Source organism: Bradyrhizobium sp. YR681 (assembly GCF_000282615.1).
GTDB lineage: Bacteria > Pseudomonadota > Alphaproteobacteria > Rhizobiales > Xanthobacteraceae > Bradyrhizobium.
Window position 1 is genome coordinate 1 of the sequence record NZ_AKIY01000292.1, and the last position, 52858, is coordinate 52858.

Sequence of the window (52858 nt, forward strand, 5' to 3'; positions counted from 1 at the left end):
GGCCGACCGGCAGCCGCGTCCTCGTCTACGACGTCGACGACCGCGGCTTCCCCAAGCCCGCTTCCGCACCGGTGCGCTACCACGTCAGTTGCGCGGCCGACCCGACCCACAGCTTTCAGACCGACGCCGGCGAGGTCGCCGCCGCGCCGTTCGAGGAGTTGATCGCCGGCTGGCACCGCGTCAACGGCGCGCGGCCGCAAGGTGCGCCGGTCGGCATGACGGTCGCGGAAGACGGCGCGATCTGGCTGGTCGAGGACAAGAACCAGACGGTGATCCGGATCGATCGCGCCACGGGCGATGCGCCACAGCCGCTGCCCTGCGACACGCGCAGCCAGGCGATGATCGACCAGCTTGCGGTATTCGTTGCGCGAGACGCGCAGAACGCCATTCGTCTCACCACGCTGCGCAAGGGTCTCGTCGAGAAGCATTGCGTGGGCTGCCATTCCGATTTCGGCCTGAAGGCGGGACAATCGGACGCCGAGAAGGACAAGACGGTGCTCCGCTTCATGCTGGCGCAGGACGGCTGGATCTATCCCGGCGATCCTGATTCCGGCAGGCTGCGCACCCGCCTGCGCGGTCTCGGCGCCGAGAAGCTGATGCCGCCGGGCGGCGAAAGCCTGCCCAGGACCGAGCCCGGCTACACGCGCCTGCTCGACACGGCGGACCTACTCGTTGCCAGGATGGTTCCGGGCATTCGGATGCGGATCAAGTCCGGTCCGCCGCAACGCAAGTTCTTTGGCAGAACCAACAGGGAATGCGGCGAAATACCGGCCGCCAAGGTCGTTGTCGTGACACAAAGGAGCGCTGTAGACAGGCCCGGCTTCAGCCGATTCTTCCGGCCGGCCGATCCCTATCTGAATGGCGAGTGCAGCGACGACGATGGCTATTACATCCGGCAGGAATTTCTGGTGCCTGTGCAGTAGCATCTTGCTCATCGCGACGCCGCTTGTCGCTGCCGACACAAAGTTGTTCGACAGCGTGCAGGTGACACCCGGCAGTGAATATACCTTCGGCATCGAAGGGCCCGCCGCCGATCTCGATGGCAATCTGTTCGTCGTCAATCTCGGCAAGCCCGGCACCATCGGCAGACTGCCTGCGGGCGGTGTGGCGTCGGAGCTGTTCACGGCACTCCCCGAAGGCAGCGTCGGCAACGCCATCCGTTTCGATCGCAGCGGCACGATGTTCATCGCCGACTACAAGAAGCACAACATCTTCGCGATCCCGAAGGGCGCGGCCGAGCCCGCCGTCTGGTTTCACTCCGACGAGATGAACCAGCCCAACGACATCACAGTCGCCCGCGACGGCACCATCTATGCGAGCGATCCGAACTGGAAGGGGCGGGAAGGCCATATCTGGCGCATCGCGAAAGCGGCGGATGGATCGGTGCAAGGGCAGGTGATGCCGGCGCCGCGCGCGATGGGCACCACCAACGGCATCGATCTCAGTCCCGACGGCAAGACGCTCTATGTCGGGGAATCCAGCAGCGGCCAGATCTGGTCCTATGCGATCAATGGCAACGAGCTCACCGGCGCAAAACTGGTCAAGGCGTTTCAGCCGGACACCGTCGACGGCTTGCGCACTGACGTCAGCGGTCGCCTCTATGTCGCGCGCATCCTCAAGGGCACGATCGCGCTGATGAAGCCGAACGGCGCGGTCGAGCGCGAGATCCCGCTGAAGGGCAAGGAGCCGACCAATCTCGCCTTCGGCGGCAGCGACGGCAAGACCGTCTTCGTCACCCAGCGTCAGGGCGGCTTCATCGAGTCCTTCCGCACCGACCAGCAGGGCCGCGAGCATTGTCTTCAGCGCGGTCGCTGCTGAGCATCGAGGCGATCTGCTTACGGCGCAGAGCGGCGCGACAGGGACGGCATTCTTCTTGCTTGCGTCCGGTCGTCGCAGGGATTTAGACATCTGTGGCACCAGAGCGTTTTCGAGCGACGTGGACACCGGTTCGCGTCAAGAAAACCCGTCAAAATAAGAGCCCCAAGCGACCACGGAGTGTTTGAGTGAAAGCCGTCCATACCGAACTGCACCGCAGCCACGATCCGCAATTCTTCCTGGTTCGCGGTGTCGTCAAGCGCACCACCGAGCAGCCCGAGCGCGCCGACCGCCTGCTCAAGGGCCTCAAGGACGGCAAGCATCAGCTGGTCGAGCCGACCACATTCGGGCAGGGGCCGCGCGCACGTATCCACAGCCCTGAATATCTGTCATTCCTCAGCGAAGCCTGGGACGCCTGGACCGCACTCGGCGATTCCGGTCCGGAGATGATCGGCAACATCCATCCGGTGCGTCATGCGGCGACCTATCCGACCCACATCGTCGGCAAGCTCGGCTGGCACACCGCCGACACCGCAGCACCGATCGGTCCCGGCACCTGGGCCGCGGCCTGCGCGGCAACCGATGTCGCGACCACGGCGGCGCAGATGGTGATGGACGGCGAGGACGCGGTCTACGCGCTCTGCCGTCCGCCCGGCCACCACGCCTATCGCGACATGGCCGGCGGCTTCTGCTTCCTGAACAACAGCGCGATCGCCGCCGCACATCTGCGGCTCAAGCACGAGCGTGTCGTGATCCTCGACGTCGACGTCCATCACGGCAACGGCACGCAGGGCATCTTCTACGCGCGGCCCGACGTCTACACGGTGTCGATCCACGCCGATCCCGTCGCGTATTATCCCTACGTGTGGGGCTATGCCCATGAGCGTGGCGAAGGTCCGGGTCTGGGCGCCAATCTCAATATTCCCCTCGCCATCGGCACCGGCGATGACGGTTACATCCAGGCCATGGACGTCGCGCGCAAGGCGATCGAGTCCTTTGCGCCCGGTGCCCTCGTCATCGCGCTCGGCCTCGATGCCTCCGAGCACGATCCGCTCAAGGGTCTGGCCGTCACCACGCCCGGCTTCCGCCGTATCGGCCAGGCCATCGCGAAGCTGGGCCTGCCGACCGTGTTCGTGCAGGAGGGCGGCTATCTCTCGGATATCCTCGGCGCGAACCTGACCTCTGTGCTGGCCGGATTTGAAGAGGCACGGTGATTTCTTCGCCTCTCCCCGTGCCTGCCCCGCCGAAGCCTCGGCGAAGGCGGATGCGGGGAGAGGCGGGACTCAAAACATCCCACTCGCCGCGAGTGCCTTGCAGACATGCTGCATCTCTTCCTCGTCCGCGACCATGTCGAGCATAACAGTGGTCAGGCCCTTTGCCGCGAACGCCTTCAGCTTTGCCCCGATCTCGGCGTAGCTGCCGACGAGGTAGGGGCAATCGGCCTGGAAGGTCAGGAACGGCAATAGCCAGTAGCCGTTGTCCTGGAGCTCGCCGCTTTGTCCCTCATAGAGCCGCCGCTTCCACACGGAATCGCTGTTCTCCACGGTGAGCGCGAGAAGCTCGCGATCATCGGCATTGTCGCGGAAGCGCGCCTTGGCCGCCTGCCGCGCCTCCTCTCGGCTCTCGCGCGCGAAGATGCCGAAATTCATACCTGATACATCGAGGCCGCAATCGAGATCGGGCGGCAGCATCTGCATCTTGATGCAGCCGGTTTCCTTCGCCACGCGCTGCGCGGCTTCCGATTGGCCGGCGATGAGAAATTCCGGCATCAGCTCGGCCGGCAGGCGCGGACGCAGTTGCAGATTGCTCGCGCTATAGAACCGGCCCTCGAAACTCACCGGCCGCGGGCTCGAGAGCAATTGCCGCATCAGCGCCACGAACTCGCCGAGCCGGACATAGCGGTCGCCATGCGACTGCTCGTCGCCCAGCCCCTGCAAATCGCTGACCGCGGTCCCCGTAATCATGTTGAGATAGACCTTGCGGCCGTAAAGCTGCGCCAGGGACGAGACGAATTTCGCCGCCGTGAACGGGTGCATGTAGACCGGATTGACGGCGATCAGCGGCGAGGATCGCGTCGTCTCCGCCACGACGTGCTGGGCCATGGCCCAGGGCTCGACAAACACGTCATTGCCTTCGAACAGCAAGATGCCTTCGAAGCCGTTGCGGTCGGCGAACTGCGCCACCCGCATCAGTTCGCCGACATATTTTTTGGGATCGCGGTTGCGCGAGATCGCGGGAAAGACGCGAAGCCGCGAGGTCGTCATTCAGCCGCTTCCTGGAGCGGCCAGGCATTGCGGGTGATGGGAAGGCCGCCGGTCGCGCGGGAGCCGTCGGCGATCGCGAGGCGATGCGAGGGGGAGGGCGAGCAGAGCGAGAAGCGCCATCCCGACGGATCGTCGGCGATATCGGGCTTGAAGCTGATCTCGATGGCCTCCCGCGACACCTGCATCGCGAAGGCGTCGAGCGGCAGATTGAGCCCAAAACCCCTGGCCTTCAGATAGGCCTCCTTGAGCGTCCAATAGTCGAAAAAGCGCTCGATCGCCGCCGGCTCCGGCAGTTGGCGCAGCGTTTCGACCTCCTCCGGCGCAAAGAAGCGAAGCGCGGTGGAGAGCGGCGCAACCCGCCGCGACACGGTCTCGACATCGACGCCGACGGCCTCATGCCCCGATACGACGCAGGCGACGCAGCCGTCGGCATGCGACAGGCTGAAATGCAGTGCGGTCGAGCCCCTGGGCGACGCAACAAACGGCCGCCCATAGCGTCCGGCCGCGAAGGACCAGTCGGTGGGATCAACGTCAGGCGCGACCTGCGACAGCGCCAGGCGCAGCATGGCGTGCGCGAAAATATATTGCCGCCGGTGCCGCTCGAACATGAAGCGGTCGGCCCGGACCCGTTCGTCGACCGAAAGCAGGCGTCGGCACGCATCGGCCGCACCTGGCGCGTCTATGGTCGCGATCAGTCCGACAAACAGTTCAATTCTGTCGTCTGCCATCAATCAGGCCCATGGCGTCAGGCGGAGGCAAAGTCCCCGCCCTGACGGAAGAATCAATTGAGCAAGAATCAACTGTGCGGACCGTTCCTAACGGTCCACCTCGGCGAATTCTTGTCGATTTGCAGGCCGGTTTACGGGCACAAGCTTGTGCGAGACCCCAACTCGCAGGCGAGCGGCCCGTTATCCGTAAGATTTGTGCGGCGTCCCGGCCGACTAATCTTACTTTTTCTTCTTGGCTTTCTTCGATCCGCCCAGCACCGAAATGCTGGCGTCGACGTCCTTCAGCGCGGACTGAAGCTTCTTCTTCTCGGCGGCGAGCAGCTTTTGCAGGGCCTTACGGTCCTTGTCGCTCAACGAGGTGCCCTTGGTAAATTTGATGAAACCCATAACACTCCCCCGGTTGAAAATAATCGTCCAAATCAAAACGCGGGAATAATCTTGCGCGCTGGCGCCAAATAATCAAGATGCAACTTGCTCATTCACAGCTTTGACGAGTGAATACATGTTCGCCCGTGCCGGATAGCCGGTCATGCCGCCTTGCGAACGAGCAAGCGGCCGAGCGGCGTGTGGGGTTGGGTGACGGCCGCCCCCAGCAGTGCGACGAGATCCGCCATCCACGCGCCGACCGTATCGCCGTCGAGCAGATCGCCCTTGTAATTGCATGAGCCGGTGATTCCGGTCGGGCGCTCCTTGAGCATCAGAGACAGCCAGGTCTGGTCGATCGGCAGCACCGGCTGCCCCTCGCGCGCGACATTGCCGATCGATTCCATCGTGATGTCAGGCAGATCGAGCGGTTGGCGCAGCGGGTTTTGCAGGGTGAAATAGACCTGGAGCAGCGCGGCCGGATCGATCCCCTCCTGCTCCAGATGGTCGGCCAGGATGTTGAACGGCAGTTCCTGCCGCGCATGCGCATCGAGCACGCTCTGGCGCACCCGGGCCAAAGCCTGCGCGAACGACAGATCGGGTGTGATTCGGGTGCGGACGATCACCGTGTTCTCGAACGGGCCGACGATCCGGTCGGTGTCTGGCTGGGCGCGATTGGCCATGGCGGTGGCGATCGACATGTCGCTCCGGCCGGTCCGCGCCAGCAGCAAGGCCTTCAGGCCGGTGAGCAGGCACATGAACAGCGTGCTGTTGTGCTGGCCGGCGAATGCCGTCAGCCTGCCGATCAGCTCGCGCTCGAGGCTGACGGGGTGATGCCCGGTGGATGCGCCCGGGCTTGCTTTGCCGTCGAAGATCGGGGCCGCGCCGCGCAGATTCCCGGTCCAGTCGGCGACCTGGCGGCGGGCGGTGTCGGTGCCGCACCACCAGCGTTGCCAGCGCGCGACGTCCGAAAAGGCCGGCGGCAATTTCGGCAGCGGTACGGACGGGCGTCCGGCCAGCGCCGCATAGCGGCTCGACAATTCCTCGAACAGCACGCCGATCGACCAGCCGTCGGCCACGGCGTGATGCAGCGTCAGCAGCAGCACGTGGTCGTCGGCATGGAGCCGCAGCAGCCGCGCCCGCAACAGCGGCGGCCGCGCCATGTCGAACGGGGTGTAGGTTTCCTGCTGGATCAGCAGATCGATCTTCCTGGATTCGAGGGCCCTGCGCCGCTTGTTGTTGTGCGGATGCCCGTCGCCGATGACCTCGACCGTGAGGACGGGTCCGAGCTCGCTGGGCGTGGCGACGCGGCTGACGGGCTCCTCGCCGTTCCAGCCGAACCCGGTCCGCAGCGATTCGTGGCGGCGCACGATGTCGCCGAATGCCTGCGCGAGGATGGCCGGATCGAGCGGGCCGTGGAGGTGGAAGGCAAAGGGCAGGTTGAACAGCGGCAGGCCCGGCAGGTTCTGCTCGATCCGCATCATCTGGTCCTGCGCGACCGAGAGCGTGGGTAGCCCGCTGTCGGCCAGGCGCGGTACGCTTGCGGCCGGCGTGCGCGGCTTCGCCGCGACGGCCTCGTCGACCCGCCGGGCGAGTTCCTCGATCGTCGGGGCCTCGAAGATGGTCTTGATCGGCAGCGAGACGCCGAGCGCACGGGCGACGCGTGCCATCGCCTGGCCGGCCAGCAGCGAATGCCCGCCGAGATCGAAGAAATTGTCGGTGACGCCAAGGCTGTCGACCTTGAGCAGATCGATCCAGATGTCCGAGAGCACCTTTTCGGTGAAGTGCCGCGCCGGCACGGCCGCATCGGGCCCCGAGGCTTCCTGCTGTGCGGGCGCGAGCAGCGCGGACCGGTCGATCTTGCCATGGGCGTTGAGCGGCATCTGATCCAGGAACAGGAATGCGGACGGGATGGCATGGCCCGGCACCCGGCTCTTCAGAAACTCGCGCAGCTCGCTGGCGCTGCTCCGGCTGCCAGTCCTTGCGACGATATGGGCGATCAGCCTGACATCGCCGCCGGCCTCGCGGCGCGGCTCGACGATGCCGGCGCGCACCGCCGGATGGTCGGCCAGGGCGTTCTCGATTTCCTTGAGCTCGACGCGGTAGCCGCGGACCTTGACCTGGTGGTCGGCGCGGCCGAGGCATTCGATGGTGCCGTCGGCGCGGCGGCGGGCAAGGTCGCCGGTCCGGTACAGTCGTGCGCCTTCCTGGCGCGCGAACGGATCGGGGATGAAGCGCTGCCGGCTCTGCGCGGGATCGTTGATATAGCCGCGTCCGACACCGGCGCCCGTGATGCAGAGCTCGCCGGTCACGCCGACCGGCAGCGGCTGGAGGTTTTGATCGAGCACATGGAGCTGGGTGTTGGGCAGCGCCGCTCCCACCGGGACGTTGGTCGTTGTCACCGCCGGCGCCCTGGTCAGCCGATGCAGGGAGACGTCGTCGGAGCATTCCGACGCGCCATAGGCGTTGATCAGCGGTACCTTGGGGCAGCAGGCGAACCAGCCGCGGCAGAGATCGACCGGCAGCGGCTCGCCGGTCGAGATCAGGAGCCGCAATTTGGCAAAGGCGCGCCGGACCTGCGCCTCGTCCATGCGATCCAGGATCACGCGCAGCAGCGACGGCACGATCTCCAGCACCGTGATGTCCTCGCGCTCGATCTCCTGCGCGAGCAGGATCGGGTCCTGCACGATCGCATTGCTGCAGATGTGAACGCGCGCGCCGACCATGGGTCCTGCGAGGAACTGCCAGACCGAGATGACGAAGCTCTGCGGCGCGGTCTGCGCGATGACGTCCCTGGCCGACAGTCCAAGCTCGGAAATCAGCGACGCCAGATGGTTCGATAGCCCGCGCTGCTCGATCATCACGCCCTTCGGCGCGCCGGAGGAGCCGGACGTGTAGACGAGATAGGCAAGGCTCGAGGCGGTGCGCCGCGCGATACGGGCCGGCTTGGTGGTCCCCAGCGCAATCATGTCGTCGAGCTCGGCGACATGGATACGCTCGACCAGGGGCTCGAGCAGCGCCGCGACCATGGGTGATTGCGCCCGCCCGGTCAGCAGCATGCGGGCGCAGCTGGATCCGAGGATCGTCGCAAGCCGCGCCGGCGGCTGGTCGGGGTCGAGGTTCAGGAAGGCCGCGCCGACGCGCTGCACGGCGATCATCGCGGCGAGCAGGTCAGGCCCGCGCTCGGCGAACAAGGCAACCACGGTCTCGGCGCCGACGCCCTCGCGGGTCAGCCAGCGCGCGATCGCCTGGCTGCGGCGGGCGAGCTCGCGATAGCTCAGCGAGCTACGCCCGTCCGACACCGCGATCGCGTGCGGCGTTGTCTTCGCCTTGTGGTAGAAGCGCTCGCTCAAATTGCCGCGCGCGGCGAAATTGGCCGGCACGCCGCGGCCTCTTGCCAGCAATTGCCGGCGTTCGGCCTCGGTCAGCAGCGGCAGGCGCGAGATGCGCTGCTCGGGATCGGCGATGACGGCTTTGAGCAGGGTCTTGAACTGGCTGGCCATGCCTTCGATGGTCGCCGCGTCGAACAGATCGATGGCGTATTCGAAGAAGCCGGTGAAACGGCCGTCGGCCTCGACCAGTTCGAGCGTGATATCGAAGCGGGCAACTCCTGGGTCGACCTCCAGGCGCCGGGTCGACAGGCCGGGAAAACGCGCCGCTTCGATCGAGGCGTTCTGGAGGATGAACATGATCCGGAACAGCGGATTGCCGTCGCTCCGCCGCGCAATCTGGAGCGCGCGCAGCACCTCCTCAATGGGGAGGTCCTGATTGCGATAGGCATCCAGCGTAACCTGCCGCACCCGCCGCAACATCTCGCCAAAACCGGGATCGCCGCCAAAATCGTTGCGCAGGATCAGGGTGTTGGCGAACAGCCCGATCAGGCGCTCGCTCTCGATCTGGTTGCGGTTGGCGATCAGCGATCCGGTCGCGACGTCCTCGTGTGCGGTGTGACGGAACAGCAGGCACTGGAACACCGCGAGCAGCGTCATGAACGGCGTGACGCCCTGATCCTGACTCAACGCGCGGACATCACCCGAGAGGGCCTTGGAGAACTCGAAATAGTGACGGGCGCCGTGACCGCTCCAGACCTCCGGCCTTGGCCGGTCGGTCCGCAGCGGCAGCGTGGTGACGCCGTCGAGCTGCGTCCGCCAGTAGTCGAGCTGTTCCTTCGCCGCCGGCGTCTGCGCCCAGCTCTGCTGCCAGAGCGCGAAGTCGCGATATTGGAAAGCGGACGAGGGGATTGCCGCCACGCTCTTCTTTCGCGCAGCAGAATAATGCGCGGCAAGCTCTTCCCAGAACAGCCGCTGCGACCAGCCGTCAGTGACGAGGTGATGGACGTTCACCACCAGCGCGTGGCTGGATTTGTCGAACGACAGCAGCGTGACCTTGAGCGGCGCCTCGTGCGCCAGGTCGAACTCGTACTGCGCGAGCTTGAGCGCCTCGCGCCGGATCACCGCGGTCTGCTTGTCCGCAGCGCACGGCTTGAGCTTGATCCGTTCGAACTTTGGCGGTGCCTGCAGCGCGCGTTGGACCGGCTCCCCCTGCCGTTCGACGAAGACCGAGCGCAGCGCCTCGTGGCGCGCGCAGATCGCGGTGAGGCTTGCGGACAGCGCAGCGATGTCGACCGGGCCCTTGAGGAGCGCGACTTCGACGACGTTGTAATTGTAGCGGGTCGGGTCGAGCCGCGACAGCAGGTACATGCGCTGCTGCTGGAACGACAGCGGCGCATCCGCTGCCGCCGTCTGGCGCCACGACGGCAGCATCGTCTGGCGATGGGTCGTCGCGGTCTCGATCCGGGCCGCAAGCGCCGAGACCGTGGCGCAATCAAAGATGTCCTCGAACGAGAAGTCGACGTTGAAGCGTTCGCGCAGGCGCGAGCGCATCTGCGTCGCCGCGAGCGAATCGGCGCCGAGCGCAAAGACGTCCTGATCGACGCCGACCTGCGGCAGTTCCAGCAGACCAGCCCAGATCGCAGCAAGCTGGGTCTCCAGCGCGTTGCGCGGCAGCTGCGCCTCGTCGCGGTCGTCCACCGTCGCGATCAGCTCGGCCAGCGCGTTGCGCTTGACCTTGCCGCTGGCGCCCTTCGGCAGCGCCGCCACGCTGCGGATCAGGCTCGGCACCTTGTAGGCCGCAAGGCGTTTTCGCGCGAACTGGCGCAACTGGTCCGAGGTCGCCTCGGAATTCGGTCGCAGCACCACCACGGCGGCGACGTTCTCGCCGAGCTTCGGGTGCGGGACGGCGAACACGCCGGCCTCCAGCACCGCCGGATGGCCGAGCAGGACCTCTTCCACCTCGAGCGGCGAGATTTTCTGGCCGCCGCGGTTGATGACGTCCTTGATGCGGCCGACGATGAAGAGATAGCCGTCGGCATCGAGATAGCCGAGATCGCCGGTACGGAACCAGCCGCCGCGGAATGCGGCCTGCGTCGCCGCCTCGTCATTGTAATAGCCGCGGCTCATGTTCGGCCCGCGCAGCATGATCTCGCCATGCGCGCCGCTCGCAAGCGTGCGGCCGGTCTCGTCCATGATCGCGATCTCGGGGCCAGCGGCGCGCCCCACCGATCCGATCTTGCGCAGCTCGAACGGATTGGCCGCGATCTGCGAGGCTGCTTCGGTCATGCCGTAGGTTTCGAGCACGGGAACGCCGAACATCGCCTCCAGCCCGTTCAGGATCGCGGGTGCCAGCGAGGACGAGGCCGAGCGAATCACGCGCAGCGACGAGGACCGGGCACGGTCCGGGTTCGCTTCGGCCGCCGTCAGCAGTGCGCGATGAATGGTCGGCACCGCCGTGTACCAGGTCGGTTGCAGCTCCCGCATCCAGCCGAAGAAGGACGATGCGTCGAAGCCGTCGGTGCAGATCACGCTGGAGCCCGCGGCCAGCGCCGTCAGCAGGCCGGAGATCAGCCCATGGGCGTGAAACAGCGGCAGGGCGTTGAGCAGGCGATCGTGGGGCCCGAGCGACAGCACGCGGCCGGCATTGGTGGCGGACAGGCACACATTGCGATGCGTCAGCGGCACCATTTTCGGCCGCGCCGCCGTGCCTGACGTCAGCAGGATGAACGCATCGTCGTCGCCGCGCGAGGCACCGCTGGCGCAGGCAGGTCCGATCACCGGACCGATGAACGCGCAGCCGCCGAGATCGTCTTGCGGCCCCGGCACGAAATCGATCACCGCGATATCCAGTGCCCTGGCGACATCGCGGCTCGGCGCGTTCATGTCGGCCCGGGTGACGAGCGCCTTCAGCTTCAATTCGCTGAAATAGCGCTGCAGCTCGTCCGCGGTCAGATCGGGATTGACGGGGACGCAGGCGCCGCTCGATGCGACTGCGATCAGTGCCAGCGCACTTTCGGCGCCGCGCGGCAGTGCAACAGCGATCCGGTCGGCAGGTGCGATGCCGAGCCCGCGCAGCGTGCGGACCAGGTCCTGTGTCCGCTCACCAAGCGCGCCATAGGTGAGAGCTGGCCGGCCCGGTGCCATGAGGGCGGGCGCCGCCGGTGTCTTGCGGGCGTAGAAGTCGAGAAGGGCGCCGATACTTGCGAATATCTTCGTTTCGGCGCGCCCGCCGCCTGATCCTTCTTCCGCTCCGGATGCAATGTCCGACAACGCCATTCCCTTTTGATCTGATTGGGCTATTCTTCCCAAGAGTTAGGGAACGCGTCCAGTCTGAGGTGAAGTTCGGGCCCCAAAATCTGTGGTTGAGGGGCCTAAAGCCCTTCGACGGAGTGATGGTCGGGCAGAATCACCATGCTGGAGAATGAGCCTGTTACGGGAACGGAAGGCGGGCTGAAGCGCTGGCTCGAGGGTATTGGCCTCGGCCACTATGCCGATCTCTTCGCCCAGCACCGCCTCGATCTTGATGTGGTGGGTGACCTGACCGAAGCCGATCTGCTGGAACTCGGATTGCCGCTGGGCGACCGCAAGCGGCTCCGGCGCGCGATGGCGGCCCTGTTCCAGGCCGAAACTGCGGAGCCGCCGGCGGCAACGGCGCGCCCGCAGGTCCGGACCGAGGTCGGGGCCGAACGGCGCCAGCTCACCACCATGTTCTGCGACATGGTCGATTCGACCGCGCTCTCGGCGCAATTCGATCCGGAAGACGTGCGCGACATGATCGCGAGTTTTCGCGAGACCTGCGTCCGGGTGGTGAAGCACTACGAAGGTTTCGCCGCCCGTTTCGTCGGCGACGGCATTTTGGTCTATTTCGGCTATCCGACGGCTCATGAGGACGACGCCGAGCGCGCGGTGCGTGCCGGGCTCGAGATCGTGCGGGTGCTGTCCACCGCGCGCGCGGTCGAGCCGCGGGGCGCGCTCAGCCACTCGCCCGCCGTCCGCATTGGCATTGCCACCGGTCTCGTCGTGGTCGGCGATCTCGTGGGGCAGGGCACCGAGGAGCGCGACTCCGCCGTGGGAGAAACCGTCAATCTCGCCGCGCGTCTGCAGGGCCTGGCGCCGCCGAACGGCGTCGTGATCTCGGCCTCGACGCAGTCACTGCTGAAGGGAAAGTTCGACTATCGCAATCTCGGCGTCCACGCGTTGAAGGGCATCTCGGAGAAGGCGCAAGCCTGGCATGTGGTGCGTGCCTCGCGGGTCGAGACCCGCTTTGCCGCCGCGATGGGGACGCGGCTGACGCCGCTCGTCAACCGCGAGGAGGAGATCGCGCTGCTGATGGGGCGCTGGCAGCAGGTCAAGGAGGGCGACGGCCAGGTCGTCGTCAAGTTCGGCGAGCCCGGCATCGGCAAGTCGCGCATCATCCAGGAGATTTTCGAGCGGATCGCGGGCGACCGGCATGGCCAGGTCTCGTTCCAGTGCTCGCCCTATTACACGTCCACGGCATTCTATCCATTCTCCGAGCAGCTCAAATTCTCGCTCGGCCTGGACCGCGAAGATGCCTCCGCGCAGTCGCTGGCAAGCCTGGAGACTGCGATCGCCGCCGCTCATGGCGATATCGAGCAGATCACGCCGCTGTTTGCGGCGCTGTTGTCGATTCCGACCGGAGATCGCTATCCGCCGCTCGAGCTGTCGCCGCAGCAGCAGAAGGATGCGACCGTCGCGGCGCTGGTCAATCATTTCCTCGGCCTTGCGCGCGAGATGCCGTTGGTGATCGCGCTCGAGGATCTGCACTGGATCGACCCGACCTCACGCGAGGTCGTCGACCTCCTGGTCGACCGCGTGCAGAACCGGCCGGTCTTTGTCATCATCACTGCGCGTTCCGAATTCCAGCCGAGCTGGAACGCGCATTCGCACATCACGACGCTGGTGCTGAACCGCCTGAGCCGGCAGCTGCGTACGACGATGGTCGAGCGCGTCGCCGGGAGGGAGCTGCCCAAGGAGGTCGTCGAGGAGATCATCGTCAAGACCGACGGCGTGCCGCTGTTCCTGGAAGAGCTGACCAAGACCGTTCTCGAATCCAACCTGCTGACCGAGCGGCACGGGCGTTACGTGCTGTCGGGCCCGTGGCGGCAGCTCGCCATCCCGGCAACGCTGACGGACTCGCTGATGGCGCGGCTCGACCGCATGGGTCCGTTCAAGCGCATCGCGCAGATCGGTGCCACCATCGGCCGCGAGTTCTCCTACGAGACGCTCCAGGCCGTCGCCAACACGCCGGCGGAGCAGATCGAGGCCGCGCTCAATCATCTGGAGGAGGCCGGGCTGATCATGCGCCGGGGCCATCCGCCCGATGCGCTCTACTCCTTCAAGCACGTGATGATCCAGAACGCCGCGCATGAGAGCCTGCTGCACAGCGAGCGGCGCAAGCTGCATGCGCGGATCGCGCAGGTGCTTGCCGAGATGTATCCGGAGAAGACCGACCGCGAACCGGAGCTGCTCGCCCATCATCTGACCGAGTCGGGCCAGAGCGAGGGGGCGGCGAGCTTCTGGCTCAAGGCTGGCAAGCAGGCGGCCAAGAGCGGCGCCAATCTGGAGGCGATCGGCCATCTGCGCCGCGGCCTCAGCGTCGTGCAGGCCAATGCACGCATGCAGGGGGCCGACGAGATGGAGCTCGAGCTGCGCATCGCGCTCGGCAACGCGTTGATTGCGGCCAAGGGCTATGCGGTGCAGGAGGTCGAGGAGAACTACATCCGCGCGCTCGAGCTCGGCCAGCAGCTCGACGACGACGAAAAGGCTTTTGCCGCCACCCGCGGCCTCTGGGTCTGCCATTTCATCCGCGCCGATCTCACCCGCGCGCACGATCTCAGCGTCGAGCTGCTGAAGTTCGCCAAGCGCGAGCGCCTGAACGAGGGGACGCAGCCGGCGCAGCAGACCGGCTATCTGATCGAGGCGCATCGCTCGATCGCGATGACCATGCTCTATCGCGGGCGCTTTGCTGCTGCACAGCATCATTTGCATCGCTGCATCAACCTCTACAGCCCCGATCTGCACTCCGATCTGATGGAGCGGCACGGCACCGATCCCGGCGTCGTTTCGCTCTCCTATCTCGGCTATCTGCTGTGGTTCCTGGGCCGGCCCGACGCGGCGCGCCAGCACAGCGAGCAGGCCATCCTGCATGCGGAGAAGATCCGCCATCCGTTCTCGCTCGCCTTCGCGCTCGTGTTCGGCGCCTATCTCTGCCAGCATCTGCGGGATATCGAGGGCACGCGCGACCATGCCAACCGCGCCATGATCATCGCCACCGAGCACAATTTCCTGCACTGGAAGCAGCAGGCCGCGATCCTGCGCGGCTGGGCGCTGGCCCAGCTCGGCGAGGCCGACGAGGGTATCAGCCAGATGCGCTTCGGCCTCGACGAATACGAGGCGATGGATTCCTGGCTCGCCGGCTGCTGGTTCCGCTGCCTGCTGGCGGAAGCCTACGCCAAGGTCGGGATGCGCGAGGCCGCCTTGCGCGCGCTGGACGGTGCGCTCGCGACCGCGCGAAGGACCGGCGATCACTCCTACCTCGCCGAAGTCTATCGCCTGCAAGGCGAGATCACGCTGTCGGCCGGCGATCCGGTCTCGGTGCAGGAGGCCGAGGATCTGTTCGACCTGTCGCTGGAAACGGCGCGCAAGCAGGGCGCGCTGTCCTGGGAACTTCGCACCGCCGTCAGCCTGGCGCGCCTGTCGCACGAGGCCGGCAAGCGCGAACATGCAAGTCTCTTGTTGGTGCCGATCGTCGGCAAATTCAACGAGGGATTCCTGACACCCGACCTGAAGCAGGCGATGCAGCTCGTGCACGAGCTCGGTGGCGAGGCGCCTGTTCGTCACCAGGCCGATCCGGTGTGATGAGCGATCTTGCCGCCGCGCGTGCGCGCTACGTGGAGAGAATCGCAAAACGCGAGCGGATTGCCTCCAGGCGCCTGCTCGAGGCGCTCGCCGCCGTTCCGCGCGAAAACTTTCTGGCAAGGGGACCCTGGCGGATCAAGAGCGAGGCGGGGAGCAGCTATCGGCTGACGCCGGATGCCGATCCCGTTCACCTCTACGACAATGTGCTGGTCGCGATCGACGCGCGCCGCAAGCTCGACACCGGGCTGCCGAGCCTGTGGGCGCATTTCATCGATGTGCTCGACGTCAAGCAGGGGGATGGTGTCATACAGATTGGCTGCGGGCTCGGCTATTTCTCCGCGGTCCTGTCGCACATCGTGGGACCAAAGGGCAGGGTGCACGCCGTCGAATGCGACGAGCGGCTCGCCGCTCGTGCCGCGGACTATCTTGGCGGCTATCGCAACGTCGCGGTCGTCCATGGCGACGGGTGCGAGGGGATCGGCGAGGCCGCCGACGTGATCATCGTCCACGCCGGCTTCTCACACCCGCATCCGCTCTGGCTCCAGTCGCTGCGTCCGCGCGGCCGGCTCCTGGTGCCGCTGACCCAGCGCGACCGCGAAGGCGCCGCCCTCAAGATCACGCGCAAGGGGAAAGGTTTCGAAGCCGAGGCGGTGCAGCAGATCCGGATCTTCCCCGGCCGGGGCCGCGGCGCCACCGCACTCGACGACCGCGTCGCCGACTGGTGGCAGCGCGCCTCCGCCTTGGCCCCGCTGCGCTTCCGTGGCATCGAGCAGGGACTGCCGACGGACGGCTAATGCTTCGTTTCATTTTACCTTGATTGCGAATGTAAGTATCCAACGCCTCCCGGCGCGGCTATGACTGCGGCTTGATGGCCATTTGAGCACGCTCCATGCATTCCGTTGCACTGCTGACTGCCAGCTATGCCAAGGATATCGAACGCTTTTCGCTGCTCAGCGAGAGCATCGACACCTGGCTGACGGGATACACGCGGCATTATGTTCTCGTTAACGATGACGACTTGCCGCTGTTCGCGCGGTTCGCGTCCGACAAGCGCGTCATCGTTCCGGCCTCGCGCTACCTGCCGAAATGGCTCTTCGCGCTGCCGCCGGCGCTTCAGTTCATCAGCAATCGCCGGGTCTGGGTATCGCTGCTGTCGTCACCCGTGCACGGCTGGCACATCCAGCAGATCCTCAAGATCGCCGGCGTCCTCAACGCGCCCGAGCAGCGCGTCTGCATCCTGGACTCGGACAATCTGTTCTTCCGCGAGTTCGACGTCGGCCAATATGCCGGCGGCGAGACAACGCCGCTGTTCGTCACGCCAAAGGGGATCGACGCCGACCACCCCCTGCATGTGCTGTGGCTCCGCACCGTCGATCAGCTCCTCGGTATCAGGCAGCGCGCGTTCCCGGCAGACGACTATGTCGGCAACGCGCTGGTCTGGGACAAGGATGCCGCGCGGGCGATGACCGATTCCATCAAGTCGGCGACCGGCCTGAGCTGGGCCCTGGCGCTGTGCCGGAAGAAGAAATTCTCCGAGTATCTGCTGTACGGAAACTTCGTCGCGAACTCGCCGGACCATCTGGCGCGGCATCGGGTCACCGAGGACAGCATCGCCGTCTCGCATTGGGACGATACGCGCCTCGATCGTCCGGCCATCGAGGCGCTGATGCGGGCCGCCTCGCCCGAGCAGGTCGCGCTCTGCATCCAGTCCTATTCGTCGACCTCGATCGACGACATCCGCGATGTGTTCCGTCTCAGCTCGCGCGATCGTCGCGGCCCGAGCCTGTCGCCCGACCATGTCGGCGATGAGGCCGGAATCGAAGTGCGAACGCGCCAGGCTCCGCGTTAAACGTCCTTCGTGAACTTGCTGATCACGTCCATGAACGGCTTTGGCTTGAACTCGCCGTCGAGCGGCAGGGGACGGTTTGGCTGCTTGTCGGCGCGGGCGAAGGTGCCGTTGATCCAGCTGTAGCGGTCCGAGAGGCCCCAGGTCAGGATCGAGCGCACCGGCCCACTGGTCGAGATCGCCGTCAGCAGATCGTCGACACGCTTGGCGACGACGGCGTCGCGTTCGGCCGGATTGCCCGTCAGCTTCTGGTCGTCGACATCGAGCTCGGTGACGTACACCTCGAGCCCCCAGGACCGCAGCTCGGTGACGAACGCGGCGAGCCCATGCGTGTCGATCTCGAGCTCGGCATGCAGATGCGATTGCAATCCCACGGCGTGCAGCGGAACGCCCTGGTCGAGCAGCTCCATGATGAGGTGGCGGTAGGCTGCCCGCTTGGCAATGAACGAGTCCTTTGCCGACTCGATGTCATATTCGTTGATCGCGAGCTTGACGTAGGGATCGGCCGCGGCCGCGGTGCGGAACGCCAGCGGAATCCAGCCTTTGCCCAGGTGCTGTGTCCAGAACGTGTCGCGCCGGTCGGTGATCTTCCTGGGATTGTCCGGGATCGGTTCGTTGACGACGTCCCACGACGTCAGCTTGTCCTTGTAATAGGATACGACGGTGCCGATGTGGTCGACGTAAGCGCGCTCGACGCCCTTGCTGTCCTTGATCTGCTTGGTCCAGTCCGGAATGTCGTGATACCAGGCCAGCGCGTGGCCGCGCATGGTCAGATCGTTGTCCCGGGCAAAGTCCAAAATCGCGTCCGCGCGCTCGAAGTTGAACGTGTGTGCGTTCGGCCGCAGCATCGGCCATTTCAGCTCGAGCACCGGCACCACCTGCGTGCAATAGGTGCTGATCGCTTCGCCGAGCCGCGGATCGGCTTGCAGATCCCACAGTGTCGCAGCCGCGCCAAAGCCCGGGCGGCGCTTGGCGAGTTTCGACGCCGGCAAGGCTGACGCGGATGCGCCCGCCGCGAGCGTCGCGGCGCTGCCGAGGAGAAATTCGCGTCTGTCGAGCTTGACCAATTGCGGCGTTCCTTCGGGAAGCAACGCGCCATCGTACCAAGCAGCGCCCCGCAACGCCGGGGTTTCCGATGGTTGGGTTAACTCTCGTCGTCAGCCGGTCTGGCGCTGCAAGACCGCCTCGGCAATCGCGTAATAATGAAGCGCGCCTTTCTCGAGCGTCAGATTTTCCATCACATAGTCGCGAGGTGCGAAGTCGCCGGCACTCGCATGCGACCAGAAGTCGCCCCACGCGGCGATAAAGCCGTCCGCATCGGCGAAAGTCGCGCCGCAACGTGCGTCGAAATAGGGCACCGAGGACACGCCGCCCTCGTATCTGACCCTGTGCGGGAAATACTGGGGATCCTGCCACGGCCCGCCGCGATCCCAGGCGAACACGGGAACGCCGCTCGACAGCGCCTGCTGGCAGGCGATGCCCTGGCTCTCGTGCTCGCACAGGAAAACCATGCTGTGGCAACGCGCCAGCGCTGCCTTGTAGTCGTCTTCCTTGTAGTGGCCGTAGCTGATGATTTCGACTGTGTGGCCGCGGGCCTCGAGATGCCGCTTGATCGGCTCGATCAGCTCCGCATCATAGCGGTCGTGCTCCCAGCGCACCTTGTCGTAGAGCAGCACGTCGACGCTCTTCTGCGCAATTGGCGCAGGCGTCCACAGATCGGTCTCGATGCCGACCGGCCAGATCTCGACATGCGGCCAGTAGGGCCGGCACATCTCGGCGTACCAGCTGCACGGCACCAGGACGGTCTTGGTGTGCAGATCTTCGAGATGCTCCGGCACTTCGACCGGGTGGTTGTACATGGCGACGCCGAGCAGGAGCGGGTTCTTCCATGCGAACCAGTCCAGCACGAACGGCCGCCCGATGATGCAGGCGAGCTCGTCCGGATGCCTGCGGATGTAGCCGTAATCGTTGATGCGGTAGGGGATGCCGACCCGGTCGAGGCCGGCGCAGAGATTGAGGAACACGCGCCGCTGGCCGCTGATCCAGGACTTGCCGAGCAGCATCCGCCGCAGCAGCGGCCGGATGTGGCGGTCGCCCGGAAACCAGCGGTCGTCCCGTTCCTCGAAGAACAGGTTGAGCGTCATCCGCTCACCGCCGCCCGGTTCCGCCGGAACCAGGGGCGCGTCAATGCCGCCGTGCGGCAGCAGAGCCGGGTTTGCCCGTATACGCTCGACAACGTCCATCTTGATCACGTCCAGGCACTGAAAAACGTCGGAGGACGTTTTGAAATCATGGTTTCTTTTCGGTGATCGCGGCGGCCCGTTCAAGGAAAGGGCAAATTTAACGCTAACGCGCGAAATCCGCCGCAACGCCCCATTCGCGGACCGATCTGCAGACTTATGTGACACTCTTCGGGGATGCTGCGCCGCAGTCCGATTGCCAGGCCTCGGATCGTCACGCCAAGGTCCAACTGATCAACGGCCGCAAAACTCGCAAGACCGCTTCCGGTCCCGTGCCCGCATGCTGAACCGCCATTTCTCGATCTATCTCGTCGCCTACATCCTGCCCGCCGCGGTGGGCTTCTTCGCCGTCACCGCCTATACGCGGCTGCTGACGCCCGCCGAATACGGCGTCTATGTCGTCGGCATCAGCCTGGCCGGCATTCTGGGCGCGATCTTCTTCGCCTGGATCAAGCTGTCGGTGTCGCGCTATCAGGCGATGTCGGCGGAAGTGGATTTTCGCGGCACCGCGATGGTCGCCTTCGGGCTCACGGTCGCGGTGCTCTGCGCCACGACCCCGCTGGTCTTTCTGTTCCGCAGCGATGTCAGCGTCGAGCTGCTGCTCGCCAGCATGTTCGTCGCGATCATGGCCAATGCGGTCGACGTCGGCCAGGAGTTCGAGCGCGCCAAGCTGCGGCCCTATCGCTTCGCGGCGATTTCGATCGTGCGCAGCGTGTCGAGCGTTGGCTTCGGCCTTGTCGGCATCTGGCTCGGCTGGGGCGGCATGGGCCTGCTCGCGGCGTTCGGCCTCGGCTCACTCACCGGCATCATTCTCAACCTCGTCGGCGACCGCACCAGGATCGCACGCTTCGAGCGCAGCCAGTTCATGCAGCTGGCGCGCTATGGCCTGCCGCTGACGCTCGCCGGCCTCTCGGTCGCGCTGTACTCGACCTGCGATCGTCTGATCGTCGCCTACCTGCTCGGCAGGGACGCCGCCGGCATCTTTGGCGTCGCCGCCGATCTGCCGCGGCAGTTCATGGTCATGATCGCCTCGAGCGTTGCTGCGGCGACCGTGCCGCTGGTATTCCGGTCGCTATCTGAGAAGAACAACGAGACGACACGCGAGCGGCTGAGCGAGAGCCTCGAACTGCTGCTTGTCGTCGTCGCGCCCGTCGCGATCTGGCTGGCGCTCGCGGCCGATCAGGTCGCAGGCACGCTCGTCGGCGTCGATTTCCGCGCCGGCGTGTCGGCGCTGCTGCCGATCCTGGTGCTCGCCCGCTTCTTCGGCATCGCCAACCAGTTCTACGTCCAGATCAGCTTTCAGCTCGCCGAGCGACCCTTCATGCTGGCGGCGCAGTCCTTCCTGACGCTGGCGGTGAGCGTGGCGCTGATGTTCGCGCTGGTCGCGGGCTACGGCCTCTATGGTGCGGCGCTGGCGACGCTCGCGACCGAGGCGCTCGGCTTCGTCGTCGCGATCGTCCTGATGCACCGCGCCCATCCCGTGCCGTTCGACGTTAGCCGCCTCGCCGGCGTCGCTGTGTCCGCGGCGGCGATGGCGGCTGCGATCCTTGTCGCGCGATCCCAGGTCAATGGTTCCGGCCTCGTTCCGCTCATCGTCGTGAGCCTTGCCGGCGGTCTCGCTTACGCCGCCGCGGCATGGCTGCTGAACGTCGCGAATATACGGACACTGTCCCTGCGCTTCCTGAGAACGTTCAATCGGAAGGCGCTGGGCGTCTAGCCGCGCTGTCTCGCGAGGCTGCGGCGGCGCTGCCCCGGGGCCGCCGCGGACATTAGCCGATTCGCCGGCTGCGATGCCGCGCTCCGGAGGCGGCCACCGTTCAATATCGCTCACATCCCGAAAAATCGCGGGCCGGCCGGCAATATGCCCGCCGCCTGCTGATGACAGGATGGTAGTGCTGGCTTTCGGCCTCGGTCGCGGGGTATTGTGCAGCCGGCGGGAGCGCAGGCTCTTGGCGTGAGCAAGGTCGCCCGGCCCGATATCCAGGCACGGATCAATATGAGAATGCACGGGGCACAACGGCCGCAGGCGGCCGTGGGCAGCGACCGTGCCTCTCAAGGCGGGCATTTTCAGGAGCAGAGCAGTCATGATTCAAAGGACGCCGGAAATCCGCGCATCGGCGCAGTTGCTCGCCCGTTATCGCGAGCCCGACAGTGCGCGCGGTGTCCTCGAGCTGGCGATCACGGCGGTGCCGTTCCTCGTCATCTGGGCTCTGATCTGGGCCGCTCTCGACCATGGCTACTGGCTGGCTCTGCTGCTCGAGGTGCCGGCGGCGGGCCTGCTGGTCCGCCTCTTCATGATCCAGCACGATTGCGGACACGGCTCGTTCTTCCGCGGCCGCGTTGCGAACGATTGGGTCGGCCGGGCCATCGGTGTGATGACACTGACGCCCTACGGTTACTGGCGGCATAACCATGCACACCATCATGCCGGCTCCGGCAATCTCGATCACAGGGGCCTGGGCGACATCGATACGTTGACCGTGCGCGAGTTTCTCGCGCAGCCGCGATGGCGCCGGACGCTGTATCGTTTGTATCGGCATCCCATGGTGATGTTTGGCGTAGGTCCCTCGTATCTGTTCATCCTGAAGCATCGATTGCCGCTCGGGATGATGCGCGGCGGCTGGAAGCCCTGGCTGAGCACAATGGGCACGAACTCCGCGATCGCGGTTCTCGTCGCCGCCATGATCTGGCTGGTCGGTTACGGGCCGCTGCTGCTCGTACATCTGCCGATCATTGTTCTGGCGGCGTCGATCGGCGTCTGGCTGTTTTACGTCCAGCACCAGTTCGAGCACACATACTGGTCCAATGGCGAGACCTGGAATTTTCACGACGCTGCGCTGCACGGCAGTTCCCATTACCACTTGCCGGGTGTCCTGCGCTGGTTCACGGCAAATATCGGCGTCCACCACATCCATCATTTGTCCAGTCGGATTCCCAGCTATCGGTTGTCGGATGTGCTGCGCGACCATCCGCAGCTCGCTGGAATCGGGCGGATAACGCTGCTCCAGAGTTTGCGGACCGTGCGGCTGGCCTTGTGGGATGAGGGGCGGCTGCGGCTCGTCTCCTTTGGAGAGGCTGGCCGGTCCGTCGGCCGTCGGTGACACCTTCGCCGGCATCGCCGAACAGCTCCCGGCGCCGGCGGCAACGGAACGGTTGAGCGTTTCGGCCTGTGATTTTCCGGCGTCCAGCGACCAGCGGATGAAGCCCTCGGCCGCGGCCGCCCTTTCGCCCGCGCGGGCTGTCGTATATGAGAGATTTGTCCCCTGAACGCGCCGGATGTTCCCGCAATCGGCCGGAAGGGTGGCTGCGATTTCTTAATCCAAAGATCGCAATCTGATATGACCGGCGGATTGGCATTTCGACCGAGGATGGCATGAGAAACCTGATGACAACGGCGCAATCCACCGTGGCGATGCGGCGTTGGGGGCCTCCCGGACTTGTGACCCTGGCGGCGATGCTCGCTTTTGCGGCAGTGGGCCCGGCGACCGCGGCCAAGCAGGCGCGCCAGCCGGCCGAGGCCGTGGCGCCGCGCGAGGCGGGCGAGCCGATCATGGCGATCGTGTCGATCAAGAGCCAGCAGGTCACCTTCTACGATGCCGACGGCTGGATTCTCCGCGCGCCGGTCTCGACCGGCACCACCGGCCGCGAGACGCCGGCCGGGGTCTTCGCCATCGTCGAGAAGGACAAGGATCACCGCTCGACCATGTATGACGATGCCTGGATGCCGAACATGCAGCGCATCACCTGGAATGGCATCGCGCTGCATGGCGGGCCGCTGCCCGGCTATGCCGCCTCGCATGGCTGCGTGCGCATGCCCTTCAACTTCGCCGAGGGCCTGTTCGACAAGACCAATATCGGGATGCGGGTGATCATCTCGCCGAACGACGCGGCTCCGATCGATTTTACCCATCCCTCGCTGTTCGTGCCGAAGCGGGAGGCCATCGCGGCGGTGCCGAGCCGTGCCGACAAGCTCTCCGCTGAAGCCGAGCAGGCGACCCAGGCTGCCGCCGAGGCCAAGAAGGCTGCGGCCGCAGCCGCGAAGGAGGCGGCGTCGCTTCCGGCATCGCTGCGCAAGCTGGAACAGCAGAAGGCCAAGGCCGATTCCGAGCTCGCCTTCGCCGACAAGAAGGTCGCTGCCGCCAAGACCGATCAGGCCCGGGCGCAGGCCGAGGAGCTGAAGCAGAAGGTCGCCACCAAGGCGGCCGATGCTGCGTCGGCGCTCGATGCCGCCAAGGCCGCCGCGCAGCCGAAGCGTGACGCTGTCGCCGCCACGAAGGAAGCCGCCAAGGTCGCGGCGACCAAAAAGGCCGAGGCCGTAACGGCAGCGACCGATGCCAAGCTCGCGCTGGAGCCGGTCTCCGTTTACATCAGCCGCGCGACGCAAAAACTCTATGTGCGGCGGAACACGCACAAGCCGGCGCCCGATGGCGGCGGCGAAGTGTTCGACACCAGCATCGAAGTTCCCGTCACCATCCGCAATCCGGACCAGCCGCTCGGCACGCATATCTTCACCGCGATGGCGAAGACCGATACCGGCCTGCGCTGGAGCGTGGTCACGATCGAAAGCGGCGACGATGCCAAGGACGCGCTCGATCGCGTCACCATCCCGCAGGAGGTGTGGGATCGTATCGGGCCGACCGCATTGCCGCGCTCGTCCATCGTCATCTCGGACGAGCCGCTGAGCGCCGAGACCAACTACCGCACCGAGTTCGTGGCGGTGCTGAGCAACCATCCGCAGGGCGGCTTCATCACCCGGAAGCCGACCGCGCCGCCGCCGATGGAAATGGCAAGCGACGACGGCTGGGGCGGCAACGGTTTTGGTGGTTTCTTCTTTGGGCAGCGCGATCCCAATCCCCAGCCGGTCAATCCGCGCCGCCAGCGCGGTGGCCAGTACCAGTATTATCAGCCGCAGCAGCCGATGCAGCGGAGCTTCTGGTAGGGCACAGGGGCTGACGCCCTCCTGCAACTACCGCGCTTCGATCACGATCGCCTGGATCTTGCCCTCGATTGCCCCTAGCCCGTGGCGGGCTCGGAGTGCCTCGGCCACGAGGTCGGTCGCGGCCTGAAGCTTGCTGGCGTCCCTGGCCTCGATCTCGTTGCGCAGCGGCGTGCCCTGGCACAGCGCGATCGCGACATACTCCGCCGAGGGTGCACGGCTGATTTCAGTTCGTGTTTCGATCGCTATGTCGCGGAAGCCCGCACGTTCGAGGTCGGTCCTGATGACGTCCCTGTCGTGATAGCCGTGCGGCGTCCGGATCATGAAGCGGGGCGGATCGTCGGGAAACATCTTGCCGAGCGCAATTGTCGCCTCATGCGTCAGCACATTGTCCTCGATGCGGTCCCAGACGTTGAACACGAACGTGCCGTCGCCCTTCAGGACGCGCTTGACTTCCCCATATGCCTTGACGCGATCCGGAAAGAACATCGCGCCGAACTGGCAGCAGACCAGGTCGAATTCGGCGTTGCCAAAGGGCAGGGCCATGCCGTCCGCCTGGCGCCACGCGATGCGGTCGTCATCCGCCTGGCGCTGCGCCGCGACCGCGAGCATCGGCTCGTTGAGGTCGGTCGCGACGTAGCGGATGCCGCGCGGCAGCGCCGCTGCCACTGCGCGCGTCACCGCGCCGGTGCCCGCCGCGATCTCGAGCAGCACGGTAGGAGAGCGCGCCGCGACCCGTCTTGCGATGTCCTCCGCATAGACGGAGAAGATCATCGGGACCAGATATTCGTCGTAGAGCTTCGGGATCGAGCCGGCGAAAACCTTGTCAGTGCTGGACATGCTTGCCTCGCTGAAGGTTCGGACACGAGGCTCACATTACCACGGATTGCCGATTACCGCCCCAGCAGGGAGGTGAAGCCCGCCGGTTCCTGCATCGCCTTGCGCGCCTCCAGCGACATCGGCTCGAAGCGGCTGCCGCTGGAGATGCTAAGCCGGCTTTCGACGCCGCTCGATCCGGCGTAACAGCCTTCGGGCGTGTAGCTGACATAGCCGTCGTCGCCGAAGCCGATGGCGGTGAGCAGCATGCGGCGTTCGGCGATGTCCCAGACCTTGATGGTCTTGTCCTCGCTCGCGGAGATCAGCCGCGTGCCGCCCGGGAAGAACGCGACCGCCTCGACGTCTTCCTGATGGCCCGCAAAGCTTGCGAGCAGGCGGCCGCTCTCGGCGTCCCACAAATTCACCGACTTGTCGCGCCCGCCACCGCCCGTGACGATGCGTTTGCTGTCCGCCGACCAGCTCGCCGACACCACGTAGTCGCGGTGGCCGGCGAGCAGTCGCGATGCGCCGGTTCTGACGTCGAAGATCTTCGCGGAGCCGAGTTCCGCATCGGAGCCGGCGGTGACGATTCGTGTCCCGTCGGGCGAATAGGCCACGCGCAGCGCCTTGCGGCCGTAGGCATCCTTCGCGTCGATGGCGCCGCTGGTGCGATGAAACCTGATCTTGCCATCGAAGCCGGCCGAGACGAACTCGCCGGAGCCTGATGGCGCGTAGCTCAGCGAGCGCACCGCCACGCGCGCGGGATCGCCGCTCTGGTGATCGAGCCTGCTCTTGGCAAGCTCGCGCGTTCCGAGATTCCAGATCCGCACGACGCCGTCTTCGCCGGCCGAGGCCAGATATCTGAGCGAGGCCTCCGGCGCGAACGCGACCGCGAATTGTTTTGTGCCGGCATCGAACGTCAGACTCTGGCCGTCGCTCTTGAGATCCCACAGCTTGACCTTGCCGTCCCATCCGGCGGAGGCGAGCATCGTGCTGTCGGCCCAGTAGTCGAGCGCGTATACCGCGCCGGCATGTCCCTTCAGCACGCGCGTCTGCCGGAACGAGGATGCATCCCACAGCCGGATCGCGCCGTCGTCGCCGGCGGTGGCGATCTCCCGTCCGTTGGGAGCAACCGCGATGGCGCGGACGCTTGCGCCCTCGACATTGGGCTTGATCGAGACCGGAATGAAGGGCCCGCCGACGGCATCGCTGCCGCGCCGCGCCATTCGCGTGGTGCAGGTGGAGGACGGCACGGCGGCGACGCTCTTGGTCTCGCTTGCCGGTGGCGTGGCAAGCGCGAGCGGTGCGACGGTGGCAGGTGCGGCTGCAAGCTTCGGCGCGGTGACGGGTTTTGTCGGCTCCGGAGGCGGCAAGACCGGTGAGGGTGCCTTCTTGGCTTCGACCACGACGGCAGCCGGAGCTGGCGCTGGTGCGGGACGAACGGCCGCCGCGAGCTTGTTGCGCTGGGCCTTTGCGAGATCGGTGTAGAACCCGTTCGGATGTGCGGCGATGTAGAGGTCCCAGGCTTCCACCGTGCCGACACGCTCGGAAAATTCGTAGTCGCGCGATGCGCTGGTGTCGGTGGACGCAACGGGTGCAGGCGGCGGAGCAATGGGCGTTGCCGCCGGCGCCAGCACGACATCGTCGCCGCCGAGCGAGCCGTAGATGAACGGCTCCTGCTTGTTGGTCGTGGCCTGCAGCACCTCGTCGCGGACATAGCCGAACGCCTTGCGCAGATCGAGGCCCGGGGTTGCGAGGTGATGCGCCAGCGCGGTCGCGAACGGGCTGTTCTTGCCGTCGCCGTCGAGTGCGGTCAGACCGGCCTTGGCGGCAAAGGCCACCAGCGTGTTGGGACTCGACGGTTCGACCTTGGCAAGGCCGCGTGCGACCGCGCGCGAGGCCATCGTGCGCTTCATGTTCCTGGCGAACGGATTGTCGCGGCAGGCATCGAGAATGACGAGGCGCAGCCGTTTCGCCGGCTCGATGGCGACCAGAATGCGGTCGAGCCCGATGGTCTCGTCATAGACGTCGGTGTCGTTCTCGAGCTGGGCGTCGACCGGAACGATATAGTTGTTGCCGTCGATCTCGATGCCGTGGCCGGCGTAATAGACCACGGCGATATCGGCGCTGCGCGCCTTGGCACCGAAATCGCGCAAGGTTCGCCGCATGTCCTGGGCCGAGAGGTCGTTGCGCGCATCGACGACGGTGAAGCCGGCCTTCTTGAAAGTCTCGACCAGAAGGCCCGCATCGTTGGTGGCGTTGGCGAGCTTGGGCGCGCGCTGATAGGCCGAATTGCCCATCACCAGCGCCATGCGCTGGTCGGCAAGCGCCGCGGGCGGCTCGACAAGAAGCGTCAATGCGCCGAGAACAAAGAGATAAAAGAACTTCATCACGGCCCCCAAGCCGGGATCTGGAAATGCCGGAAAGAATATCCGACCGGGGCCGCAATACAATTTCTATTTGGTGCTCGCGGATGCTTCTCCGCGTCGCAGCGCCTGCGGTTACGATTTCGTGACGACCTCGCGGATCGGTCGTGAGCCGTCCCAGCTCAAGGCCGCCTGCCGGACTTTTTCGAAGAACGGACCCTTGGCGCCGCTGATGTCGGAGATCTCGATCACGGTTCCCGGGTGCGCCTGCGTGTCGAAATAGGCAAAGCGGCCCTTGTCGCCGCCGATCTGGCCCTCGTGGCCGATCCTGTAGCCGAGCCCGAGCGCCTTGTCGTAGAGCACCTGGTAGTCGTGGCTCCAGTAGGACATATGCTGGAGGCCTTCATGGCCGGCATCCAGAAACTCTCTATAAAGCGAGGGCGCGTCGTTGCGCTGCTGGATCAGCTCGATCTGGAGATCGCCGGTGTTGGCGAGTGCAATGCTCATCTCGACGGCCGAGTCCTGGCCACGATGGCGGAACCAGTCGGTCTTGACGCGGTCCATGTAGTACCAGGGGCCGACGCCCATGGTTTCGATCCAGTGCTTCATCGCGGCCTGGATGTCCCGCACCACATATCCGTTCTGGCGCACCGCGCCGAAGATGCGGCTCATGCCCGCGCTCCTGTTCTGGTCACTTCGAAGCTATCGCATATGGCAGCGGAAGGATGCGGACGAGCACGGCCTGCATGGTTCGAGACGCCCGCTTTGGCGGGCTCCTCACCATGAGGGTCTGATACCTCGCTGCAAAACGGGACCTCATCCTGAGGGCCCGCCGCAGGCGGGCGTCTCGAAGGATGGCCGCAAGCGAGCTCTCCGCCACGTCTTACCCTCATTTACGATAACTCTGCGATTCACTTGACCTCGATCCCTGCGTCCTTGGCAACCTGCTTCCACGCCGCGATGTCGCGGGCGTTGATGTCGCGCTGCTCGTCGCCGGGGACGAATTGCGGCGTGATGCCGAGGCCCAGGAGCTTCTGCTTCACCTCGGCATCGTCGAGCGCGTCCTTGAGCGCTGCCGACAGCTTTTGCGCGATCGGCGGCGCAAGACCCGCCGGCGCATACATCGCCCAGGACAGGCTGCGGTCGAACGGCACGCCCTGTTCCTTGTAGCTGGCGACATCGGGAAGGCTCGGCGAGCGCTCGCCGCAGGCGGCCAGCGCCTTGATCGAGCCGTCCTTCACCAGAGGCGTCGCCGTCGCCACGTCGAGCGTCGCCAGCGAGATGTGGCCGCCGAGCAGGTCGCCCGCGAGCTTGGCGATGCCGTTGAACGGCACGTGCTCCATCTTGATGCCGGTCTGCTGCATCAGGATTTCCGCACAGAACTGCCCGGTCGAGCCGATACCCCAGCTGCCGTACTGGATCGCTTGGCCCTTCCTGGCGAGCGCAACCAGTTCCTTGATATCATTGGCGGCAAAGTCCTTGGTCGCCACCAGGATGATCGCGGAGACGCCGACGCGCCCGATCGTCGTAAAATCCTTGATCGAATCGTAGGGCAGCTTCGGATAGATCGCCGGCGCCAGCACATGCGTGGTCATGCCGCCGACGGTGATGGTGTAGCCGTCATTGGGCGAGGTCGCGACCATCTGCGTGCCGAGCGTGCCGGCAGCGCCCGTGTGGTTCTCGATATAGATGCTCTGCCCGAGCGTCTTGCCCATCTTGTCGGCGAGCAGCCGGCCGACCACGTCGCCGCCGCCGCCGGCCGCATAGGGCAACAGCATGCGGATCTTGCGGGTGGGATAGGCGGCTGGATCTTGCGCCTGGGCCGGCAAGGCCGCCGACAGCAATGCGAGAAACGAAAGCGTGACGGTACGCAGCATCATGATGGCATTCCCTGATCTTCGAAACGAAATCTGTAGGCATCGCGGTGCCTGACAACGCGTCCCGCGGTCGGCGCCGGAAAATGGCCGGTGAGCAGATAGCTTGGCGTGTCCGCAAGCTCCTCCAGCAGCGCCATCCGCGTCGCAACCGCGGCGGCCGGATCGACATCGGCGGCGTTCGACAGCCACGGCGCGGCGCACTGGATCGGATGATGGATGACGTCGCCCGACATCACCGCGTGATCGTGGCCGCCATTGAGGTGGATCTGCATGTTGCCGGCGGTGTGCCCGGGCGCCGGCGCGAAGCGCAAGGCGGCGTCGCGATCGGCAAACAGGTGATGGTCGGTCTCGACCAGCTCGGCAAGGCCGGCTGCGACCACCGGCAGCACGGAATCCTCGAACGAGCCGTGATTCACCGGGCTCTTTGGCGCGGCATTGTGTGCGGCCTCGAAGTGCCGGTACTCCTCGCGCCCCATCAGATAGCGGGCGTTCGGGAAGCTCGGCACCCAGCGGCCGTCGAGGAGCCGCGTGTTCCAGCCGACGTGATCGACATGCAGGTGCGTGCACATCACGAAGTCGACCTCTTCTGGCGTAACGCCCAGCGCCCGCATGTTGTCGAGATAGGGCTGGTTCAGATCGTTCCACACCGGCACGCGCGGCCGCTTCTTGTGATTGCCGCAGCAGGTGTCGACGATGGCGGTCCAGCGCGGCGTCCGCACGAGATAGGAGTGATGGCTGAGGATGAAGCGGCCGGTCTCCGGCTCGATATAGCGGTGGTCGAGCCAGCTCCGGTTCTCCGCGATCACGGCGTCGGTGACGTTGGCGAACAGCCAGGTCTTGTCGAACGCAAGCGAAGCGATCTCGCTGACGAGATCGACCCGCATGCTGCCGATCCGCAACCCCCGCATGCTTCAGTTCTTCAGGAGGTCGCCGAACGGCACCCAGCGCGTGCCGTCGAAGCGGATGAGCTGGAGGCTGGTCATCGGCGTATAATGCCCGGGCGAGTTGTTCACCGCGGTGCCGTTGATCAGCATCGGTAGCTTGACGTCCTTGAGCGACGTCGCCTGCTTCATCACATTGGCGCGGGTAAGGTCGTTGCCGGACGCCTTCAGCACCGTGACCAGCGTCTGCGCGATGGTGTAGCCGTAGACGTTGAGCCAGTCGCTCTTGTTGGCGTCGGGCAAATATTTGTCCATGAACGTCAGCCATTCCTTGTAGCCGGCATCGTCCTTGTTGGCCGGATCGGTCGCGTCCTTCAGATACTGGCTGGAGATGACGCCGGTCGAATTGTCCTTGCCGGCCGGCTCCAGCACGCCGCTGATCGAGGCCGAGACGTTGGAGATGATGGTCACGGGCTTCCAGCCGATCTCGCCGATCTTGCGGATCGCCTGCGCCGCAAACTTCGGCGTCGCCGCGACCAGCACCACGTCCGCGCCGGCGGTCTTGAGCTGGAGAATTTGCGTGTCCACGGTCGGCGCGGAGGTCTCGTAGGCCACGCGCGCGACAATGGCTTCGCCGCTGCCGAGTCCTTCCTCCAGCGCCTTCAGATAGTCCTTGCCGAGATCGTCGTTCTGGTAGAGCACCCCGATCTTCGCATTGGCGTGGCTCGCCCTGATGTATTTGGCGTAGGCGATCGCCTCATCGCGATAGGTCGGCTGCCAGCCGACGGTCCACGGGAAATTCTTCGGGTCGTCCCACTTCGCCGCGCCGGAGCCCAGAAAGAGCTGAGGCACCTTGCGGTCGTTGAGATATTTGTGCACGGCGCTGTTGGTCGGCGTGCCGACGCCGCCGAAGATCAGCAGCACTTCCTCGCTCTCGACCAGACGCCGTGTCTGCTCCACCGTCTTCGGCGGGCTGTAAGCGTCATCGGCGATGATCATCTGGATGCGCCGCCCGTTGACGCCGCCATCGTCGTTCACCTTGCGGAAATAGGCTTCGGCCGATTTCGCGATCTGCGCGAACGCCGAGACCGGGCCGCTGAGTGGCGCAGTGGTGCCGATCTTGATGGTCTTGTCGTCGGCGCCGGGATCATACTTGCTTTGGGCAGAAGCGGCGCCGGCTGCGAGCAGCGGCAACAGGATGCAGGCCGCACCCAGGCGAAGGCGGGCAAAGCGCGCCATGACGTTGTCTCCCCAAATTGCTCTCCGCCTCTCAAGGGGCGGAGTTGAAACGCGAGAACAGCGCCGGCAAGCGGACTTGCGGGCCGCGACCGTTGCCGCCAGACTGGCGAAACGAACGATCGTTCGTACGGTTGACTAGCGAACGATCGTTCGTTAGTCAAGCCGTCATGGCTGTCCACACCACCAGCGCGGCGGAAGCGGCCGCGCCCACCACCCGCGAGCGCATCCTCACCGAGGCGCTCGATCTGTTCGCGCAGAGCGGCTATGGCGGCGCCTCGATGCGCGAGCTCGCCCGCCGCGTCGGCATCCGCGAGAGCAGCCTCTACAATCACTTCTCCGGCAAGGCTGCGATCCTGGAAGCGATCGTCAGCGAGCATGGTCCCGCCAGTTCGGCGAGTAGGCTTGAAGAACCGCGCTACAAGCAGCTCGCGCGCCAGCCCGCCGCGTTCTGCCGCCAGTTTGCATTGGACCTCGTCGAGCAATGGTCCGATCCGCGCGAGCACCAGTTCCAGAAGGTCATCACCGCCGAGCGTAACCGCGTGCCCGGCATCCGCGCCAAGTTCGCCGACCATTTCTATGCGCGCGAGCAGAGCATGATGACGGACTATTTTCGCGGTTTTGCGCTTGCGGGTCTCGTCTCGACGCCGGACCCGCGCGAGACCGCGCGGCTGTTCGCGGCGGGCCTGATCTATATCCGCCTCGAACATTATGTGATGGGCGCGGCGCCCTCGCCGCGGCCGAAAGTGATCGAGGCGATCGACCGCTATCTCGCCTTCTTCCTGTCGCTGATCGCGGCGGATAGCGGGACGAACGACAACAAGAAACGAAAACCCAAGGGAGAAACGCGTGGCAAGGCTGCCCCTGATTGATCCGGAGACGACGAGCGGCGACATCCGCGCCTCGTTCGACCGCATGCCGGTCAAGCTCAACATCTTTCGCATGATGGCCCATGCCGAGGCCAACATGATTCCGGCGATGCGGCTCGGCAATTCCATCCTGCACAAGCAGAAGCTCGGCGCGGTCAACCGCGAGCTCTTGATCCTCCAGGCTGCCCAACTCGAAGGCGGCGCCTATGAATGGCGCCAGCACGTGCCGATCGCGCTCGGCGTCGGCTGCACGCAGGGGCAGGTCGATGCGGTCGAACGCAGCGATTATGACTCAACCGCGCTGAGCGAGGCCGAACGCGCGCTGCTGAAGTTCGGCCGCGAGGTGGTCGAGAACGTCCGCGTGCCCGAGGCTATCTTCGCCGCTGCGCGAAAACATTTCAGCGACCAGGAGATCGTCGAGTCCATCGTCGCGCTCGGCTTCTACATGATGATGGCGCGCCTCACCGAGGCGACGGAGACCGATCTCGATCCCGCGGCCGGCATGACGGTCTATGACGGCGGCAAGAAGTAGGGCGGCTGACATGGCGGACACAGAGAGCAAGCCGGACCGTTACGTCCGTCCCCCGAGCGCGGAGTCGCTTGGCGAAGCGCCGGGCAGGGGGCGCCTGACGGGACGCCGCATCCTGATCGTCGGCGGCGGCCAGCGCGTGTTCGACGCGGCCACCGATCCGATCGGCAACGGCCGCGCCATGAGCATCTTGTGCGCACGCGAGGGCGCCAGGGTCGCGGTCGCCGATCTCAACCGCACCTCTGCGCAGCAGACCGTCAAGCACATCACCGACGAAGGCGGCGAGGGCTTTGCCATCACGGCCGACGTCACGTCCGAAGCCGACGTGCAGCGCATGATCGACGAAGCCCACCGCGCCATGGGCGGCCTCGACGGCATGGTGCTGAACATCGGCACCTTCGGCAAGACCGGCCTCGATAACGTCAGCCCGGAGGAGTGGAACAGGATCTACGACGTCAATGTCCGCGGCCCGATGCTGTGCTGCCGGGCCGGCCTGCCGAAGTTCGACAATGGCGGCGCGATCGTCTTCATCTCCTCGATCGCCGCGCTGAAAGCGGGATCGCAGATGGCGGTGTATGACTCCTCGAAAGCCGCGCTTGGCGGCCTGATGCGCAACATCGCCCATCTCGGCGCGCGCCGCGGCATCCGCGCCAACCTCGTCTATCCCGGCCTCGTCGACACCCCCAATGGCCGCGAAGCCGGCGCCGGCCGCCCCAATCGCGGCAAGGGCCACGTCCCCTTCGGCCGCCAGGCCACGGCCTGGGAGATCGCCTACGCCGTGCTGTTCTTCCTGTCGGATGAAAGCGTCTATGTCACCGCGCAGACGCTGGCGGTCGATAGCGGTTTGAGCGGGATGTAGGTCACCATCCGTAGCCCGGATGGAGCGAAAGTGTAATCCGGGTTTCGTGCCTGCGGAAGATCGCCCCGGATTGCGCTGCGCTCCATCCGGGCTACAGGCATCCACCACACCCACCGCCGTCATCCTTCGAGGCGCGCAAGGGCGCGCACCTCAGGATGACGGCGTGCTTGCGGACACAAAAGGGGGTCTATCGCACCTGCGATCGCGCGCGACAGATCAGATGGTCGAGCGAGATGTTGCCGGGCCCGTAAGCCATGAGGGCCAGCGCCATCGCCGCCCAGGTGAGATGGATCGGCCAGCCGTCGGGTACGGTGAGCTCGACGATCAGGGTCATGAACAGCAACCCGAGCCCGGCGAACCTCGTGCCGAGGCCCAGCACCAGCAGGATCGGAAACATGATCTCTCCGCATCCCGACAGGAAGGCCATCACCGTCGGTACCGGGAAATGATAGGGCCCGCCGGGCAGATGCAGCATGAACTCGTCGCTGAACAGCGTCACCGCGGTGTCGTTGAGCCGGAGAAAGCCGCCCCATTTGAGAATGCCGGAACGCCAGAACGGCACCGCAAGCGCCACGCGCAGCACGAGCTGAACGATCGACGGCACGGCAATCGTCTGCACCAGATGATTGGCCCTGTCGACCAGCAGTCCGAGCGGTGGAAGGCTGCTGCTTGCGGGCATGCGCTGGTCCGTGATCATTCTGCATCTCCAAAAGCGATTGAGGTGAAAGCGCCGGCATCGATCAAGCCTGCGATGTTGGCGGCGATGTCGAATTCGGCGGATGCAAAGAATGCGTTCGCCGCGGCTGCGCCGAGCGTTTGGCCGCACATCAGGTAAGCGGCGAAGACGGCGCCGCCGGGCGGAAGGTGTCGCACAGCGACGTCGAATCCGGGCCGGGTGATGAGCGCGTCCTCCGGCGCGGAAGCGTCGATGCGGGCCGCAGGTGCGCTGTCGCGGTTGGCGGCGAAGATCGTCACGGCTGAATATTGAGAGAGCACGATCTGCGCCGCTGGATGCGGCAAGAAAACGAGATGGCTGAGCTGGTCCGGTGCAATTGCGGACAGCTGCGCCGGCGACAGCGGCGGTGCATCCGCGGCATGATAGGCATCGAGCCAGGCGCGCTCGATGCGGGCGACGTCGCCGAGCCAGGGCAGGTCTCGCGCATGCTGGTAGGTCTCGACGAAATCCGGGAAGTTGCGCCCATAGTCGAACAGCAGCGGAGAGGTCGGCGGCGTGCTGCGGACATGGACGCGCGCCATGGCGCGGAAGAAATCGGTGCCGGTGATGCGCTGCACCGCCGGATAGATCGCGGCCAGCGCGTCGACCAGGCTGACCGTGACGTTGTTGCGATAGACGTCATAGCGCCGGCCCGCTGGCTTGCCGTTCAGGCCGGCCACGGCTGAGGGCACCTCGCGCGCAGGATCGAGCAGCCCCGGCGCAAAGGCTGCCGCAAAGCCAGGGTCAGCTTCAGGCTGCACGGCGATCCTCCGCGCTTGCAGCGGGCTTGCAACGATCGAGGATGTTTTGCGCGGCAGCCGCCTCCTCACGCAGGACCGGCCAGTCCGGGATGTTGCTGTCCCATTCGATCAGCGTCGGCACGGGGCCGCGGCGCGTCACGATGATTTCGAACAGTTTCCACACGGCATCGGCGACCGGGCCATCATGGCTGTCGATCAGGAGAAGATTGCCGTCATCGTCGGTCTGCTCGGCGTGGCCGGCAAGGTGAATCTCTCCGACATGACCAAGCGGAAAATCGGCGAGATAGTCGAGCGCGGAGAAGCCGTGATTGGTCGCGGACACGAACACGTTGTTGATGTCCAGCAGCAGGCCGCAGCCGGTGCGCGCCACGACCGCGCGAATGAAATCGGTCTCGCTCATCGCGGATTCGCGGAAGGTCACATAGGTCGACGGATTCTCCAGCAGCAGCGGCCGGCGGATCGCCTCCTGCACCTGCTCGATGTGATCGCAGACGCAGGCCAGTGTGGCCTCGGTATAGGGCAGCGGCAGCAGGTCGTTGAAGAAGCTGGTTTCATGCGTCGACCAGGCCAGATGCTCGGAGACGAGTGCGGGCTGATAACGTGCGACGAGGCTGCGGAAACGCGCCAGATGCGCCTTGTCGAGCGGCTGCGGTCCGCCGATCGACATGCAGACGCCGTGCAGGGACAGCGGGTGGTCGCGGCGGATCGTCTCCAGCGCGCGATGCGGCGGGCCGCCCGCACCCATGTAGTTCTCGGCGTGCACCTCGAAGAAGCCGGCTTGCGGGCCGGCCTCCAGCATCGCAGCGAGATGTTCAGGCTTGAAGCTGGTCCCGGCAACGCCGCCGATCGGAAGCGAAAAGCGGAGCGGCACGGTGGCCGGCTTGATGGCCTTGATCATGATGCTTCTCCGCTTTGTCCTGTTGGCGAGGCGCGTCGGCTGGCCGGCGTCAGACCGGCTTCAGAGAACCCTTCTTGCCGCCGGGCAGGTCGATGCTGGTGCACGTGCCGCCCTGGACGAATTTCCAGGCATTGCCCTGGAAGTCGACGGTCGAGGTGCCCTGGCAGGTCGTGCCCGGGCCCGCGGCGCAATCGTTCTGGCCTTTCAGTGCGACGCCAAAACACTTCTCCTTCTTGGCGGCGACGGCGGCCTCGGCCTCGGCCTTGGTCAGCGGGGCGGCGGCGGCGAGGGTCGCGAGCGCGGTCGAGATGGCGCCGGCGAGAGCGAGCGTGGTGATGGCGTGTTTGGCAGACATCGGTGTTCTCCTGTTCAAGATTGCATCGCTTGGCAAAGCGAAGGCGCATTGTCCCGTTCGCCTCGTTCGTTGCCCGCGTTACCAATCGGGCGGCTCACGAGTTCGTGAGGCGGTCGAATGAGGCGCACGCGCGGTACGCTTGGGGCCAGGATTAGCGCCAGGCGGTCGCTCAAATCCAATGCCTTGGCGCTATCGAGACGTTAGCCGGAGGGCATTGGATGCAGCCGCCGGCATCTGCGAGCGGTAACGAACGGGCGCACGCGACGTAGAGCTATCAGGCGAGCCAGCCACAGGGCGGAATTGGCGATGAAGGTCTTCCCCGAGCAGCTTCACGCGATCGCAAGGCTGACGGTCAGCATCCGCCTCGCAATATCCACGCTGGTCCTGGCAGCGATCCTGCTGACGGCGTCGCTCTCCAGCCTGCTGTGGTGGCGCACGGCGGAGGCGACGAGCCGGCAGCTCGCTTCCACCATCAACGAGCAGATCGTGGCGGCGGTGCGCAAGGAGGTCGCGGCCATCGTCGACGAGGCACGCGCCGCGCACACCGCGATCCGCACCCTGTTCCTCCAGAACGTGCTCGACACCCGCGAGGCCGACAAGCGCGAGTTCGTGTTTCTCTCGCAATTGCAGTCGCAGGCGACGATCTCCTGGGTCGCCTTTGGCTGGCCCGACGGGTCGTTCTTCGCCGCGCACAAGCTCGGCGACCGCCGGCTGGAGATGATGGAGATCTCGCTGACCGATCATCCCGGACAGCGTCGCGTCGATGAATATGACGTGGTGCCCGGCGATATCGAATTCGCCAATCGCCGCTTCGAGCCGACCGATTTCCGCGTCGCCGGTCAGGCCTGGTTCAAGGCCGGGCTCACCGCCGAAGAGCCGCAATGGTTCAGGGTGATGGACCATCCGACCGGCGAGCGGCCGTCGATTGCCTTTGCCGGCCCGATCGACGTCTATCAGGAGCGGCAGGGCGTTCTTGCCGTCGTGATCGAACATACAAGGCTTGCGCGCTTCCTGTCGCAGCTCGAGGTCGGGCGTACGGGAACGGCGTTCATCGTCGATGGTAGCGGCGAGCTCGTCGCAGCGCCCGACAAGGATGCCGACGAGCTGCATCCGGCCCGCGGCGACACCAGGCTGCTTCCGCTCGCGCGCGTCGCGCTCGACGCGGCGGGCGAGGCCGGCCGCAAGGAGGCCTGGCGGAGCCGGCTCATTTCAGGCGGCGCGGCTTACGAGTTCGCGCTGACACCTTTGCCGTTTCCCGGCTGGTCGCTCGCGACCGTGATCCCTGAAGCCGAATTTCTCGGGCCCGTCGAGACGACGCTGCGGCGGCTGATCGTCGGCCTTGCCATCGGTTCCGTGCTGGCGGCATTGGCCTCGGCCATGCTGGCGCGCTCCGTCATTGCCGCGCCGCTGTCGCGCGTCGTTGGCGAGCTTCGCCATGTCGAGGCGTTTGCGCTGGAACAGGTCCGCCGCCATCCGTCGCGGCTCAAGGAGATTGCCAGCCTGTCGGGTGCCATCGCCGAGATGGCGTCCGGTCTGTCCGCGTTCCGCAAATTCATCCCGGCCGATCTCGTCCGCGCGCTGTTGCGCCAGGGCGTCGAGGCGCGGCCCGGCGGTAGCATTCAGGAGCTCAGCGTGATGTTCATCGACATCGCCGGCTTCACCGGACTGTCGGAGCGGCTCGGCGACCGTGTCGTGCCGCTGCTGTCACGCTATCTCGACCTCTCGTCGGAGATCATCGTTGCCAATGGCGGGACCATCGACAAGTTCATCGGCGACGCCGTCATGGCGTTCTGGGGTGCGCCGCAGCCGCAAGAGGATCACGCGGCGCGGTGCTGCCGCGCGGCGCTGGCCTGCCGCAGGGCGATCGAACAATCCGGCTTGGCAGACGATATCGGCCAGCCGCTCCAGATCCGCATCGGCATCAACTCCGGCCGCATGCTGGTCGGCAATATCGGCTCGGAGCTGCGGCTGAACTATACAGTGATCGGGGATGCCGTGAACGTCGCGAGCCGGCTCGAAGGCGCCAACAAATCCTATGGAACGCATATCCTGATCGGCGAGACGACCGAACGTCTCGCGCGTGGCGCCGTCGTCACCCGTGAGGTCGACAGCATCGCGGTCTACGGGCGGGAAGAGGGGCTCGCCGTCCACGAACTCATCGGGATCTTGGATGACGGCGCGATGGCGGCGGGTTGGATCGCGGATTACGAGCGCGGTCTCGCCAACTACCGCGCGCGGCGGTTTGCCGCCGCGCTCGCCGATTTCGAGGCCGTCCTGAGCGTGCGAAGCCACGATCGTCCGGCCGAACTGATGCGCGACCGCTGCCGGAAGCTTGTTGACGCCGCGCCCGATGCGGCGTGGCGCCCGATCGCCGCGTTGACGGCAAAATAGCCCCGAGGTGAGCACCGAGTGGTCCGCATGAGTCTGCCATTGCAGGCGCATTGCGCCGGTCCTGTTTTGCCCGGTCCCATCCGAGATTCAGATTGCAACCAGTAGCCGTTCCGCATAATAAAATTGGACAAATGACCAAATAACATGGTCGCGCGCCGAAGGGGCGCGGTTCGGGACGGGAAGCGCAGCATGTCGCAGGACGGATTCGGACTGGCGGGCGTGATCGGCATGCCGGTCGCCCATTCGCGCTCGCCGGTCATCCACAATTACTGGCTGAAGGCGCACGGCATCCGCGGCTCCTATGTGCCGCTGGCGGTGAAGCCGGAGCGGCTGGAGGATGCGCTCGACGGGCTGATCGCGCTCGGCTTCCGCGGCTGCAACGTCACCATGCCGCACAAGCAGACGGCGATGCCGCTGCTCGACCACGTCAACGAGACCGCGAGGCGCATCGGCGCCGTCAACACCATCGTGGTCGAAGCGGACGGCACGCTCTCCGGCTTCAACAATGACGGCAACGGCTTTGTGCAGAGCCTGCGCGATGCCAGGGCCGACTGGCGCGGCGATGCGGGGCCGATCCTGCTGCTCGGCGCAGGCGGCGCCTCACGCGCGGTCGTCGTGGCGCTGCTCGAAAATGGCGCGCGCGAGATCCGCATCGCCAATCGCACGGCGGAGAAAGCGCAGGCGATCGCGAAGGAATTCGGTTCCGCCATCAGCACCGTTGCGTGGGACGATCGCGGCGCCGCGCTCAGCGATGTCGCCCTGCTCGTCAACTGCACCGATCGCGGCATGGTCGGCAAGGACGCGCTGGAGATCGATCTGTCGCAGCTGAAGCCCACGACGCTCACCGCCGACCTGATCTACACGCCGCTGGAAACGCCGTTCCTGGCCGAGGCCCGCGCGCGCGGTTGCGTCACCGTGAACGGACTCGGCCTGCTGCTCAACCAGGCCCGGCTCGCCTTCAAGGCCTGGTTCGGTGTCATGCCCGACGTGACGCCCGAACTGATCAAGGCCATTGAGGCAACGTTCTGATACGAACACCGGGGAGCTTTGCGCCATGACACTACCGGCGTCCCCCAGGATCGACTGCCACATCCACGCCATCGATCCCGTCCGCTTTCCCTACGCTGCCGACACCCCGTACCGGCCGAGCGGGCAGGAGATTGCGCCCGCAGCCCAGCTGATCCGGGTGTTCGACGCCTTTGATGTCCGCCACGCGCTCGTCGTCGCCACCAACACCGGCTATGGCAGCGACAGCCGCATCCTGCTCGACACCTTGAGGCAGGGCGGCGGCCGTTTCAGGGGCGTTGCCGTCGTCGAGAACGACGTCGAGATCGAAGAGCTCGAACGGTTGAAGGCGGCCGGCGTGATCGGCGTCGCCTTCAACGTGCCGTTCCACGGCGCCGACTATTATCTTAAGGCCGCGCCACTGCTGGAGAAGCTGACCAGCCTCGACCTGTTCCTCCAGATTCAGGTCGAGCAGGACCAGTTGCTCGATCTGCTGCCACTGATCGAAAAATCGGACGTAGCTCTGGTGTTCGACCATTGCGGCCGTCCCTCGGTCGCGCAAGGATTGCAGGGCAAGGCCTTCCAGGCGCTGCTGGCCGTCGGCCGCGAACGCGACGCGCACGTCAAGCTGTCCGGTTATTACAAGTTCTCGCAGCAGCCGCATCCCTACAACGACACTTGGCCGTTCATCGCCGCGCTGGTCGAGGCCTTCACGCTCGACCGCTGCGTCTGGGGCTCGGACTATCCGTTCCTGCGCGCGCCGGAGCGGCTGGATTACGGCCCGTTGCTCGCGGTGCTGACAAAGCTGTTTCCGGATCCTGGCGATCAGCATCGCCTGTTATGGCGAACGCCGGCGAGGCTGCTCGGCTTCGACGAGGCGGCGGACACAACAAGATAACACAAAACGGGAGGGAGAACGTCATGAGGCACTTTACAGGGCCGGTCGGCATCGCGATTGCCGCATCGCTGTGGGCGAGCGTCGCGCAGGCGCAGACCACGGTCTATATCCCCGACGTGATCGAGCTCTCCGGACCCGGCGCGGTGTCCGGCACCAACTGGCGCGACGGCGTCGCGCTCGCCGTCGACGAGATCAACAATGCCGGCGGCATTCTGGGCCGCAAGATCCAGACCGAGCATCTGGACACCCAGAGCAATCCCGGCATCTCGCGCGCACAGGTGCAGAAGGTGTTGGACAAGGATCCCTATGTCGTGCTCGGGCCGATCTATTCCGGCTCGGTCAAGGTCAACATGGCGCTGACGCAACAAGCCGAGATCCCGCAGATCGTCGGCGCCGAGGCCGCCGACATCACCACGCAGGGCAATCCCTTCGTGTTCCGCACCGCCTTCGGCCAGCAGTTTTCGATGCCGAAGATCGCCAACTATCTGCACGACAAGCTCAAGGTGAAGACGGTCGCGGTGGTGTGGGTCAACAACGATTTCGGCAAGGGCGGCCGCGACAATTTCGTCAAGGAGATGAAGGCGCGCAATATCGAGATCGCAGCTGACATCTCCACCGAGCAGGGCCAGGTCGATTTCGGCTCGGACGTCATCAAGCTCAAGAGCGCCAGGGCCGACGCGATCTTTGTCTACACCAACGAGGAGGAGAGCGCGCGCTTCCTGATCGAGGCGAAGCGGCAGGGTATCGCAACGCCGCTGTTCGGCGAGACCACGCTGCTGAGCCAGAAGGTGGTCGAGCTCGCCGGCCCCGCCGCCAACGGCGTGCGCGGCCATGTCGGCTTGTCCGCCGATGCGCCGGTGCCGGCGATCGAGGCGTTCACCAACAAGTTCAGCGCGCGCTTCAAATACCGGCCCGACCACAACGGCATCAAGGGCTATACCGCGGTCTATCTCGTCAAATACGTCACCGAAAAAATCGGCAAGTTCGACAGCAAGGCCTTCGGCGCGGCGATGAAGGGCCTGACGCTGACGCCCGACAAGGCGCCCGGCATGCTGATGGAAGCCAGCTGGGACCAGAACGGTGACATCGACCGCGCCAGCTTCCTCGCCGAGATCATCGACGGCAAGCAGAAGATCGTCGAGACGCTGCCGAAGCTGAAGGCCGGCAAGGGCGAGTAAGGCACCTGTGGCCGTGCAGCCCGGATGGAGCGCAAGCGAAATCCGGGTCCGCGTCCTCAGGGCGACGGCGCGACCGTGACCGCAGCGTGAATTCAGCGCGAAAGACCCTGGACTGCGCCTTGCCTTGGCGGCTTTCCCGCGCGACAATGGCGGCATATTGAAGCCTTAAGTTGAGACAGCGCCGGCTGCCCGGCGATCGATTTCGTCAGAACCATTTGTTTTCCGGAGCCGTCATGCGCGTGATCTGGGTCGACGGAGAGCCGCACAAAGTGGATGTCGAAGGCGACATGCCCCTGTTGTGGGTGCTGCGCGACGAAGTAGGCGCCACCGGTCCGAAATATGGTTGCGGCATCGCGATGTGCGGAGCCTGCACGGTGTATGTCGACGATCGGCCCGTGCGGTCGTGCTCGCTTCGGATCGGTGATGTCGCCGAGGGCGCCAAAGTGACTACGATCCGGGGGCTCGGAACGCCGCAGGCGCTGCATGCGGTGCAGGCGGCGTGGATCGAGCATCAGGTGGCGCAGTGCGGCTATTGTCAGCCCGGGCAGATCATGGCCGCGGCGGCGCTGCTGCACGACAAGGTGGCGGGAAAGCCGCCGCTGTCCGACGCGGATCTCGACGATCATATCAACCACGCGATGTCGGCCAATCTCTGCCGTTGTGGCACCTACATGCGCATCCGCGCCGCCATCAAGAGCGCAGCCGCGAAACTGCAAGGACAAAGGCCGTGAGCCGCGCCGGTACGATCACGCGGCGCCTCGCGCTGCTCGGAGCGGCCGGCGTGGCCGGCGGTCTCGTCTTCGGCTTCTACTATACCGAGCCGTTCCGCGTGAACCGGCGCCTCGGCAGCGGCCTGCAGAAGGGCCAGCACATGCTGACGCCCTATGTGCGGATCGACCGTGACGGCGTCACCATCATCACGCCGCGCGCCGATCTCGGCCAGGGCGCGTACTCCATCCAGGCCGCACTCGTCGCCGAAGAGCTGGACATTGCCTGGAACGACATCAAGGTCGATCCGGGCGCGCCCAGCTCGGTCTATTACAACGCCCGGGTCATCAGGGAGGGCCTGCCGGTTGCCGCCACCAATGGCCGGCTCGATTCGATCGCAGAAATCATCAGCGACGGTGTCGGCAGGTTTTTGGGACTTCAGTTGACCGGCGGCTCGTCGACGGTGGCCGATTCCTGCAACAAGCTTCGCCTCGCCGGCGCCGCCGCGCGCGAGGTGCTGCTGCGTGCGGCCGAGACGCAGACGGGCATTGCCAGGGACAAGCTGGTGACACGCGACGGTGCGGTGATCGTCCCGGGCGGACGCGCGCTCAGCTATGCCTCGCTTGCCGAGATCGCGGCGACGATCGCGGTGCCGACTGACGTCAAGCTCCGCGACGAGAGGGACTGGCGCTATCTCGGCAAGCCGATGCAGCGGATCGACATGGTCGCCAAGTGCACGGGCACGGCCACGTTCGGCATCGACATCCGGCTGCCCGGCATGGTCTACGCCACGGTCTGCGCCAATCCGAATCTCGGCGGCGCGCTGCGGAGCTATGACGATTCCCTGGCCGCGAAGGCGCGGGGCGTCCTCAAGATCGTCCCGGTCAAGGGCGGCGTCGGCGTCATCGCCGACAATACCTGGCGCGCCTTCCAGGCCGCGAAGCTCATCAAATTCGAGTGGGGCAAGGCGCCCTATCCCGCGAGCAGCGCAGCGATGTTCAGGAAGGTGAAGGCCTCCTTCGTCCCGAAACGCCGCGACAGTCGCTGCAAGAACGAAGGTGACGTCGATGCCGCGCTCGCCGGCGCAAAGGTGATCAAGGCCGAATACCGCGTGCCTTACCTTGCCCATGCGCCGCTCGAGCCGATGAACGCCGTGGTCCAGCTCAAGGACGGCCGCCTCGATATCTGGACGGGAACGCAGATTCCGGCGTTCCTGGTCAAGACGGCGCGGGAGATGACCGGGCTTGCCGCCGACGACGTCCATGTTCACGCACAGCTGTGCGGCGGAAGTTTCGGTCGCCGCCTGGAGGACGACTATGTGCGTCAGGGCATCGAGCTCGCAATGGCGTATCAGGGCCATCCGATCAAGATGACGTGGACGCGCGAGGAGGACATGACGCACGACTTCCCGCGTCCGCTCGCGGTCGCCCGCATGCGCGGAGCTGCGAAGGATCGCCAGGTCGATGCCTACGATCTCGCCATCGCGTCTCCTTCCGTGGTCGCCTCGCAGTTCGGTCGCTTGAGCCTGTCCATACCGGGACCCGACATGGCGATCGTCGCCGGGGCCTGGGATCAGCCGTTCAGGATTCCGCACTACCGCGTCACGGGCTATCGCGTGCCGGAACTCGTGCCGGTCAGTTCCTGGCGATCGGTCGGCGCGTCCGGCAACGCCTTCATGCACGAGTGCTTCCTCGACGAGCTGATCCATGCCGCCGGTGCCGATCCGCTCCAGGAGCGGCGCAGGCTCTGCTCGCACGGGCCGTCCAGCGAGGTGCTCAAGGCCATCGGGGAGATGTCGGACTGGGGCCGCGACCTCGGGCCCAACCGCGGACGGGGTCTTGCGTTCACACTGTCTTTCGGCGTGCCCGTCGCCGAAGTGGTCGAGGTCACCGCCACGCCGGATGGCGAGCGGAGGATCATCACGATCGATCGTGTCTGCGTCGCGGCCGAGGTCGGCAAGGTGCTGGACCCCGACAATCTGAAAAACCAGGTCGAAGGCGCTGTGATCTGGGCGCTCGGGCACGCGATGAATGCCGAGCTCACCTTTGCCGACGGCAAGGCCGTTCAGACCAACTATCATCAGTATGAGGGCATGCGGCTGCATCAGGCGCCGCGGATCGAGGTCAAGGCGCTCGAGACCACCGGGCTCGCGCACATCCGCGGCATCGGCGAGCCCGCCGTTCCGCCGGCCGCGCCCGCGCTCGCCAACGCCATCTTCGCCGCGACCGGGATCCGGGCGCGCCGACTGCCGCTGATCAGCCATGACAAGATCAGGTTCGTCTGAGAGGAGGGGCCAATGATCCGCTACGCGCTCGCCATCCTGCTGGTCGCGGGTCCCGCGCAGGTGCTGGCCCAGGATTCCACGCCCGGCCTCGAGCTTTGGGGCAAGATCCACGAGGTCTTCTCGCACCCGCGCTGCGCCAATTGTCACGTCGGAACCGATCGCGTGCCGATGTGGTCCGGACCGGAATACGGAGCCGCGCCGCGGCCGCATGGCATGAACATCAGTGGCAAGGGCGCCGACGACGGCGCCAACTATCTCGTCTGCACGACCTGTCACTCGAAGCAAAACTCCGCTACGCCGCACGGTCCGCCCGGGGCTACGAGTAAGGGCGTCGCGGAGTGGAAGCTCGCGCCGGTCGAGATGCAGTGGTTCGGCAAATCGAGTGCCGAGATCTGCAAGCAGTTCAAGGCCAAAGAGAGCAATGGCAATCGCGAGATCGCCGCGCTCGCTCATCACGTCACGACGGAGCCTCTGGTTCTCTGGGCATGGACGGTCGAGTCGGAACGAAAGCCGCCTTATTCGGCGAAAGAGCTCGGCAAAATCGTTGAGGATTGGGGCATGGCCGGTGCGCCCTGTCCGACGAAGTAGAGAAATTTGCGCTCATCGAACCCGTTGGCAAAACAGGCCCATCTCGCGCATGATGCGCGGATGATATCGGCCACATGCCTCCCGGACAGCTCCACGACATGAAAACCACGCTGCTCAGATCCGAAGACTACACCCGCTCGCCCTGGAAGAATGGCGGCGGCATTTTCACAGATATCGCGGATGCCCATCGTCCGGGCAGCCCGGTGAAGAATTGGGACAGTCTGCTCTGGCGCTTCGCCTCCACGCCGATCGTGGAACCCGGCCCGTTCTCCCACATGCCGGGTATCGACCGCTTGCAAATGGTCATCGCCGGGCGCGGCCTGGTGCTGAAATCGCCCACGCAGGAATTCGATGAGCGTGAACCTTTTACGACCGTGCGCTTCACCGGCGAGATGGAGATCGTGACCGAGCTCGAGGCCGGTCCCGTCGAGGTCGTGAATTTGATGGCCCGGCGCGGTGCGGCGGAAATCGAGCTCGTGGCGCTGAGAGAGCCCGGCGAGCTTCCATTGTCCGCCGGCACGCATCTCGTCTACGCGGTTTCCGGTGATTGCGGCATTCGTCTCAATAGCGAGGCGTTTGTCATCTCCGGCGGCAACACGCTGAAGGTCGAGCTGACCGAAGCGTCGAGGCTTGCGCTGATCTCGGGGTGCGTGGTGCTGGGCTCGATCCGGGTCGCCGGCTAGATCACGACGGCCGTGCCTTTGCGTACAATCCGTGCAACTGGCCAGGTTGGCACGGGCCGGCCGGCGCACTATATCCGCGTCGATGCAGACCGCCGCACAGGGACAGGATATGAACGCGCCAGACGAAAGGCCACCCGCCACGCTGTCCGACGGCGTCGTCCACTGGCTGACCAACGGCACGCGCGACGAGCGCTTCATCGACAACATCTTTGCGCAGATGTGCATCCGCCTCCAGCAGGCGGGCATTCCGCTCAAGCGGTCGACGCTCCACGTCCTGATCCAGCATCCGCAATGGCTGGGGGCCCGCTTCATGTGGTCGGACGGCATGCGCGAGGCGGAGATCTCGCGGGTCGATTTCGACGTGCGGGAGCGTTCCGAGTATATCGGCAGTCCCGCCAACGAAATGCAGGACGGCGCGAGCGAGGTGCGCGAGAATCTCGAGCGGGATCCGGCGCTCGGCCGCAGGCACGCCCTCTATGACGAGATGCGGGCGAACGGCCTGACCGACTATGTCGCCTGGCCGCTCTACCACACGCTCGGCAAGCGCCATCTCGTCACCTTTGCGACCGACCGGCCCGGCGGCTTCGACGAGGCGCATATCGCAGCGCTGAAGAACCTGCTGCCGGTGCTGGCGCTGGTCAGCGAAATCCGCATCAAGAATCGCCTGGCGCGAACCCTGCTGGAAACCTATGTCGGCTCCCACGCCGGCGAGCTGATTTTGGCCGGGGCGACCCGGCGCGGCACCGGCACCACGGTGCGCGCCGCGATCATGATCTGCGATCTGCGCGACTTCACGAAGATCTCCGACAACTGGCCGCGCGACGACGTCATCGATCTCCTCAACGACTATTTCGACGCGATGTCGGAGCCGATCGCGCGGCACGGCGGCGAGATCCTGAAATTCATCGGCGACGGCCTGCTCGCGATCTTCCCGCTTCATGAGCCCAATGCCTGCGCCAATCTCCTGCAGGCCGTGACCGAGGCGAGGGGGGCCATGGCCGCGCTGAACGAGCGCAACAACGGGACGGGTCGCGCGCCGCTGAATTACGGCATCGGCGTCCATGTCGGCGACGTCATGTACGGCAATATCGGTTCGACCACCCGGCTCGATTTCACCGTGATCGGCCCCGCCGTCAACATGGCCTCGCGTCTTGAAGCTCTCACCAAGCAGGTCGGACGGCCGGTGCTGCTGTCGCGCGATTTCGCCGAGCTGGTGCAGCCGGAGTTCGAGCTGGAGCGGGTGGGCCGATATGAAGTGCGCGGCTTCAGCGATCCGATCGAGCTGTTCGCGTTTCAGGGCTGAGCGTGTAATTCGCCGGACTTAATGAAAGCCGGCGAAGAACCGGATCGCAAGATACGCCCCGGCGACGACAGCCGCAGTGGCGCCGATCGCGAAGACGACCCTCAGGCTTTCATCCATCGATGATTGGTTCCTCAAGACGGCTCCGACTCCGCAGGGGGGCTAAGAGCCGGAGCCGCCAAAGTGCCGGTGTTGTGGGACCCGGCGTGCACCAATGGCCGACCGGCGCAGCAGTTCCTATCCGCCGTGTGGACAACGGCCCATGCGATTGGAGCCGTCGGCGGCTTGAATTCCTGTCATGCGGCTGAAACGTTCGGGCTACGGCGTGCCGCGTCGGAAGTTTCGGATTCTCGAGGAGAATGTTTGGCCGGCTCCGTGGGCTCGTTAGGAACGAGGCCACTTTGCGCGACGTTGTCCTCGCACACATGAACCAGGAGTTTTCCATGAAGAAGATCATTATTGCGTCCGCCGCTCTCGCCCTGATGTGCGGCTCCGCATTCGCCCAGAACTCGACCGGCCCCGCGCCGCAATCCGACAATATGCAGAAGCCCGGTATGCACAACGCCGACAAGGGCTCGATGACCAAGGGCACCACCGGCATGAGCAACGGGACGAACAATGACATGACCAAGGGCGGCATGCAGCCCGACGCATCCGGCCAGGGCGGTTCCGGCCCGGGTAGCGACCAGGGTGGCACCCGCGCTTCGCCAGGCAACATGAAGTAAACCGTCCAGACGAAGACAGCATAAGGGCTCCGCGAATCGCGGGGCCCTTATTTGAGCGCGATGTCGGCGGCACCTTTCGCCCGCGCAACATGACGGCGATTTAATCGCCCGGTTTGAACTCCTTCGCCCGCTCGAACGTATCTTCCAGGAACGGTGTCGCAGAACGCGGCATCACCGAATTGGAGCCATCTCATGCATCGTCATTTATCCATCGCAGTTCTTGCCGCGGTTTCCGCCCTGGCAGTCGCCGGAACATATTCCGCTGCTTCGGCCACGGAGCGTGTGCAGGACAGTTATTGCCTGCAAGGCCGTCAATCCGGCTACCCCGGCAATTGCGAATTCTCGAGCTACCAGCAGTGCATGGCCACCGCGAGCGGCACCAATGAGGGTTGCGGCATCAATCCGATGAGGGCCTACGCGCCGCAGCGGCGCGCGATGCACTTCAGCCGATAGGCGCGGCAACCGAAAAAAGGACGCCGGCAACGGCGTCCTTTGTCGATGTGGCCGAAACGCCGAGCCATCGGAGAAGCAACGGCGCAATGCCCCAGTTCCTGCGATGGTTCTTTCGAAACCGCAAAACCGGTGAGATCACGATCGCCCAGGCGCCCAACCTGGTTCTCTGGGTCGTCATTGCGGCCGGTGTTCTGCGCTGGCTATGGCCTTCGCCAGGCATGCCCGCCATGGCTTTGGATATCGTGTTCAGGGGTGGCCTCGTCGTCTGGGCGCTCGACGAGATCGTTCGCGGCGTGAATCCATGGCGGCGTTGTCTTGGGGGAGCCGTCTTGATCTATGTGCTGGCGACCGTTCTGTGATCAATCGCCGGCAATGCGCCGTTCTACTGCTTGGCTCCGGTCCAGGTCCCGACGCAGCCGTCGGATCGCTGGAATGTGCCGGAGCCGCTGCGGCCCGAGAATCGGCCGGACATGGTCCAGCTCAGGCCCCCGGCGGCTCCCGTTCCGGATGTTGCGCCATTCGGACTGACCTGAGCAGTGCCGTATTGCCCGATCATCTTGCCGCTGGTGATGACCACCGTGTCGGTGGAGCCGGCGCAGGTCTTGCCGACGCTCGTCAAAACCCATGCGCCATCATAATTGCCACCTCCACCGCTCCTTTGCGGCGCGCGGCCCGGCGCGTCGGCCTCGGGCCTGCTGCGCCGCGCCGGTTTCGAAGGCTCGGCTGCCCGCGGCGCCTCGCGCGAGCCGGACAACGACTTTTCGTCATTGCCGATGCTGCCGCCTGCGCTTCCGGATTGCGCCCGCGCCGTATCGGGCAAGGCGACGATCGCGAGCGCGGCTGACAGCAGCGCGGCTTCGGGGCGATATCGAAATCGGTTCTGCATACTGCATGTGTCTCAATTGCATTGTCTGAAAAAATTGCATTGTCTGAAAAACGAACGGTCTACCGGGACGCGGGCCGCGCCTGCAATGCGGCCAGATTTGCCGGTCTCGTCCCACGCGTCAAGCGCTGCGTCGTCCGCACTTCGGCCTTGCTCGTGGCGGATCGTATTGCCAACGCGAGCGTGTACCACTACGCTTTACGCTCGCCAGCTCAAACGGTCTCACGATTGCCGCGCGGTCATGCCGAAATTTCTTCGTATCGGTGTCCACCAGTCGAACGTGTCAGGGTACACGTCGAAGGCGTGGTGCGTCAGGCGCGCCGGCTCGACGATTTTCCTGAAATGGGGTGCCGTCGAGGTCCAGGGCGCGGGTAGCGGGCGAAAGGTCTATTGGACGCGTTTGCCGCAGGAGAAGACGATCCGCTGCCGCACGGCGGAGCGGGCCCAGGATTATGCAAAGGCCGCGATCGCGCGGCGCCGCAGCCATCGCTATGAGCCGCTGAGCGGGCCGATTGCGAACCGGCCCCGATCGGCCGGCGGAAGCGCGGACAGCAAACAGGCTGTCGCCACCATCCTGATCGTCGACATCGTCGGGTCGACCGCAAAGGCCGCCAAGCTCGGCGATGCGCGCTGGACGAAGATCATCGGCCATTATTACGCCGCCGTCCGCAAGGAGCTGAAGAGTTCGCGCGGCAAGGAAATCGTGACGACGGGTGACGGCGTGCTGGCGACGTTCAGGGTGCCGGCGGCCGGGATCAATTGCGCGACTGCGATCCAGAAGGCGGTGCGCACCCTCGGCCTCGACATCAGGGTGGGCCTGCACGCCGGCGAGTATTCGATGAGCGGCGGCGAGATGGTCGGTCTCGCCCTCCACATCGGCACCCGCGTCGCCGCCAAGGCGCGCGCCGGCGAGGTTCTGGTGTCGAGCGCGGTGAAGGAGCTGATGACGTCGCCGTCAACGATCAGCTTCAGGGATCACGGCGTCCATCAGCTCAAGGGCGTGCCGGAGCGCTGGCGGCTGTACCGGGTGGAGGCGTGAGGCGACGTGCAAGTGCGGGGATCGCCTCGTCATCCGCATTGTCGCGGCTGCGCCACGCGGAGACCGCGCGCTCCAGCTCGCGGCGAACGCCATCCACGACGCTGGCCCAGTCGCCCGGCGCTGGTTGCCGGAACAGCCGCATCGACCGATACCACGGGCTGTCGTCGCGGTTGAGCAGCCAGCGCCAGTCCGGGCTGAAAGGCACCATCGTCCAGACCGGAACGCCCAGCGCGCCGGCGAGGTGAACGACGCTGGTGTCGACCGAGATCACCAGGTCGAGGCAGCAGACCAGCGCCGCCGTGTCGCTGAAATCCGTAAGCCGTTCCGTCAGGTCGACGATGTCGGGACGTTCGCCGAGGAAGGCGCGATCCTGATCCCGGACGCCTTTTTGCAGGCTGACGAATTGGACGTCGCAATCCAGCACAGGGGCAAGCGCGCGCAGGGCCATCGATCGGTTGTGATCGTTCTTATGCTCCGGTTGTCCCGACCAGACGAGACCGACGCGGAAGCGATTGCGCCGGCCAAGCCGGTCCTCGAGCCGGCCTTCCCAGGCGTTCACGCGCGCCGCCGGAGGCGCGGGAAGATACGACTTCGCGAACGGGATCGTACCGAGCCGTGTCGCGAACACGGCGGGCAGGGCTCCAAGCGGACAGTGCAGGTCGAACGCCAGCGACGTTGCGGACGGGCGGCTGATGCAATTTGCGACGCCGGGCACCCCGGCCAGCAGCCGCTGGATCGGAGGCTGGACCTCCAGGATCACGCGCGCTCCGAGCGCGGCCACCATGGGCACATAGCGCGCGAACTGGATCGCATCGCCCAATCCCTCGTCGGCGTGAAGCAATATGGTCTTGCCTTCGATCGGCTGGTCACCGCGCCAGAGGGGTTGGGAAAAGCCGCGATCGAGCAAGCCGACGGGAAGCTTCCAGCGCTCTTCGCGCCCAGGCCAGCCTCGCTCGAAGTCTCCGGTCAGCAGCTGAAGCGTGGCCAGATTATAGGTCGTCGGCGCGTGCTGCGGGTCGACCGCCAGGGATCTGCGAAAGGTCGCGAAGGCTTCATCCAGCAATTGCAGCTTCAGCAACGCCAATGCCTTGTTGTTGAGGACTGCGGTGAAATCCGGTCGAAGTTCAAGCGCCCGATCGAATTGCGCCAATGCCTGCTCCATCCGGCCAAGTCTCGAATACAGCAAACCGAGGTTGTTGTGGGTTTCCGGCAGGCGGGGGTCGAGCGCAATGGACCTGGTGTAGTCGGCCTCCGCCTCCTCGAACCGGTTCGCCTCCTGGAGGCAAACGCCGCGCATTTGATAGAGAACCGCGGAGTTCGGGTTCAGTTTCTCGGCCGCGTTGAAGCGTTCCAGCGCCTCCGCGTACCGGCCGAGATTGAACAGCTGTTCGCCGCTTCTGTTCACGGCATCCAGGATTTTCGGATCGAGCTTCGGCACCCGCTGCACGCGCAGCTCCGCCTCTTCCGTGCGCTTGAGTTGCTGGAGCAGGCTGCCGAGCGAATTCGCGCGGCCCGCATCCTGTGGCTTGGAGGGCAGGGCCTTGCTCTGATGCAGCCGTGCTCCCGGCTGCCGCGTGGAAACCAGGTCCTCCAGCTCGCGGCGAACGTTGTCCACGACGCTGACCCAGTCGCCTCGCGTCACTTGCCTGAACAGCCTCATGGATTGATACCAAGGGCTGTCGTCGCGGTTGAGCATCCAGCGCCAGTCCGGGTTGAACGGCACCATCGTCCAGACCGGAACGCCCAGCGCGCCGGTCAGGTGAACGACGCTGGTGTCGACCGAGATCACCAGATCGAGGCAGGACAACAGCGCCGCCGTATCGGTGAAATCCTTGAGCTGGTCCGTCAGGTCGATGATATCAGGACGTTCGCCGAGGTAGGCCCGGTCCTGGTCCCGGATGCCCTTTTGCAGGCTGACGAACTGAACGTCGGTCTCCAGCAGGGGCGCGAGCGTGCGCAGGGTCATCGATCGGTTGCTGTCGTTCTTGTGATCCGGATTTCCCGACCAGACGAGACCAACGCGGAGGCGATTGCGGGGGCCGGTCAGGCCTTCAAGCCGGTCTTCCCACGCCTTCACACGCTCGGCCGGGGGCGCGGGAAGGTAACGATCCGCGAACGGGATCGTGTCGAGCCGCGTCCTGAACGCCAGCGGCAGGCT

42 protein-coding genes and 1 pseudogene are annotated in these 52858 nt (G+C 65.5%); 25 read left to right on the forward strand and 18 right to left on the reverse strand.

All coding sequences use genetic code 11. The features are described 5' to 3' along the window. The 3 genes and pseudogenes from PMI42_RS31510 to PMI42_RS31520 all read left to right on the forward strand — a co-directional run. A pseudogene (locus tag PMI42_RS31510) lies at positions 1-923 on the forward strand (PQQ-dependent sugar dehydrogenase); the annotation flags it as partial. Continuing rightward, positions 880-1818 (forward strand): SMP-30/gluconolactonase/LRE family protein, encoded by a 939-nt coding sequence (locus tag PMI42_RS31515; protein ID WP_035967180.1) that lies wholly within the window; start codon positions 880-882, stop codon positions 1816-1818. The pseudogene PMI42_RS31510 and the gene PMI42_RS31515, both read left to right, overlap by 44 nt. Before the next feature lie 185 nt (positions 1819-2003). After that, positions 2004-3029, forward strand: coding sequence for a histone deacetylase family protein (locus tag PMI42_RS31520; RefSeq protein ID WP_008142485.1), 1026 nt, complete (start codon positions 2004-2006; stop codon positions 3027-3029). A 69-nt stretch (positions 3030-3098) separates the two neighbouring features. Here PMI42_RS31520 and PMI42_RS31525 read toward each other — a convergent pair whose 3' ends face one another. From PMI42_RS31525 to PMI42_RS31535, 4 genes are all read right to left on the reverse strand, one after another. Then, entirely contained in the window at positions 3099-4079 is a 981-nt protein-coding gene (locus PMI42_RS31525; RefSeq protein WP_008142486.1) for an LLM class flavin-dependent oxidoreductase, read from the reverse strand. Further along, the gene (locus tag PMI42_RS31530; protein WP_035967183.1) at positions 4076-4807 is read right to left on the reverse strand and encodes a 4'-phosphopantetheinyl transferase family protein; all 732 of its coding nucleotides are present in this window, start codon (positions 4805-4807) and stop codon (positions 4076-4078) included. Before PMI42_RS31530 ends, PMI42_RS31525 begins: the two co-directional genes overlap by 4 nt. Positions 4808-5026: 219 nt before the next feature. Beyond that, a complete protein-coding gene (locus PMI42_RS40210) occupies positions 5027-5194 on the reverse strand; it encodes a hypothetical protein (RefSeq protein ID WP_008142490.1) in 168 nt (55 codons plus the stop codon). Between the two features lie 140 nt (positions 5195-5334). Further along, positions 5335-11778: a non-ribosomal peptide synthetase gene (locus PMI42_RS31535; protein WP_008142492.1), complete on the reverse strand. Its 6444-nt coding sequence runs from the start codon at positions 11776-11778 to the stop codon at positions 5335-5337. Between the two features lie 135 nt (positions 11779-11913). Between PMI42_RS31535 and PMI42_RS31540 the strand changes: the two genes are divergently transcribed. The 3 genes from PMI42_RS31540 to PMI42_RS31550 all read left to right on the forward strand — a co-directional run bounded on the left by PMI42_RS31540 (position 11914) and on the right by PMI42_RS31550 (position 17230). Then, entirely contained in the window at positions 11914-15381 is a 3468-nt protein-coding gene (locus PMI42_RS31540; protein ID WP_008142493.1) for an ATP-binding protein, read from the forward strand. Continuing rightward, positions 15381-16175, forward strand: a complete 795-nt coding sequence (locus tag PMI42_RS31545) for a protein-L-isoaspartate O-methyltransferase family protein (protein ID WP_008142494.1) — start codon at positions 15381-15383, stop codon at positions 16173-16175. Before PMI42_RS31540 ends, PMI42_RS31545 begins: the two co-directional genes overlap by 1 nt. A gap of 95 nt (positions 16176-16270) precedes the next feature. Beyond that, complete coding sequence (locus PMI42_RS31550) at positions 16271-17230, forward strand: DUF6492 family protein (protein ID WP_008142495.1); 960 nt, start codon at positions 16271-16273, stop codon at positions 17228-17230. Here the strand turns inward: PMI42_RS31550 and PMI42_RS31555 are convergent. Further along, complete coding sequence (locus PMI42_RS31555; RefSeq protein ID WP_008142496.1) at positions 17227-18294, reverse strand: endo-1,4-beta-xylanase; 1068 nt, start codon at positions 18292-18294, stop codon at positions 17227-17229. The genes PMI42_RS31550 and PMI42_RS31555 overlap by 4 nt on opposite strands. 90 nt (positions 18295-18384) lie before the next feature. Continuing rightward, positions 18385-19470: a glycosyltransferase gene (locus tag PMI42_RS31560; protein WP_008142497.1), complete on the reverse strand. Its 1086-nt coding sequence runs from the start codon at positions 19468-19470 to the stop codon at positions 18385-18387. Positions 19471-19747: 277 nt separating this feature from the next. On the opposite strand from PMI42_RS31560, the gene PMI42_RS31565 reads away from it, so the two are divergent. From PMI42_RS31565 to PMI42_RS31575, 3 genes are all read left to right on the forward strand, one after another. Further along, positions 19748-21184, forward strand: coding sequence for a lipopolysaccharide biosynthesis protein (locus tag PMI42_RS31565; RefSeq protein WP_008142498.1), 1437 nt, complete (start codon positions 19748-19750; stop codon positions 21182-21184). Between the two features lie 367 nt (positions 21185-21551). Further along, complete coding sequence (locus tag PMI42_RS31570; protein WP_008142500.1) at positions 21552-22568, forward strand: fatty acid desaturase; 1017 nt, start codon at positions 21552-21554, stop codon at positions 22566-22568. A 272-nt stretch (positions 22569-22840) separates the two neighbouring features. Next, a complete protein-coding gene (locus tag PMI42_RS31575; protein WP_008142502.1) occupies positions 22841-24406 on the forward strand; it encodes a L,D-transpeptidase in 1566 nt (521 codons plus the stop codon). 27 nt (positions 24407-24433) lie between these two features. On the opposite strand, the gene PMI42_RS31580 is transcribed toward PMI42_RS31575, so the two are convergent. The 6 genes from PMI42_RS31580 to PMI42_RS31605 form a co-directional block, all read right to left on the reverse strand. Then, a complete protein-coding gene (locus PMI42_RS31580; protein WP_008142503.1) occupies positions 24434-25243 on the reverse strand; it encodes a class I SAM-dependent methyltransferase in 810 nt (269 codons plus the stop codon). 53 nt (positions 25244-25296) lie between these two features. Further along, a complete protein-coding gene (locus tag PMI42_RS37590) occupies positions 25297-27609 on the reverse strand; it encodes a caspase family protein (RefSeq protein ID WP_008142505.1) in 2313 nt (770 codons plus the stop codon). 111 nt (positions 27610-27720) lie between these two features. Next, entirely contained in the window at positions 27721-28257 is a 537-nt protein-coding gene (locus PMI42_RS31590) for a VOC family protein (protein ID WP_008142507.1), read from the reverse strand. A 239-nt stretch (positions 28258-28496) separates the two neighbouring features. Continuing rightward, entirely contained in the window at positions 28497-29465 is a 969-nt protein-coding gene (locus PMI42_RS31595; RefSeq protein WP_008142508.1) for a Bug family tripartite tricarboxylate transporter substrate binding protein, read from the reverse strand. Continuing rightward, on the reverse strand, positions 29462-30370 hold the full coding sequence (locus PMI42_RS31600; RefSeq protein WP_035967187.1) for an MBL fold metallo-hydrolase: 909 nt from the start codon (positions 30368-30370) through the stop codon (positions 29462-29464). Before PMI42_RS31600 ends, PMI42_RS31595 begins: the two co-directional genes overlap by 4 nt. A 3-nt stretch (positions 30371-30373) precedes the next feature. Beyond that, positions 30374-31582 carry an ABC transporter substrate-binding protein gene (locus PMI42_RS31605; RefSeq protein ID WP_008142510.1) on the reverse strand — a complete coding sequence of 403 codons (1209 nt, stop codon included), beginning with the start codon at positions 31580-31582 and terminating at the stop codon, positions 30374-30376. 167 nt (positions 31583-31749) lie between these two features. Between PMI42_RS31605 and PMI42_RS31610 the strand changes: the two genes are divergently transcribed. From PMI42_RS31610 to PMI42_RS31620, 3 genes are read left to right on the forward strand one after another with little or no spacing between them, the layout of a single operon-like run. Continuing rightward, entirely contained in the window at positions 31750-32451 is a 702-nt protein-coding gene (locus tag PMI42_RS31610) for a TetR/AcrR family transcriptional regulator (RefSeq protein ID WP_008142511.1), read from the forward strand. Further along, positions 32429-32980 carry a carboxymuconolactone decarboxylase family protein gene (locus PMI42_RS31615; RefSeq protein ID WP_008142512.1) on the forward strand — a complete coding sequence of 184 codons (552 nt, stop codon included), beginning with the start codon at positions 32429-32431 and terminating at the stop codon, positions 32978-32980. The genes PMI42_RS31610 and PMI42_RS31615 overlap by 23 nt, the downstream gene beginning before the upstream one ends. Positions 32981-32990: 10 nt before the next feature. Continuing rightward, on the forward strand, positions 32991-33836 hold the full coding sequence (locus tag PMI42_RS31620) for an SDR family NAD(P)-dependent oxidoreductase (protein ID WP_008142514.1): 846 nt from the start codon (positions 32991-32993) through the stop codon (positions 33834-33836). 187 nt (positions 33837-34023) lie between these two features. On the opposite strand, the gene PMI42_RS31625 is transcribed toward PMI42_RS31620, so the two are convergent. The 4 genes from PMI42_RS31625 to PMI42_RS31640 are packed head-to-tail and all read right to left on the reverse strand — an operon-like array spanning position 34024 to position 36565. Continuing rightward, positions 34024-34533, reverse strand: coding sequence for a DoxX family protein (locus tag PMI42_RS31625; protein ID WP_008142516.1), 510 nt, complete (start codon positions 34531-34533; stop codon positions 34024-34026). After that, entirely contained in the window at positions 34530-35312 is a 783-nt protein-coding gene (locus tag PMI42_RS31630; RefSeq protein ID WP_008142518.1) for an HvfC/BufC N-terminal domain-containing protein, read from the reverse strand. Before PMI42_RS31630 ends, PMI42_RS31625 begins: the two co-directional genes overlap by 4 nt. Beyond that, the gene (bufB, locus tag PMI42_RS31635; RefSeq protein WP_008142521.1) at positions 35302-36210 is read right to left on the reverse strand and encodes an MNIO family bufferin maturase; all 909 of its coding nucleotides are present in this window, start codon (positions 36208-36210) and stop codon (positions 35302-35304) included. Before bufB ends, PMI42_RS31630 begins: the two co-directional genes overlap by 11 nt. A gap of 49 nt (positions 36211-36259) precedes the next feature. Then, the gene (locus tag PMI42_RS31640; protein ID WP_008142523.1) at positions 36260-36565 is read right to left on the reverse strand and encodes a BufA1 family periplasmic bufferin-type metallophore; all 306 of its coding nucleotides are present in this window, start codon (positions 36563-36565) and stop codon (positions 36260-36262) included. A 306-nt stretch (positions 36566-36871) separates the two neighbouring features. Here PMI42_RS31640 and PMI42_RS31645 point away from each other — a divergent pair, with 306 nt between their 5' ends. The 12 genes from PMI42_RS31645 (at position 36872) to PMI42_RS31700 (ending at position 49137) form a co-directional block, all read left to right on the forward strand. Next, a complete protein-coding gene (locus tag PMI42_RS31645; RefSeq protein WP_008142526.1) occupies positions 36872-38956 on the forward strand; it encodes an adenylate/guanylate cyclase domain-containing protein in 2085 nt (694 codons plus the stop codon). 189 nt (positions 38957-39145) lie between these two features. Then, positions 39146-39985 carry a shikimate dehydrogenase gene (locus PMI42_RS31650; RefSeq protein WP_008142528.1) on the forward strand — a complete coding sequence of 280 codons (840 nt, stop codon included), beginning with the start codon at positions 39146-39148 and terminating at the stop codon, positions 39983-39985. A 25-nt stretch (positions 39986-40010) separates the two neighbouring features. Continuing rightward, positions 40011-40859: an amidohydrolase family protein gene (locus tag PMI42_RS31655; protein ID WP_008142530.1), complete on the forward strand. Its 849-nt coding sequence runs from the start codon at positions 40011-40013 to the stop codon at positions 40857-40859. 23 nt (positions 40860-40882) lie between these two features. Continuing rightward, complete coding sequence (locus PMI42_RS31660; protein ID WP_008142532.1) at positions 40883-42037, forward strand: ABC transporter substrate-binding protein; 1155 nt, start codon at positions 40883-40885, stop codon at positions 42035-42037. A 233-nt stretch (positions 42038-42270) separates the two neighbouring features. Beyond that, positions 42271-42768, forward strand: a complete 498-nt coding sequence (locus tag PMI42_RS31665) for a (2Fe-2S)-binding protein (protein WP_008142534.1) — start codon at positions 42271-42273, stop codon at positions 42766-42768. Next, positions 42765-45029 carry a xanthine dehydrogenase family protein molybdopterin-binding subunit gene (locus tag PMI42_RS31670; protein ID WP_008142535.1) on the forward strand — a complete coding sequence of 755 codons (2265 nt, stop codon included), beginning with the start codon at positions 42765-42767 and terminating at the stop codon, positions 45027-45029. The genes PMI42_RS31665 and PMI42_RS31670 overlap by 4 nt, the downstream gene beginning before the upstream one ends. Before the next feature lie 12 nt (positions 45030-45041). Next, positions 45042-45617 carry a hypothetical protein gene (locus tag PMI42_RS31675; RefSeq protein ID WP_008142536.1) on the forward strand — a complete coding sequence of 192 codons (576 nt, stop codon included), beginning with the start codon at positions 45042-45044 and terminating at the stop codon, positions 45615-45617. 98 nt (positions 45618-45715) lie between these two features. After that, on the forward strand, positions 45716-46300 hold the full coding sequence (locus tag PMI42_RS31680; protein WP_008142537.1) for a HutD/Ves family protein: 585 nt from the start codon (positions 45716-45718) through the stop codon (positions 46298-46300). A 109-nt stretch (positions 46301-46409) separates the two neighbouring features. After that, a complete protein-coding gene (locus PMI42_RS31685; RefSeq protein ID WP_008142538.1) occupies positions 46410-47603 on the forward strand; it encodes an adenylate/guanylate cyclase domain-containing protein in 1194 nt (397 codons plus the stop codon). Positions 47604-48043: 440 nt separating this feature from the next. Continuing rightward, positions 48044-48325 carry a hypothetical protein gene (locus PMI42_RS31690; protein ID WP_008142540.1) on the forward strand — a complete coding sequence of 94 codons (282 nt, stop codon included), beginning with the start codon at positions 48044-48046 and terminating at the stop codon, positions 48323-48325. A gap of 192 nt (positions 48326-48517) precedes the next feature. Next, positions 48518-48778: a DUF3551 domain-containing protein gene (locus PMI42_RS31695; RefSeq protein ID WP_008142542.1), complete on the forward strand. Its 261-nt coding sequence runs from the start codon at positions 48518-48520 to the stop codon at positions 48776-48778. An 86-nt stretch (positions 48779-48864) separates the two neighbouring features. Continuing rightward, positions 48865-49137, forward strand: a complete 273-nt coding sequence (locus tag PMI42_RS31700; protein ID WP_008142543.1) for a hypothetical protein — start codon at positions 48865-48867, stop codon at positions 49135-49137. Positions 49138-49160: 23 nt separating this feature from the next. Here the strand turns inward: PMI42_RS31700 and PMI42_RS31705 are convergent, their stop codons facing one another. Beyond that, complete coding sequence (locus PMI42_RS31705; protein ID WP_008142546.1) at positions 49161-49664, reverse strand: hypothetical protein; 504 nt, start codon at positions 49662-49664, stop codon at positions 49161-49163. 238 nt (positions 49665-49902) lie between these two features. On the opposite strand from PMI42_RS31705, the gene PMI42_RS31710 reads away from it, so the two are divergent. Continuing rightward, positions 49903-50700 carry an adenylate/guanylate cyclase domain-containing protein gene (locus tag PMI42_RS31710; RefSeq protein ID WP_008142548.1) on the forward strand — a complete coding sequence of 266 codons (798 nt, stop codon included), beginning with the start codon at positions 49903-49905 and terminating at the stop codon, positions 50698-50700. Here the strand turns inward: PMI42_RS31710 and PMI42_RS31715 are convergent. After that, on the reverse strand, positions 50654-52858 hold a 2205-nt coding region (locus PMI42_RS31715), incomplete at its 5' end, for a tetratricopeptide repeat protein (RefSeq protein WP_008142550.1). The two genes, PMI42_RS31710 and PMI42_RS31715, sit on opposite strands and share 47 nt — an antisense overlap.

What these genes read in the sequence shown, in the direction of transcription:
- PMI42_RS31515 (WP_035967180.1), top strand. Translation starts at nt 880, where the DNA reads ATGGCTATTACATCCGGCAGGAATTTCTGGTGCCTGTGCAGTAGCATC.
- PMI42_RS31525 (WP_008142486.1), bottom strand. Translation starts at nt 4,079, where the DNA reads ATGACGACCTCGCGGCTTCGCGTCTTTCCCGCGATCTCGCGCAACCGC.
- PMI42_RS31530 (WP_035967183.1), bottom strand. Translation starts at nt 4,807, where the DNA reads ATGGCAGACGACAGAATTGAACTGTTTGTCGGACTGATCGCGACCATA.
- PMI42_RS40210 (WP_008142490.1), bottom strand. Translation starts at nt 5,194, where the DNA reads ATGGGTTTCATCAAATTTACCAAGGGCACCTCGTTGAGCGACAAGGAC.
- PMI42_RS31535 (WP_008142492.1), bottom strand. Translation starts at nt 11,778, where the DNA reads ATGGCGTTGTCGGACATTGCATCCGGAGCGGAAGAAGGATCAGGCGGC.
- PMI42_RS31540 (WP_008142493.1), top strand. Translation starts at nt 11,914, where the DNA reads ATGCTGGAGAATGAGCCTGTTACGGGAACGGAAGGCGGGCTGAAGCGC.
- PMI42_RS31545 (WP_008142494.1), top strand. Translation starts at nt 15,381, where the DNA reads ATGAGCGATCTTGCCGCCGCGCGTGCGCGCTACGTGGAGAGAATCGCA.
- PMI42_RS31550 (WP_008142495.1), top strand. Translation starts at nt 16,271, where the DNA reads ATGCATTCCGTTGCACTGCTGACTGCCAGCTATGCCAAGGATATCGAA.
- PMI42_RS31560 (WP_008142497.1), bottom strand. Translation starts at nt 19,470, where the DNA reads ATGGACGTTGTCGAGCGTATACGGGCAAACCCGGCTCTGCTGCCGCAC.
- PMI42_RS31565 (WP_008142498.1), top strand. Translation starts at nt 19,748, where the DNA reads ATGCTGAACCGCCATTTCTCGATCTATCTCGTCGCCTACATCCTGCCC.
- PMI42_RS31570 (WP_008142500.1), top strand. Translation starts at nt 21,552, where the DNA reads ATGATTCAAAGGACGCCGGAAATCCGCGCATCGGCGCAGTTGCTCGCC.
- PMI42_RS31575 (WP_008142502.1), top strand. Translation starts at nt 22,841, where the DNA reads ATGAGAAACCTGATGACAACGGCGCAATCCACCGTGGCGATGCGGCGT.
- PMI42_RS31580 (WP_008142503.1), bottom strand. Translation starts at nt 25,243, where the DNA reads ATGTCCAGCACTGACAAGGTTTTCGCCGGCTCGATCCCGAAGCTCTAC.
- PMI42_RS37590 (WP_008142505.1), bottom strand. Translation starts at nt 27,609, where the DNA reads ATGAAGTTCTTTTATCTCTTTGTTCTCGGCGCATTGACGCTTCTTGTC.
- PMI42_RS31590 (WP_008142507.1), bottom strand. Translation starts at nt 28,257, where the DNA reads ATGAGCCGCATCTTCGGCGCGGTGCGCCAGAACGGATATGTGGTGCGG.
- PMI42_RS31595 (WP_008142508.1), bottom strand. Translation starts at nt 29,465, where the DNA reads ATGATGCTGCGTACCGTCACGCTTTCGTTTCTCGCATTGCTGTCGGCG.
- PMI42_RS31600 (WP_035967187.1), bottom strand. Translation starts at nt 30,370, where the DNA reads ATGCGGGGGTTGCGGATCGGCAGCATGCGGGTCGATCTCGTCAGCGAG.
- PMI42_RS31605 (WP_008142510.1), bottom strand. Translation starts at nt 31,582, where the DNA reads ATGGCGCGCTTTGCCCGCCTTCGCCTGGGTGCGGCCTGCATCCTGTTG.
- PMI42_RS31610 (WP_008142511.1), top strand. Translation starts at nt 31,750, where the DNA reads ATGGCTGTCCACACCACCAGCGCGGCGGAAGCGGCCGCGCCCACCACC.
- PMI42_RS31620 (WP_008142514.1), top strand. Translation starts at nt 32,991, where the DNA reads ATGGCGGACACAGAGAGCAAGCCGGACCGTTACGTCCGTCCCCCGAGC.
- PMI42_RS31625 (WP_008142516.1), bottom strand. Translation starts at nt 34,533, where the DNA reads ATGATCACGGACCAGCGCATGCCCGCAAGCAGCAGCCTTCCACCGCTC.
- bufB (WP_008142521.1), bottom strand. Translation starts at nt 36,210, where the DNA reads ATGATCAAGGCCATCAAGCCGGCCACCGTGCCGCTCCGCTTTTCGCTT.
- PMI42_RS31640 (WP_008142523.1), bottom strand. Translation starts at nt 36,565, where the DNA reads ATGTCTGCCAAACACGCCATCACCACGCTCGCTCTCGCCGGCGCCATC.
- PMI42_RS31645 (WP_008142526.1), top strand. Translation starts at nt 36,872, where the DNA reads ATGAAGGTCTTCCCCGAGCAGCTTCACGCGATCGCAAGGCTGACGGTC.
- PMI42_RS31650 (WP_008142528.1), top strand. Translation starts at nt 39,146, where the DNA reads ATGTCGCAGGACGGATTCGGACTGGCGGGCGTGATCGGCATGCCGGTC.
- PMI42_RS31655 (WP_008142530.1), top strand. Translation starts at nt 40,011, where the DNA reads ATGACACTACCGGCGTCCCCCAGGATCGACTGCCACATCCACGCCATC.
- PMI42_RS31660 (WP_008142532.1), top strand. Translation starts at nt 40,883, where the DNA reads ATGAGGCACTTTACAGGGCCGGTCGGCATCGCGATTGCCGCATCGCTG.
- PMI42_RS31665 (WP_008142534.1), top strand. Translation starts at nt 42,271, where the DNA reads ATGCGCGTGATCTGGGTCGACGGAGAGCCGCACAAAGTGGATGTCGAA.
- PMI42_RS31675 (WP_008142536.1), top strand. Translation starts at nt 45,042, where the DNA reads ATGATCCGCTACGCGCTCGCCATCCTGCTGGTCGCGGGTCCCGCGCAG.
- PMI42_RS31680 (WP_008142537.1), top strand. Translation starts at nt 45,716, where the DNA reads ATGAAAACCACGCTGCTCAGATCCGAAGACTACACCCGCTCGCCCTGG.
- PMI42_RS31685 (WP_008142538.1), top strand. Translation starts at nt 46,410, where the DNA reads ATGAACGCGCCAGACGAAAGGCCACCCGCCACGCTGTCCGACGGCGTC.
- PMI42_RS31690 (WP_008142540.1), top strand. Translation starts at nt 48,044, where the DNA reads ATGAAGAAGATCATTATTGCGTCCGCCGCTCTCGCCCTGATGTGCGGC.
- PMI42_RS31695 (WP_008142542.1), top strand. Translation starts at nt 48,518, where the DNA reads ATGCATCGTCATTTATCCATCGCAGTTCTTGCCGCGGTTTCCGCCCTG.
- PMI42_RS31700 (WP_008142543.1), top strand. Translation starts at nt 48,865, where the DNA reads ATGCCCCAGTTCCTGCGATGGTTCTTTCGAAACCGCAAAACCGGTGAG.
- PMI42_RS31705 (WP_008142546.1), bottom strand. Translation starts at nt 49,664, where the DNA reads ATGCAGAACCGATTTCGATATCGCCCCGAAGCCGCGCTGCTGTCAGCC.
- PMI42_RS31710 (WP_008142548.1), top strand. Translation starts at nt 49,903, where the DNA reads ATGCCGAAATTTCTTCGTATCGGTGTCCACCAGTCGAACGTGTCAGGG.